The sequence below is a fragment of the Dyella choica genome, assembly GCF_003977665.1.
Classification (GTDB): domain Bacteria; phylum Pseudomonadota; class Gammaproteobacteria; order Xanthomonadales; family Rhodanobacteraceae; genus Dyella_B; species Dyella_B choica.
Genome location: NZ_RYYV01000003.1, coordinates 345885 through 401292, shown reverse-complemented (window position 1 = coordinate 401292; position 55408 = coordinate 345885). Strand labels below are relative to the sequence as shown.

The following is a 55408-nucleotide window of genomic DNA, read 5'->3' as shown; positions in this document are numbered from 1 at the left end:
GCGATGCTCGCAGACCTGGCTGCCGGCTTACTCCGATCCCGCCCCTTGCCGGAGCGGGATCTTCGAAACCCTACTGAGACTCGACGCTAATCAAGTACTACACGTAGGGGAGGGAGTCGTTTTGGGCGAGCGTGAAACTCAAGAGGTCACGCGCGACCAGAACTGCTTCACTCCATCCATCCAGCCCTTGGCGCGCGGCGAATGCTCGTCGTCATCGGCAAACGTCGATTCCAGCTTCTCCAGCAATTCGCGCTGCTCGCGGGTGAGGCGCACCGGCGTCTCCACCACGACACGGCAGACCAGGTCGCCGGTGCGACCGCCGCGGACCGACTTCACGCCACGACCGCGCAACACGAATTGCTGACCCGTCTGCGTTTCCGGCGGAATGGTCATGGCGACTTCGCCATCCAGGGTGGGCACCTGCAACTGGGAGCCCAAGGCCGCCTGCGAGATGCGGATCGGCACCTCGCAAAAAAGGTTGCTGCCTTCGCGCTGGAAGATCGCGTGTTCGCGCACGCGCACTTCCACGTACAGATCGCCGGCTTCGGAACCGGCCGGACCGGCTTCGCCCTGCCCGGTCAGGCGAATGCGATCGCCGTTGTCGACGCCGGCCGGGATACGCACCGACAAGGTGCGCGTTTCTTCCAGACGCCCTTCGCCATGGCACTGCTTGCACGGCTTTTCGATCGCGCGGCCGCTGCCGGCGCAATGCGGGCAGGTCTGCTGGATCGAGAAAATGCCGTTCTGCATGCGCACGCGGCCATGGCCGTGGCAGGTGCGGCAGGTCACCGTCTTGCCGTCTTCCGAGCCGGAACCGTTGCAGTGATGGCAATTGACCTGGGTGGGGATGTCGAACTTCTTCTCGACACCGAACACGGCCTCTTCCAGGTCCAGCTCCATCATGTAGCGCAGGTCGGCACCGCGCCGCGCGCGCGACGAGCGGCCGCCGCCGAAGATGTCCCCGAAGATATCCCCGAAGATGTCGCCCATGTCGCCGAAACCACTGGCGCCACCGCGGCCGCCCATGCCGCCCTCGAAGGCGGCGTGGCCGTACTGGTCGTACATGGAGCGCTTCTGTGCGTCGGCCAGGACTTCGTAGGCCTCCTTGGCCTCCTTGAATTTTTCCTGCGCATGCGGATCGTCCGGGGAACGGTCCGGATGGTATTTCATCGCCAGGCGGCGGAACGCCTTTTTTAGGTCCGCCTCGTCCACCGTGCGGTCGACACCCAGGATTTCATAGTAGTCACGCTTGCTCATTTCATGATCCGCGATTCGATGCGCCGATCGGGAATGAACCAGATCGCTGCCACCGTGGCGTAAAGAACACACGACACCCACGGCGCCACGAACGCCAACAGGATGCCGCACAAATACATGGCGACGGCGACCCGGCCTTTCCAGTCACCGCCCACCGCCTGCGCCAGCAGCGAGGAATCGCCGCCGTTGGCCTTGATCAGGCAGCGCTGGAACGGCTGCCAGACGATCGCGCACATCAGCAGCACAAAACCATAGACCGCCACGGGCAACTGAGCGAAGTGATTCTCGCCCATCCACCCGGTGGTCACCGGCATCAGCGACAGCCAGAACAGCAGATGCAGGTTGGCCCAGAGCACCCTGCCGTTGATCTTCTCGGCAGCATGCAGGAAGTGATGGTGGTTGTTCCAGTAGATGCCTACGTAGATGAAGCTCAACACGTAGCTCACGAACACCGGCCACTGCGGCAGCAATACCTGCCAGCTGTCGCCGTGCGGCACTTTCAGTTCCAGCACCATGATGGTGAGGATGATGGCGAGCACGCCATCGCTGAAGGCTTCGAGCCGTCCCTTATCCATCGACTCCCCTTCCCAGAGCCTGGTCTGACAGGCTCCAAAAAAACGAGCGCCAGGGCCTGGCGCTCGTCTTCCTGGTGTTACTTTACGACGACTTGCGGTCGTTCTTCACCTCGGTGAACTCGGCGTCGACCACGTCGTCCGGCTGGGCCGAACCACCGGGGCCCGGACCATGCTGCGCGCCGGCACCCGCACCCGCGCCAGGATCGGCATGACCGCCCTGCGCCGCGGCGTACAGCGACTGCGCCACCTGCTCCAGCTTCTGGATCTTGGCTTCGATGGCGGCTTTGTCCTCACCGTCCTTCACCTTCTCCAGATCCGACAGCGCACCTTCGATTTCGCTGAGCTGGGCGCCCGGCACCTTGCCGCCGTGCTCCTTCAGCGCGCTGCGCGTGGCGTGCACCAGCTGGTCGGCCTTATTGCGCGTGCTCACCAGCTCCTGGAACTTCTTGTCCTCTTCGCGGTGCGTTTCAGCATCGGCCACCATGCGCTGGATTTCCTCATCGGACAGGCCGGAACCGGCCTTGATCTCGATGCGCTGTTCCTTGCCGGTCTTCTTGTCCTTGGCCGAGACGTGCAGGATGCCGTTGGCGTCGATGTCGAAGGTCACCTCGATCTGCGGCATGCCGCGCGGCGCCGAGTCGATGCCGGCCAGGTCGAACTTGCCCAGCGACTTGTTCGCACTGGCGCGGTCGCGTTCGCCCTGCAGCACGTGCACGGTCACCGCGGTCTGGTTGTCCTCGGCGGTGGAGAACACCTGCGAGGCCTTGGTCGGTACCGTGGTGTTCTTCTCGATCAGCTTGGTCATTACGCCGCCCATGGTTTCGATACCCAGCGACAGCGGGGTGACGTCCAGCAGCAGCACGTCCTTCACGGAACCGCCCAGCACGCCGCCCTGGATGGCCGCGCCCACGGCGACGGCTTCGTCCGGATTGACGTCCTTGCGCGGTTCCTTGCCGAAGAAATCCTTCACCGCTTCCTGCACCTTCGGCATGCGGGTCTGGCCGCCGACCAGGATCACTTCGCTGACGTCGGAGACGCGCAGGCCGGCGTCGTTGAGCGCGGTGCGGCACGGCTCGATGGTGCGCTTGACCAGGTCTTCCACCAGCGCTTCGAGCTTGGCGCGGGTGAGCTTGATGTTCAGATGCTTCGGACCGGACGCATCCGCCGTCACGTAGGGCAGGTTCACTTCGGTCTGGTGCGAGGACGACAGCTCGATCTTCGCGCGCTCGGCCGCATCCTTCAGGCGCTGCAGTGCCAGCGGATCCTTGCTCAGGTCGATGCCCTGGTCCTTCTTGAATTCCTCGATCAGGTAATCGATGACGCGCTTGTCGAAGTCTTCACCGCCCAGGAACGTGTCGCCGTTGGTGGCCAGCACTTCGAACTGCTTTTCGCCATCGACTTCGGCGATCTCGATGATCGACACGTCGAAGGTGCCGCCGCCGAGGTCATACACCGCGATCTTGCGGTCGGCGCCCTTCTTGTCCAGGCCATAGGCCAGCGCCGCGGCGGTCGGCTCGTTGATGATGCGCTTCACGTCCAGGCCCGCGATGCGGCCGGCGTCCTTGGTCGCCTGGCGCTGGCTGTCGTTGAAGTAGGCCGGCACCGTGATCACCGCTTCGGTGACCGGTTCACCGAGGTAGTCCTCGGCGGTCTTCTTCATCTTCATCAGCACCTTCGCGGAAACTTCCGGCGGCGCCATCTTCTTGCCGTCGGAAGTCTGCACCCAGGCGTCGCCGTTTTCGTGCGCGACAATGCCGTACGGCACGATGTGGATGTCCTTCTGCACTTCTGCGTCGGTGAACTTGCGGCCGATCAGGCGCTTCACCGCGTAGAAGGTGTTCTTGGGATTGGTGACGCCCTGGCGCTTGGCGGGGGCACCGACCAGGACCTCGCTGTCCTTGGTGAATGCGACGATGGACGGCGTGGTGCGATCGCCCTCCGAGTTCTCGATCACCCGGGTGCTGCTGCCATCCATGATGGCGACGCAGGAGTTGGTCGTGCCCAGGTCAATGCCGATGATCTTGCCCATGATGTGTGTGCTCCGGAAAACTTGAATGCGGCCCCTCAGCCGCGAATGGTTGTCAGATGGGGTTCTGGCGAATCACGTTCAATACCAAGTGAACCCCGCAGTTCTGGAATTACGGCTGCCGTTTAGTCGTCCTTGGCCACCGATACCAGGGCCGGGCGCAACAATCGATCATTCAGCACGTAGCCTTTCTGCAATACCGCCACGACGGTGCCGGGCGCCTTGCCGGGCGCTTCGACCATGCTTACCGCGTGATGGCGCTCCGGATCCAGCGGCTGGTCGAGCGGGTCGACCTGCACCAGGCCGTTATTGCCGGCAATGCGCAACAGCTCTTTCAGGGTGAGGTTCAACCCCTCGCGAATCGCGGCAACGTCGCCACCTTCCACGGCCAGGCCACGTTCCAGGCTGTCGTAGACCGGCAGCAGGTCGTTGAGCAGCTTTTCGTTGGCGAAACGGCGCGCCTGCTCCAGGTCGCGATGCAGCCGGCGGCGCTGGTTTTCCAGCTCGGCCTTTTCGCGCAATACGGTTTCGCGCAAATCCTTGTTGCCGGCTTCCAGCTCGGCCAGTTTGGCCTTGAGCGCTTCGAGCTCATCGCTCGGCGCGGCGTTCTGCGCGCCCGTTTCAGGCGCCTCGTTGGGCGATTGCGAATCGCTATTGTGCATGAATGACTCCAAACATCGTCCTGGGCCGGCAAGACTGCCGACCATCAAAATACGCGGGTGGACCCGCCTCCCAACCTGCCGTTATAAGGTCGTAGCGGCGCGATTCAAGGCGTCGCTGAGCAGCCGGGCGGTGGCCTGCACCACCGGGATCACGCGATCGTAAGCCATGCGCGTCGGTCCGATCACGCCCACCGCGCCCAGCAGCCTGCCTTGCGCCCCGTAGCTGGCAGTGACCACGCTGCAGCCGTCCAGCGGGGCGAAACCCGATTCCTCGCCGATGAACAGGCGCACGCCGGGCGCCTTGGCGCAGGTTTCCATCAGCTGCAGCAGCTCGTTCTTTTTCTGGAACGCCTCGAACAACTCGCGCAGGCGCTCCACGTTGCCCAGTTCCGAATAGGCCATCAGGTTGGTCTGCCCGCTGACCAGCACATCCTCGTCCTGCGGCGCGAACGAGGCCGCCGCCAGATCTACCGTCTGAGCCAGCAACTGATGCAATTCGCTGCTGGCCTCGCGCAATTCGCGCAGCAGGTGCGCGCGGATGTCGTCCACGCGCAAGCCGGCAAAATGCTCGTTGATGTAATTGGCCGCCTGCTCCAGCACCCGCCCCTCCAAGGGCTTGGTCAGCTGGATCACGCGGTTCTGCACCTGGTTGTCGGAAAACACCAGGATCACCAGCACGCGTGCCTCGGGCAGCGCCACGAAATCGATATGGCGCAGCGGGAAGTCGGTCTGGCGCGGCACCATCACCACGCCCGCGAAATGGGTCATGGCCGACAGCAGGGCCGAGGCATTGCCGGCCAGATCGCGCACCGTGGCTGGACCCGGCGGCAACTCGCGCTGCAACCGCACCATCTCGTCACGCGCCAGCGGCTGCAGTTCGATCAGGCTATCGACGAACAGGCGCAGCCCGCGCGGGGTAGGAATCCGCCCGGCCGAGGTATGCGGCGAGGCGACCAGGCCGGCCTCTTCCAGGTCGGCCATGACGTTGCGAATGGTGGCCGGGCTCACGTCCAGCCCCGAAGAACGCGACAGCGAGCGCGAGCCCACCGGCTCGCCGTCGATCAGGTACTGCGCGATCAACGTGCGCAGCAAACGCCGAGCGCGGGCATCGAGTTCTTGGCCAGGGTGACGAGACATGCGCTGTGGCAATCCGTGAGACGGCTAAGAAATAAGGTTTGGCGGGGAAGAAAGCAAGGAAGCCTGCAAGGTGGGAAACGGGGCCACGGACCGGGGAACGTCGAGTTCGCGGCGCACCTGGCCTTCCCCATTCCCTGTAACCCGTTCCCACTTACAATTCGCCCGACCACTGCCATCCTCACTCCATGCTCACTTCCCTTTACGTCCGCCATCTCGCCGTCGTCGAAGAAGCCGATATCGCGTTCGGTCCCGGCCTGACCGTCGTCAGCGGCGAAACCGGCGCAGGCAAGTCGCTGCTGGTCGATGCCCTGATGCTGCTGGCCGGCGCCCGTGCCGACAGCGGCATCGTGCGTGCAGGCAGCGATCGCGCGGAACTCGCCGCGGAATTCGACCTGGCCAAGCTGCCCGAAGCGCGCGACTGGCTGCAGCGCGAAGAACTGGACGAAGACGGCGCCTGCCAGCTGCGCCGCGTGATCCGCACCGAGGGCAGCTCACGCGCCTGGATCAACGGCCGCCCCGCCACCCTCAGCCAGATCGGTGAACTGGCCGCCTTGCTGGTGGAAATCCATGGCCAGCACGAACACCAGGCGCTGCTGGATCGCGCACATCAGCTGAACCTGCTGGACGCCTACGCCGAAAACGAAACGCGTGTGGCACAGGTGCGTGAGTTGGCCCAGCAGTGGCGCGAACTCGGCGTACGCATCCGCAAACTGGCCGGCGGCGACGACCGCGAGCATCGCCTGGGCTTGCTGCGGCACGAGCTTTCCGAACTGGAAAAGTGGGCGTTGCCCGCCGCCGAGCTGGCCGAACTGGAAAGCAGCCACAAGCGGCTGGCCAATGCCAGCAAGCTCACCGAAGGCGTCACCGGCGTCGTCGACCTGCTCGATGGCGAGGGTGAATTCGCCCTGCGTTCGTCGTTGGGCCGCGCACATGCCGAACTCAGCCGCCTCGCCGCGCTGGACGATCGCCTCGCACCGATGCTCGACCTGCTCGACAGCGCACAGATCCAGCTCAATGAAGCGGTCGACAGCCTGGGCCGCTACGCGCAGGACGTAGACCTCGATCCCGAACGCTACGCCGAAGTGGATACCCATCTCATGCGGCTGCATGAACTCTCGCGCAAACATCGCCTGCCGGTCGCCGAACTCGATCCCCGGCGCATCGCCCTGCAGGCCGAACTGAGCGAACTGGAAAACGCCGGCGAAGCGCTGGAACGGCTGGAAACACAGCGTGCCCAGCTGCAACGCGACTACGACAAGGCCGCCGAAGCCCTGGGCAAGGCGCGGCAAACCGCCGCCAAGCGCTTGGGCAAGGAAGTCAGCAGCCTGATGGCCGAGCTGGGCATGGCCGGCGGTGTGCTGCAGGTGGCCCTGGAAACTGCCGAAAACAGCGATCCCGACCCGCAAGGCCGCGAGCGCTGCGAACTGTTGGTGAGCGCCAATCCCGGCCAGCCACCGCGTCCGCTGCGCAAGGTCGCCTCGGGCGGCGAACTCGCCCGCATCAGCCTGGGTATCGAGGTGGCAACCCTGGGCAAGGACACCATTGGCTGCATGGTTTTCGACGAAGTCGACACCGGCATCGGTGGCGCGGTGGCCGAAGTGGTCGGCCAGAAACTGCGTGCACTGGGCTCGCGCTGCCAGGTGTTGTGCGTGACGCATTTGCCGCAGGTGGCCGCGCAAGGCCACGCGCATTTGCGCGTAAGCAAACATGCCGCAGGCAATTCCACGCAGACACGCATCGAGGCATTGAATGCCGAGGGCCGGCGCGATGAACTGGCGCGCATGCTGGGCGGCGTGGAAATCACGCGCGAAACACGGGCGCATGCAAAGAAGATGCTGGAGCAGGCACAGGCTTAGGAAGCGTAGGCTGGGATGACAATCCCAGCATTGCCATGCATGCGACACCAGCGATGCCGGGATTGTTATCCCAGCCTACGTGCTACGTGCGGATAGGCAGCAGCCCCCGCTCGCTGGCGATGCGATAAAGATCCAGTTCCGACCCCGCCCCCAGCTTGCCCATCAGGCTGGCGCGGTGGATGTACACCGTCTTCTGCCCGATCCCCAGCTCCGCCGCCACCTGCTTTGGGGCACGTCCCGCCGCCAGCAACAGGAACACCTCGTGTTCGCGCGCGGTAAGCCGATCGATCGGATCAAGCGTGTCGTTCGGCCGGTCCTTGCGCCGCTGCCGCAAATCGGAACTGAGGAATTGCTCGCCACGCATCACCGCCCGCAGGCCGGCCACCAGTTCCTCCGGAGCGACGCCCTTGGTGACGTAGCCGCTGGCTCCGCGCCGCAACGCTTCCGATACGTAGGGTTCGCCATCGTGCATGCTCAGCACCACGATGCGCGTATGCGTGGCGACGCTGCGCAGGTGTTCGATCAAAGGCAGCCCGCTGCCGTCCGGCAAGGACAGATCCAGGGCCACCAGGTCCGGGCGGAACTGGCCGATCGCCTCCACCGCGTCGTCGGCGTTGCGGCACTCGGCCACCACCTCGAGGTCCGGCTCCATTTCAATGAGCCGTTTGAACCCCTCGCGGACTATGGCGTGATCATCGACCAGGACAATGCTGTGCATGGGAGGCACTGTAGCAAATCTGTCAGCCTACATCGGGCTCGCGTCACGAAACGGCCACCGCCCGCTAACATCCGCACATGCGTCTAAAACTCTCCCTGCTTACCTCCGGCCCCGTCGTCGGCCTCGGCTACGGCCTGCTTTGGGCCCTGCTCTGGCCTACCACGCAACCGGACTGGACCCTGCAATTCGGCCTGCGCTTCGGCGTATTGCTGCTGTCGCCGCTGCGCTACTGGAGCTGGTTGATCAGTGCCGAGCTGGCGGTCGCCGCATCGATCGAGTACTGGTACGGCTCCGACTGGCACAGCTTCGTCTTTTGGGATCTGCCGCAGCCGCTGACGGTGGCCTTGTGCCTGGGGCTGCTGCGTCGCGCGAACCTGCGGCCGAGCATGCGCGATCCGGAAGAAGTCTCGCGCCTGCTGCTGGCCGGTGGCTTCATCGGAGCGGTGGCCACGGCTACCGACGCCCTGATGATGGCCTTGCTCAACGAGCTGCCCTCGAACGGTTTGCTGGAAGGCTTCGGCAATGAGGTGCTCGGCAATTACGTCGGCCTGCTGCTGATCGTGCCGCCGCTGATCATGCTGTGGCGCATACGTCCGTCGAAACAGGAGATCTCCGAACTGCTGATGGATGGCTTGCTGGTGATGCTGCCGGCCCTGGTGATCCTGCTGATCCTCACCGAACAGGCGGCCCCGCAACGCGAATTCGCACGCATCCTGTCGCTGGCGCCGGTGCTGTTCTTCGCTTTCCGGCATGGCTGGCGCGGGGCCAGCCTGTCCATGCTGGTGTCGAGCCTCGGCATGGCCGTGGTCGACCGCGTATTCACCCACGTCATACCGACTGCCTCCTCGCACATGTTCCTCGCCGTGGCCGGTACCGGCGCACTGATGCTGGGCTCGGCCACCGATGCGCTACGCCGCAGCAGCGCACGCATGGCAGAGCAGAACGTGTACCTCGCCGCGGTGAACCGGCGCCTGGATCACCTGGCACGCCAGCTGCGCGACGCCGCGCGCGGCAATATGCAGGCAGAAGAAAACCAGCGCCGCCACATGGCCGCCGAACTGCACGACGAACTGGGCCAGAACCTCACCGCCATCCAGACCCACGTGAAGCTGGCCCAGACCCGCCTGAAACAGGCCGGCATGGGCGACATCGGCACTTCGATCAACGACATCCTGGCCCACATGCGCCGTGCCCTGCACCGCGTTATGGACGACCTGCGCCCGGCAGTGCTCGACGAATTCGGCCTGATGCGCGCGCTGGACGAGGGCCCGATCCGCGACCTGCTGGCCACCGCCGGCATGATCTACCACACCGAGTTGCACGGCGACCCTCGCCTGCTGGAGGACGACATCCGCACCGCGATCTACCGGCTGGCCCAGGAAAGCGCCACCAACGCCGTAAAACATTCCCAGGCTTCGGTATTCCGCTTGCGCCTGCGCATTGGCGAGCGGGCGGGCGCGGCCCTGGCCTTGCTGGACATCCGGGACAATGGCGTCGGCCTGCCGCACCGCGTGCCGCGCGGCGGGCGGGGCCTGCAGGGCATGCGCGACCGTGTCACTTCATTGGGCGGGCTGTTCCGCCTCAGGCCTGACGGCCAGGGCGTTCACATGCGGGTTTTGCTGCGAAGCAGCATATCCCGCCCTGAAACCAGTGACTTGTGACACTACAACTAGGAAATTTTCCAATACCGGCTGCGTAAAGGCTTCGTTAGGATCACTCCATCGATGTGGGGGAGCCGCCGTCGCGAGACGGTGAGCGCGAGTCAGCCGTGGGGACGGCGGACTCGAAGAGTGGCAGGATGCCACTCCGCCGGAGTCTGGACATATGCACGTATCGCGAGCAATTCCGATACATCGCAGTCAAGAGACAACGGTAAGCCGCAGGGTGGACAGGAGTCCTCCCGCGGCTTTTTTTCTGCCCGTCGCTTTTTCAAAGCGAAATCAATGACTCAAGCGAATACGGCTCTACGTCGGGAAGGGAGCTGATCCGGCGAGCTTCTGACCTGGCTCCCTACTTCTTCCTGTTCATCGGCTTCACATACAGCACCAGGCTATGGTCCTGGATCTCATAGCCGTGCTTGGCCGCTATCTCGCGCTGCAGGCGTTCGATCTCTTCGCTGACGAACTCGATCACCTTTCCGCTGTCAACGTCGATCATGTGGTCGTGGTGCTGGCCGCGATCCAGTTCGTACACCGCCTGCCCGCCCTCGAAATTGTGCTTGCTGAGGATGCCGGCGGCCTCGAACTGGGTCAGCACCCGGTACACCGTGGCCAGGCCGATGTCTTCCTGGTGCCCAAGCAGCTTCTTGTAGACGTCCTCGGCCGTCAGATGCCGGACGCCGTCTTCCTCGAAGATCTGGAGTATGCGCATCCGGGGGTGGGTAACCTTCAGCCCGGCCTTACGGAGTTCTTGAGTTTCCTGCTCCATGGCAAGCTCCCGATACACGGTGGAATCAAGCCATTAGTGTATCATCGACACCTTCACGATCCGGACGCACTACGAATGCAAAAGCTGATTCGCACACTGGGCTATGCCACGCTGGCGCTTTCGCTCGCCGGTTGCCATCTCGTGTACACCCCCGACGTCGCCCAGGGCAATCTGTTCGATAAAACCATCGACAAGAACCTTTCCGACCAGCTCAAGCCGGGTCTGACCAAGCGCCAAGTGCTGGTGCTGCTGGGCACCCCTTCCGTCTCCACGCCGTTCAACCAGAATCGCTGGGATTACGTGTCCACCTATTCGCACCGTGGCGAGAAGATGAAGGTCAACAACATGAGCCTTTACTTCAACAACGACGTGCTGGTGCGCACCGACGGCAACCTGTATTTCCAGGATGCGCAGAAGCTGGTGCAGCAGAGCAACAAGTACAAGACCAAGTACGACGTCAACGACACTTCCGGCGACAAGAGCCCCAATGCGGGCGGCGAGAAGAGCGGGGACGACAGCAGCGGCGATCCGAACTGATCGCAAGCAGCCAGCTCTACCTGGCGCGGCGGCGCCGCGCATCTTTCGGATCGAGCGTAAGCGGCCGGTAGATTTCCACCCGGTCGCCATCCTGTAAGGTCTCGTCGGCCGCCACACGGCGGGAAAAAAGCCCCAAGCGCTCAGGATCGAACACCCGCTCGCGCAGCTCATCCAGGATCCCCGATTGCTGCACCGCCTGCAGCACGGAACTCCCGGCCGGCAGACTCACCCGGCGCAGCAGTTGGCGTTCCGGCATGGCGCAAACCACCTCCACCGTGATGCGCTCAGCCATAGACCTTGTCCGCCTCGCGGCAGAAATCGTCCACCATGCGGTTGGCCAGGCCCTGGAAACCCAGCTTCAGGGCGGTGCCGCCCAGTCGGCCGGCGTAGTCGAAATCCAGCTCCAGCGCGACCTTGCAGCCGTCCGTGCCAAGCGGGATGAAGTCCCAGAAGCCCTCCAGGCTGCGGAACGGCCCGTTGACCAGGCTAACCTGCAGGCGCCGCGGGCGGTCGATGATGTTGCGGGTGGTGAAGCTGTGATGGAAACCGGCGAACTTGAGATCCAGCCGAGCCACCAGCATGTTGTCCCCGCGCTCGATCACCTCGGCGTTGCCACACCAGGCGAAGCGCTTTGGGTATGCTTCGACCTCGTTGACCAGGTCGAACATCTGCGTCGGCGAATATTTCACCAAGGCATTGCGGCGGATTTGGATCACATCGGCCCCATCAGAAGAATTACAGCCCCAGGCAGACAGTCTGCCCGCGGCGACAGGCCCAAAGTTTAACGGACATGGCAAAAGCAAAGGACAAGGAAAAGAAAGAAACCGGGGGCACCATCGCGCTCAACAAGCGCGCCCGGCACGAATACCACATCGACCAGCGCTTCGAGGCGGGCATCGCCCTGCAAGGCTGGGAGCTGAAGGCCCTGCGTGCCGGCCGCATCAACTTCGGCGACGGCTATGCGGTGGTGCTCAAGAACGAGATCTTCCTGGTGGGCACTTCCATCCCGCCCCTGATCAGCGCCTCCACCCACGTGGTGCCGGTGGACCGCCGCACGCGCAAGCTGCTGCTGCATCGCCAGGAGATCGACCAGCTGATCGGCGCGGTGGAACGCAAGGGCTACACCCTGGTGCCCATCGCCATGTACTGGAAAGGCAACAAGGTCAAGGTGGAAATCGGCCTGGCGCGCGGCAAGCAGGAGCACGACAAGCGCAACAGCGACAAGGAGCGCGACTGGCAACGTGAAAAACAGCGCACCATGCGTTCGCACAATCGCACGGCCTAATCCACCCCTGCCCACTGCCTTGCGTGGGGTATGTAGTTTATGGCGTATGTCGCGTTGCACCTCATGGTCTCGTTGCGCCTCACGGTTCGTGGCGTCATCCCACCTCATGGCCGCCGTTGCACCTCAAGGCCGTCATTCCCGCGAAAGCGGGAATCCATTTTGCTCTGAGGCCAAGAAGAACGTGGATGCCCGCCTTTCTCGCGAGCCCCCCTTTCCCCTTCGGCGAACTTGATACCGCACACCACCGTCACCATATATACTTCAATCGCTAACGCGATCTTTTTCCCCGGGGGTGTTCTGGCTTCGACGGGGGTAGTGAGATAGCTTGGTGCATGCCGAGGGGGCAGCTTTCCTCGTTAATCCAGCCGCAAACTTATAGTTGCCAACGACGACAACTACGCTCTGGCCGCTTAAGGCCTAGCCCCGAACCCACCTGTGCCTGTGCTCGTGGATGTAGGGTCATTATCACGGGATCGCCCAAAGCTGCCGCCGGCCGGCCAGGGTTAAATCAAGCGGGCTGGTCCTTCGATGCGCTTCGCACTCTGTGCTGTCGCGGGACGAGATCCAACAGTGAGCTAAGCATGTAGTACCGGGCGTCAAGCGCCTTCGGACGCGGGTTCGACTCCCGCCACCTCCACCATCAAAGCAAAACGCCCGGCGAGCAATCGCCGGGCGCTTTTGTTACTGAGGTCGATGAGTAACACACGCCACGCGAGCCCGCGAAAAACGGGACGCAGGTAGTTAAAAAAGAACCGCGGTCTAACTATCTCTGTCCACGGGTGGCTTTCGGCAGCCATAGCAATAAAACGTCCCTGCCATGGCACGGAAGGAATGTCGATTTTCCATAACCTGCTACAAGTGTAAGAATGGAAAAGATAAATATCGGCCGTCCATCGCCTATGAAAGAACTGCCGGATGAACTCGCAGCAAAAATCGTCAATGCCGTCCTTGAGGAGCGATGCGCATCCGAAGAAGGCATGCGTCGATACCGGCCGCTGCTTGAGGAACGAGCGCACAGGATCATCGCACGCCTCGTCGTTGACTCAGGTGAAGACAGCGGATCCAACAATGATCTTCCCGTGCAGATCCATGCCCTGCTAAACCTTGCCGACACCACCGTCAAGGACGAACTGAACAGCCATCGTTATCCCAAGCCGGCATGCCCGGACAATGGCGGATGCGCCATGTGTTGTACGCATATGCGTATTGTTCTTAGCGTGCAGGAAGCTGCCGTTATTGCGAGAGAACTGCTCGGACTGACGGAGCCTGAAAAAGCACAGATCGCCCACCGACTTCCTTCACTCGGAAAATCGGGACCTGGTTCGCGATGTGGTCTGTTGGACGAACAGGGCCTGTGCACCCTCTACGCAGCGCGCCCCATCAACTGCCGCACGTATCGCTCATGCTCGATAACTGCCTGCGAGGATCGTGTCCGGCTGGGCCGGAATGCCGGCGAGGAAGTGGTGTTCACATATCCGTTCGACGATCTGGTCCGCAAATCGTTCCATCACATGGTGCAGCCGGGTGGAACGCCGCACTTTCTTGAAATGAACACGTTCCTTGCGAGCGTTCTGCATGACGATGAGGGGCTTGCAGCATGGGCATCTGGCGAGATTCCAGCCGAAGACGACGCATAGAGACCCACTAACAATCCGTAGTCTGAGACGTCTTATAGCCTCAGACTATGAGATCAGCTCGTGCTTTAGTGAGAAACCAAGGAAACACTGCGATCCAGATGCAACAACCACTCCACCAAGGATCTGCAGACTCACGGATACGCATAGTCATCGCGAGAGGCCGCCAGAGAATGCGTAACACCGCCAAGCTAAACACTACATGGACCTAACCGTGGCCAGTTCTCATGTTGATCCAAAACTTGTCTTCGCATGGCAAGCAGCGCATTCGATGGCACGCAACTCCCCTCCCCCTGTTCAAGACCGCGGGGGCTTCAGGGTGGACACCCATTCGGAGAAGGAAGTGAAGCGCTGGGTCTTTCCTGAGCTGTGTGCAGGTTTGCACGACATCGCAGGTGAGATTACGGCGCCACGACATTATCTGAAGCTGTGCGGCACCAACGATGAACTGCAAAGCGCACTACCCGCCTGCTGGGAAATTCAGGCGGCGAATTACTTCATGAGGGCTACTGCGACCACCGGCGATACAAGGCCTTTGCCCGAGGGATACAGGCTGGAGCTTCATCAAATCGGGCCGGTTACCCGAGTTCACGTTATCGCGCCAAACGGAGACCTGGCTGCCAACGGTTGTGCGGCGGAGACTGCCGATGCCTTCATTTACGACCGCATCGAAACCGCATCGGACCACCGGCGAAAGGGACTGGGCATCGCCGTGATGAGTGCCCTTGGCTCCGCGAGAAAATCCTTCACCGGCCCGCAGCTCCTGGTTGCAACGGAAGACGGCCGCAGTCTGTATTCGAACCTAGGCTGGACGGTGATCGCACCCTTCGCCACGGCGACCATTCCGGACATGGGTTTTTGAAGCTTGGCTGGCATCTCGCGAATGGGTACGGTGGCGCAGAAGCATTCGTTACACCGAGAGCCCGGCTTCGGCGGAACCCTCTTTTAGAAGAACGACTGGGGCGTCAAGCGCCTTCGGCCGCGGGTTCGACTCCCGCCATCTACATCGAAAAAAAGACCCGGCGAGTGATCGCCGGGCTTTTTGTTTGCCGCAGGGTCACCCTTTCAAATTAGTAGGGTACGCATTCGAATACGAGATGACCATTTACGTTCACCAGCACCGCATGTTCTCCCGGCGGACACATGGGTATGAGGGCACTCGTGTGTATCGGCTTTTTTGCACTAGGAGTGCCGCTGGCACTTACAGTCAGCGCCAGGCCGACCAAAGCCAAACTGACGAACAAGCTCTTCATAACGTTCTCTCTCCATAGAAAGGGCGCTGCTTGATAGAGGTGCACTGACGACCAGAGGAGCGCCCGTGGCTCTGGCCTTAACGGCAACCGATCATCCAACAATCACTTGTCATGGGCTTCCAACAGATCGCGCATCAGTTGTTGGAAATCACGCATGACGGCTGACTGAAGTCATTCAAAGCCACTTCCACGCGCATGGTCGCGATAAGCTATCTTCCTGATTTGCTGAAGGTTATGGACTAAAAACCGCGGAGAAGCCTCAGACTCTTCACCAACTTTCCTGTCCATGCCCCGCCCTCATATTTTCGGCATAGACTCCATCAACTTCGCGAAAGCGTCATCGTCGTCATCGTCGTCGTCGTCCTGCTCTTCCAGGGGCGTGGGTCTGCTCAGCTGTTCTACCTCAAGAGTCAGTAGCTCAATTTTACCATTCAGTGTCTCTATCGTTTGGGGGATTTCTGCAAACTGTTCTTCGGTCATTTTCGAAAGGGTGGGCCGCAAATGCACGGGAATAAGCATCGCCTCCTCCAGCACCCTAAGCTCCGTCCGCAGTCCAGCAAGCTTTGATTGAACGTCGCTCAACTCTCCCTCTCTTACCGACTCCGCTTCGGCCCATACGACGTTCCAGGGGCGATCCTCATAAGAATGGGACCAGGAATTGACGGGCCGTGGATTTCTCAAGGGAAAATCCAGCCCGTAGTCGTGGTGTCGATACCTTTCGACGATGTTCCACACACCAAGGCGCTCGTGCAGGTTGACGTGCATCCGCCCTTCCTTGCCAGGCTCCTGTTGATAATTTTCAGGATAGCCTTCCAGCTCTTCGACCGAGGGAAATTGTTGCAATGCTTGCGTCATGATGGCCTCGATCATTTGGCAGCCGGCATTCGCCATGATGGCCCAGTTTTCCTTAGCATAGAAATTGGCCGTATTGATCAGCAGCATGGGGCGATCCTTGAACTTCGCCTTGCCCGACTGGACCTGTATTTTCACGTCCATATAAACGCCACCCTCGTAATAGAGAATGATCATCCGCATGATGTCGCTCATGGCGATATACGACTTCTTGGCAAGCAGGATTTTCAGAATGGGCAACCAGCCCTCAACCCACTCCGGCATCAGGCCACTGTCTTGCCACTTCTGCATTTCCTGCACAAAGCCTCGCTTCAATACCGGCGCAAACGTCTCCGTGTGAACCTCCATTTTTTTCGTCTGGAGTTCGGAGCTGAAGCCACCTTCCTCCATGCCGGAGTTGTACAGCCACACCATATTCACCCATCCGTACATATCGGCACCCTGCCGGGTCTCGAGCCCTTGCACGGCCTCCGGGTTTGACTCATAGTCCCCTTGAATCCAGATACTGTGCATGGACTTGGGAATGTCTTCCCATCCGTCGACAAGCATTTCTTCGCGCACGTAGCGCTCGCCATCCAATTGCTGGTGGTTGAGCTCAAGCACACTGAGCCAAAGATGCTTTTGCTCTCCGGTCCGATCCTGTTCCCAATTGTCCTCCTGATGCATGCCCCGGCGTGAATACCATGCATCGTCCAGGTCGACCATCAGCAAATCCCCGGAACTGACTTCCTCCCGTTCGTTCCTGCGCCAATCGACATCATCGTAGATGCTGCCTTCTTCGGTCATTTCCACCAGGTGCGTCAGCCCGCCGATTCCTTTGTGCTCAAGACGTAACAGCTGCGCCACTTCCATTCGCTGGGCCGTGACACTCGCAATGGATGGCATAGAGCGCGCATGTTCATCCGCTTCGCCAGATCGCATCGGTTGGGCCACATCAATGCCACGCTGTGCATGCGCTCCCATGGCATCGGCTTCACGCTCCAGTCCCACATTGTCGTTGATCGCATATCCTGCAAGCTGCGCAGTGGCCGCTACGCGTCCTTGCCTCTGTTGCACTACATGCCATGCCTCATGCGGCAGATGCTGTTCTTGCCCAGGTCCGAGGTGAATATCATTGCCTTGGGCATAGGCCAGCGCGTTGAGTTGAGCCGGCTGGCCTGAATTACGGTGCACGCGCACATCGTCGAGCGCGATGCCCGACATGGCTTCCATGTTCATGCGTAACCGGTCCGGCAATCCGCCTGTGCCACCCGTTTTCTTTGCAGAAGGCCCCGCCGAAGCCCGCTGCAGGGTATCAAGGCGCTGCCGCTGAATGGCCTGACGAGAGCCCGCCTGAAGGCGATCCCGGGCCTGCCTCTGCACCATCAAGCGGGGGCTGCCTCCGAAGGCTGCCCCGTTCTTCCGCTGCAGCGACAAGCCGCCGCTGGAAGTCGCTGGGGTCCTCTGCTGTTGCCGCAGGGTTTCGTGGGCCGATTGCCGGGAGAGGACGTGCTCCTTCATGCAGGACCCCGTAGGTTAGTCATCAATCCGAAAGCCACATTAAGAGCTTTCCCCCTTGAAAACCATCAGCAAAATGCTGAAAGGTAAAGCCATCCGCCCGCCGGGCAGCGAAGGTACCCAGCTACTTTAGTGGCGTGACCGATCCGTCAGTCCGAGCGTCTTTACGCCAGATGTACCAAGCCCACCTCACAGAGGAACTGACGCGGTTTGAGCAGGACCTGGCGAGGCAAGACAAAAATTCAATGGTCCGCTTTGCGCAACGCGCGAAGGACGCCGCATTCTCACTGAAGGCGCCGGTGGCGTTGGCGCTGGCGGATCGACTGGAACAGGCGGCAAGAGACGTCGAGCCGCTGGAGCCCGATGCAATGCAGGACACCCTGGCTACTTTGAAAGCATTGGCCGTAGGATGCGCGCCGCACGTGTAGAGTCATATCTACCGAACATACGTGCCCTTGTTGTGTGAGTTTGTCCCATCACCTGGCGGGCAGGCTGGGACGACCATCCCAGCTTTCCATGTGGCCTGCCGATGCTAGGATTGTCATCCCAGCCTACGCAGCGCGTAAGACAATTATCTTTTACCGGTCACTCCGCCATGACCGGCTGGCCAAAACGATCGCGCAGCGCAGCGCGGTAGCGCCGGCTGCATGGGACGGTAGTGCCGTCGCGCAGCCGCAGGCGCGCGTCGCCGGTCTCCAACGGCTCGATTTCGACGAGGTAGTCGAGGTTGATGAAGTAGCCGCGATGGACCCGCAGGAAGCGCGCCGGGTCCAGCCTCGCCTCGATGCCAGCCATCGTGCTGCGCAGCGGGTAGTCACGTCCGCGCACATGCAGATTCACGTAGTTGCCGGCCGCCTGCAGCCACTCGATCTCGCTGGCGTTGATCAGGAACTCCTTGCCCAGCTTGCGCACCAGGAAGCGCTCGGGTCGCTCCACCGGCTCCACCGGCGGCCCCTCTTCCGGTTCCACCAGCAGCTTGGCCTCGCCCTGCCGGCGCAGCCACCAAAAGCGGTAAAGCATCAGCACGCTGACTATCAAGAAGTAGCTGCGCACGTCCTTGAGGTATTCGTAGCCGAAATTGATCCACCACGCCCCGAACCGGTAGGGCCAGCCGGCGATGGCGGCATAGGCCAGCCGGCGCAAGGCGACCATGCCCCCGACGTGGATCAGGCTGAACGGCACGCTGATCAGGATGTGCAACGGCAGGTTGCGCGGCCAGGTGTCGAAACGGATCTGCCAGCGCCGCTCGGCGACGATCACCGCCGGCAGCAGCGCCAGCATCACCAGCGCACTGCTCGTCTCCCACACCCAGGGTTCCCAGGGGGCGATCCGGCCGGCGTGGTCGATGCGAGTGTCGATGCTATTGAAGATTACGTTCAAGGCTAGAAGCGCGATCCAGAACCCGACCTCGATCGGACGTCGCCAGCGCAGGAAGGTGTCGAACCCAAGGGGTGTCTGCATGGGCGGATTCTACGCAAAACGCCACCCACCTCCGTCCCTGCCATCCACCGCTCATCACAACAGCCCTGCAAACAATCACTTGAGGCACGACACCCCGCGCCGACAGGCCGAAGCTGGCTCCACTTCCCAGCCACGGACACGGAGCCTCACCATGAACCGCCGCTACGACATCGACGCCCTGCGCGTCCTCGCCTTCGGCCTGCTGATCCTCTACCACGCCGCCATGCTGTACGTGGACGGCTGGGACTTCCATCTTAAAAGCAGTCACATCGCCGCCTGGCTGCAAGACCCGATGCTGTTCCTCAACCGCTGGCGGATGGAACTGCTGTTCCTGATCTCGGGACTGGCGGTGAATTTCATGCGCCGTCGGGGCAGCCTGGGCGGCATGGCGTGGAAGCGCACCGTGCGCCTGCTGCTGCCGCTGGCGTTCGGCATGCTGGTGGTCATTCCGATCCAGCCCTATGTGCAAGGCCTGTCCAACCACCTGGTGCAACCCGGCTTCGGCCACTTCCTGTTGCGCTACTGGAGCGGCGGTCCGTGGCCGGCCGGCGCCTTCACCGGCTGGCAGTTCGGCTTCACCTGGAACCACTTGTGGTACCTGCCTTACCTGTGGGTCTATACGATGCTGCTGATGGGCCTGATGCCGCTGCTGGAATCGTCAGCCGGCCAGCGCCTGCGTGCCACCTTCCTGCAGCTGCGTGGCCCGGCACTACTGCTGCTGCCGGTCGTCCCGCTGTTCGTTTGGGATCGCTTGCTGGCCGACCGTTACCCGATCACCGGCACGCTGTGGGGCGACTGGTACGCCCATGCGCTCTACTTCAGCATGTTCCTGTACGGCTACCTGCTCGGCACCGACGCCGGCATCTGGTCGGAACTGGCACGGTTGCGCCGCATCACCCTGCCGTCGGCGTTGGCCTGCTTCGCGCTTTACCTCGCCGGCATTCGCCTGCTGCCCGACTCGGTTCCGGCAGTGGCCTGGTGGATTGTGCACGCGCTGCGCTATGCCTACCTGTGGACGGCGATCTGTGCGGTGCTTGGCTGGGGTCATGCGTATCTCAACCGCCCGTTCCGTTGGCTACCCTACGCCCGTGATGCGGTGTATCCGTGGTACGTGCTGCACCAGAGCCTGCTGCTGTTGTTCGCCTGGCAGCTGATGCCGCTGGGGCTGGGGCCGGTGGCCGAGCCTGTATTGATCATTGCCTGCACGGTCGGCGGCTGCGCGTTGCTGCACGAGTGCCTGATTCGCCGTGTGGGCTGGCTGCGGCCGCTGTTCGGAATGGAGGCGATGCCACGTGCGACGGCTGTCAAGTCAGTACCGATGATGCCGCGCATGGCTGACGATATTGCCTGAAGCTTGTGGTGCCACCCGAATCGCGCCATGAGCAGTGGCGCGATTCCTGTTTTACGCCAGCAGCGCGTAGGCTGGGATGGCAATCCCAGCACCGAAATGCCCACGTGGGAAGCTGGGATTGTCATCCCAGCCTACGCGCTCAGTCACACTCAGTAATCATCGAGGAAGCATCCAGCTTGGGCGTTTCACGCCTGCGCATTCTCCATGCAATCGCCAGGCCCAGCACGATCAGCAGCACTACGCATAGAAGGCTGCCCTCCGGTCCCGCAGCACCACCCGATAGCCATGCCGGCCCGCTGGGAGTGAGCTGCATCACCGATCCCTCGGTGGGAACACCGCTATCGGCCGCGCCCCAAAAACACGTCAGAGTCCAATCCCAGCCGGCGTGGAAACCTATGGCCCAAAGCAAGGAGCCGGTGCGCACAATCACCAAGCCATACACCAAACCCACCACGACCGCCGTGGCAATGCCCAGCGGGTTTTCGCCCGCATTGCCCAAGTGGGCAGCCCCGAACAATAGCGAGCTGACTAGCACCGCAGGCAACGGCCCCCAAGTTCGCAACATGCGAAACAGCGGATAGCCTCGCAGGATGGATTCCTCGTTGAAGGCGACCAGGGAAAAAAAGACCAGCCATATGCACGCCGATCCCAGCATGGGCCAACTCCACGCCATGGCGTGGACTTGGGCGAGTCCGCAAGCAGCCAGCAGACCGACTAGCAGGGATACATAGACTGCGCCGACCACAAAAGTCATCAGCAGGGTGCGTAGTGGACGCACTCCACCCCAACCATAGGCTCGCAAGGGGCGGCGCTCGATCCGCTGCATAACAAGGGTCGCCAGCAGAACAGCGCAGACTAGTTTCACCTCCCCCAGCAGCAACCACGAGCGATTGAGGCCTGGCGTCAGGTAAGTACTGATGTGAGCGACGCGCAGCAGCCAGCCGATGGCGAAATTACCAGCCAGCAGCAACCCGACATACAGCAGCAGCGAAAGGATCACGCCGAGGCCGGCGCGCAAGGAAGAGGAGAGTCGATTCATGCCGGCATACTCTGCATTGCCATGCAGGGAGAGTAGTGCCGGACGTCATGACGGAGGGAATCATACTCATGCTGATTCAAGGCGATCGCGTAGGCCGGGATGGCAATCCCAGCATCGAAATGCCATGTGGGAAGCTGGGATTGTCATCCCAGCCTACGCGCTGATGTTGATCGAGAGTGTGTGTGGTCGCAGATCTTCCATGATCGACGGCAGGCAGCCACCCGCCGGTATTCGACAACGTTGCACGAATCGCCGAAAATCGATTGCCTGACATTTCCCCCTCCCTTCCCCATGCCAATAAAGGCCGTGTTTTTCGACGTCGGCGAAACTTTGGTCGATGAAAGTCGTGATTGGAACGAGTGGGCCGATCATCTCGGCGTTTCCCGGTTCTCGTTCCATGCCTCTCTCGGAGCTGTCATCGCGCACGGCCAGCACCACCAACGAGTGTTCGAGACTGTGCGGCCAGGCGTAGATTTTGCCGCTTTGCGCCGCGAGCGTGAGCTGGCGGGAACCATCTATTCGGTTACCGCGCACGACCTTTATCCAGATGCCGTACCTTGCCTGCGACTATTGCGCGAAGCCGGCTTGATAGTCGGCATAGCGGGCAATCAACCGATGGAGGCCGAGCAAGCGCTCCGGTCACTGGGTGTTCCGGCTGATATCATCGCTTCTTCTGCATCATGGGGCATCGAAAAACCGGACATCGGCTTTTTTGAGCGTCTCATTGCCGAGACCCATGGGCTTGATGCTTCCGAGATTGCCTACGTAGGCGACAGACTCGATAACGATGTCGAACCTGCACAACAGGCTGGCTTGATTTCCGTATTTTTACGCCGGGGTCCGTGGGCACTTATACAGTCCAGCGCTGCACGCCATACGACGCCCCGATACGTGATAGAAAACCTTTCGTCGCTTCCGGACCTTTTGCGCGGTCTGTAGCTGGCAAGTGACGCCCGCCTTGCAGGCCGAGGGCGGGCATTCACCCCATCACTTTTTCTGTGTCGTCGTCATCGCCGTCTTCTTCGCACAGCATCTTATCCATGTCACCCGACGCTAGGTTGGCAGGCTCGTCCTTTGAAATTCCCCTATATTTTTGCAGACGCTGCCTGGCCCGCTCCTTGATCTCCTTCGACGTAAGGGCCGCCTTGTCGCGCTTCTTGCGACGAGCATCATTTATATTTGAAACATATTTAGTCATTAATCCATCATCCCAATCAAAAAACCACCTTTTACGACCTATTTGTAGTCGAATCTTTCATAAGAGGTTTTCACGACATCCTCGATAGATAGGGGTGGCCTTTCACCAAGGCCGGCCGGAGCAGCTTCCATAAAGTCCAAACACTGCCATTACTTTCCTGCGTGCCGCACTCAAGCCGCTCCAGAATAGACGATCTTCCGTTGCGCCAACCTACGGGTGGAGGCGTCCCGGGCAGGATCTGTGACAACTTCGTCACCCGAGCCACGGGCGACCGGGCGTTACTCCGGCTGCTATGAGCGCGCCACTGGGTCGGGCGAATCTTCCGACCTTACGCTGGCGAGTGGCGCGCACCTTCACACCTTAAGATGCAGGCGCCCGTGGGTTGGGTCATTGTGCTCCGTTTGCGCCCGCTGCGTGAATTTTGCTCGGCGCAAGCCGTCATTCCGGCGAAGGCCGAGCCAACGCGTCAGGCGTTGCCGGGGCAAGCAATCCTCCCGATTCGCCAACCATTGTGGACTGAAAATGTCGGCATCAGCTCCTATCGACACAGGGACTTGTGTGCCTGCTTCCCATCCTTGTAACCTGAACTGCTGGCTTGGAGAAACCAAAATGCCCAGCACGATCCCTCAATTGCATACCGAGTTTTTGGAAAGGGTCCGCTCAGAGGTTGCGCGAGACACGCGACTCAATGCCCTGTTGGCGGGCGGCTCGTACATCCACGGCGGCTTTGATCCGCACTCCGACCTGGACTTTGTCATCGTCGTCGAAGACGATTCATACCCGGAGGTCATGGCCTCACGACAGGAATTCGCGCATCGTATCGGCGACTTGCTGTCGGCATTCACCGGGGAACACGTCGGTGAACCAAGGTTGTTGATCTGCCTGTATGGGCCCTCCCTGATACACGTCGACCTGAAGTTCGTGACGTCTGCAGGTCTTGGCCGGCTGGTCGAACGGCCTGCGGTGCTATTTGCACGCAATCTCGAGCACACCGAGGCACTGCTTGATGCCGCCACCATCGCCTGGCCAAACCTCACACCGGAGTGGTTTGAGCAGCGGGCCTGGATCTGGCTTCACTACGGTGCAACCAAGCTCGCGCGTGGCGAGTTGTTTGAGACCATCGGGATCCTTGGCTTCTTTCGCGAACAAGTCCTTGGACCGATGCTGCACCGGCGAGCCGGTCGTCCACAGCGCGGTGTGCGGCGCATGGAATCGATGGACGTCCGTGCGAGTGCACAGCTGGCTCGCACGGTGGCAACGCACGACGCAGTGTCAGCACGCGCTGCATTGTTGGCAGCTATTGATTTGTACGTCGATCTGCGCAGTGATGAACCTCCCCGAGAGGTAGTGCGCCAGATGCCCGAGGCTCTTTTCAGCCACCTCAAAGAGAGCATCGGTGCCACGCAGTAATCCAAAACGGCTGGGTCGTCTCAATAGCCCAGCCGCTTCCATGGACCCGCCGTCGCTACCAGTCATCGGCTGCCTCACGCAGCCGGGTTTGACACTGCCTTCACGTTTTCGGAACCACAGTTCGCGGGCCTTGTATGCCTGAATGCGTGGCCGCTCGCCTATCTGGCCGGTACACAGCATGAGCGGGTTGGGCTTGAGAGAAAAGCGCTCCATGCCGTTTGGCGACAGGTTCCCAAGGTTCATCGCGGATCCATCCACCCAGCATCGCTGACATACAGGAAGATTCCGCCATGTCCGAGAAGCATCCGCCCTTAGACCTCGATCAGTACCGTGCCTTGGCGGAGGACTGGTTCGAATGGAACGAACGGCTGTGGCCCAAGCCCAGCGGGCCGGGACATTTCAATTCCCAAATATGGCCGTTGGCGTTGGCAGCCAAGGATCAAGGCATGTGGGAACTCGCCGTGACCGCCGCCGGATTCGCACAACTCATTCAACCACCGCTGATCAGGGGAAAAGCGGATCAGGATCTTTCACTCGTCGTCAATGCCTTGGTCAACCGCCCTGAATGGGTAGACCTATCGGGTTTCGGGACTTTCGCGGGCCAAGTCGTGTCCACGCCCCTTGGCATGATCACCGACAGCGCCAGGCATCTGAACAACATCTTCAAGAAATACCAACCGGTTGCCGCCACGTCCATGGGATGCCTGTCCTACTGCCGCGATCGTCATCCGGAGGATAGGGAAGCCTTTTTGCGCTGTCTTGATGGTTGCTGACGTCGGGTCATGAAGAGACTGTTTCTGAAAGAAACCGGGGAAGCCACGTTCTTCCTGTCCAATGTTGCGATCGCAGTGGCGACGCTGGGCCTGGCCATACGCTCGCCCTGGGGATTCTTCACGCTGGACAGCAAGGAGTTACTGTCGGTGGCCGTCCCTGTCGCAGGAACTCTGGTAGCCCTTTCCTTGGTGGCCGTGCAAATCGCCCAGTCGATCATGGACAATTTTTCCTTGGCGACGGAACGGTTGTTGAAGGCAAAGCAGCCGGTGCAGGACGTGGTCTCGTTCCTGAAGAAGCAAGCCGTCTTTCGACGTCAGGATGTTCAGTCGACGCTTGCCGCCGTGTACTTCAGCATAGTTTCGCTCGTGGCAGGCCTGCTTGGCGAAGTGCTTCCCGCCGACCGTTTCCAGCTTGCTGGTTTGGCATCGTCGCCGAAAGACATTGCTTCAGCCTTGGCGTGTACGGCACTGCTGACCGCCGTGGCGTGGTTGATTCTTATTCTTAGGTTGAGCGTCAAGCTGGACGAAGTGGACAAGGTCATCGCCCTGCTTGATAAGCCATCGAAAAAGCCTTCCGGGAGTCCTCCCGCCGGGCCTGGCCACGGCCTCCAGACCGCCGCATCCCCAAGTCCTGCCAATGCGCATGACCAGGTCGCGACGGAAGGAGCCACGCCCACCCCTCGAGCACCGCATTGAAGAATGCGGCCTTCGGTAGGCTGGGATGACAATCCCAGCATCGCGCAGGTGCGTGCATGGCGATGCTGGGTTTTGCAACCCAGCCTACGATCACCATCCCAGCTACGCTTTAGACCTGCTCTGCCGTTGCGCCGATGGCATCCAACAGCTCATCAAGTCGTTCGAGCGTGGAGGCCATGCCGTCCTTCAAGCCCATGTCGATGGCCTTCTGCACATCATCCGCCGAGTTGTACAGCACTACCGTCGTCACCAGGGTCCGCTCTTTCGCATCGGTGAAAGAGACGTCCCAACGCGATCTTGGCATATCGGGGTTCACAGTTCCGGTTTCATCGCAAAAACCGTCCAGGGCAGCGTAGCCGTCGATCGGGTTGATCGCCTGATAGTCTAGGCGATTCCAGAAAGCTTGCCCATCGGGCGTGATCATGGCGTAGTGCCAATAGCCTCCTTGCTTGAACTCCATGTGCTTAGTTCTGGTGGTAAGCGGCTTGGGCGCAAACCACTGATCGAGCAATTCACGCTTCGTATGGCAATCCCACACGAGTCGACGGCCTGCCGCAAACTCCCTTTTAACGATGATGCTGTTCTTTTCTTTGTCGACGTCGAATTCGAATTGAAGTTCAGCTGCCACGGTCTTCTCCAGTCAGTTTTTCCAAGAGGCCATCAAGATTCTGGTACCTGCTTGCCCACGTCGCGCGCTGGTCCGCAAACCAGCGCTCGGCGGCCGCCAGGTTCTTTTGTTCGAGCGTGCACGTCCGGATACGGCCACTCTTCCTGGAACGGATCAGCCCGGTCCTTTCCAGTATCCCCACGTGTTTCATGAAGGACGGCAGCGCCATATCGAAAGGCTCTGCCAGCTCACCCACCGTTGCAGGCCCTCTGCCAAGCCGTTGAATGACGGCCCTGCGCGTTGGGTCGGCAAGCGCGTGGAAGATCGAGTCCAACGCCATTGCATTGTTAGCCATATGGATAACTATAGCTTCGACCGTCCACGCCTGCAAGCGGTCACGCTGAATGGGCCATCGTTGAATTCGATGCTTTGAAACGCAGGGGGCTGGAGACCGGATGCTTCATCAAAAAAGCGATCGAGGCGCACGACAAACATTGGCCTGGCATTAGACCTTGCGTTTACGCCACAAGCACGAAAATTGGAGCGCTGTCGATGCATCCCGGCCTACAGCCGGCAAGCTGCCGAAAGGTGATGTCCATGATTCCTAGCGAAACCATTTTCGGTGGCAACAGCGATAGCGTAGAAACATCCTCTTATGAACAGCTGCGCAAGGCGCTGGAGGATCTCGATCAAGCAAAGGCCGTTCTGCATGCGAGCGAAGAAAATTTGCACGTGAAGGAGGTTTGCCTGGTTGCGCAAAAAGAAGCCTTCCAGGCGGAGATGAATGGTGCGCGGCTGGAAACTTCGCTGGGCATTCTGGCCAGCGCAGCAGCTCGCCTGGCCGATGACAGTCCTCGATGTGCCTTCTACATTGCCAACGAAAAGGGCGACACGCTCTGTCATGTAGTGGGCATGCCGCAGTCTTACGCAGTGGCCGTCGACGGTTTCAAGATTTCGCCGGAATCGGTCGCGTGCGGATTTGCGGTCGCCACCGGCAAGCCGGTGATCACGCCGGATGTGCTTGAGGATATTCGGTGGCAACCTTGGTTATGGCTGGCCCATGAATACGATTATCGAGGCTGCTGGTCATTTCCGGTGGAGACCTCCGCCGGCCGGCTGGTCGGCTCCTTTGCCTTTTATTTCAGAGAGCCGCACCAACCCCTGGCGCGTGATTATGAGTTGGCTTCGGCCATCACCCAGGCCGCGGCGATCATCATCTCCCGCCATAGAGAGAATGAGGAGCGTGTTCGAAGCGAGCAAAGGCAAGCGTTCCTGCTCAGGCTCTCCGATGCACTGCGCCCCTTGTCGGAAGTGCCACGGATCCAGACCGCAGCGGCACGACAGCTGGGTATGTTTCTTGGGGTGGACCGCGTGTTCTACGCAGAGATCGACCAGGCAGGCATGGCCGTGGTCGGCACGGAATATGGGAGCGACCGGGCAGGCTCGATCATCGGACGCTACCGGCTGGAGGATTTCGGGCATGTCTTTTGCGATGTACTGCATGCAGGCGGCACGCTGGTCATCCCAGACATCAAAGCCAGCACCGATCTTACGCAGCAAGAGATGCAGGCATACGACGCGCTCAATATCGCCGCCTTGATAAAGGTTCCACTGATCAAGGATGGCCGGCTGCTCGCCTTGCTTGGCGTACATCACCAGCAAGCACGTGACTGGTCCCCAGGCGAAGTGACACTGGTGAAGGAGGTCACCGAGCGCATCTGGCTGACGCTGGAGCGGACCCATGCGGAGGCAGCGCTTTCGGACGAACTGGCCGCCATGCAGGCCCTGCACGAACTGAGCACGATCGCATCGGGATCTTCCAACGTCACCCAAGTGCTGAAAGCGGCGCTGGATATGACGATGACACTGCACCGTGCCGATTTCGGCAATGTGCAGCTCTACGACGCCGAGACCAATACTCTGCGCATTGCTGTCCAGAGCGGTTTTGAACCGGCATTCCTCGATTACTTCGCACAAGTCGACGCAAGCGAACCTTCGGCCTGCGGCCTGGCCTTGGCCGGACGCAGACGGAAAATCGTCACCGACATCGAAACCGACCCCGACTGCGCACCCAACCGGGAGGTGGCGCGTGCGGCCGGCTACCGCGCCTTACAATCCACGCCGCTGCTGTCGGCCTCGGGGGAACCGCTGGGCATGCTGTCCACGCATTTCCGGGCGCCGCGCTGCTTCAGTGAGTCGGAACAGCGGCAGACGGATCTTGTCGCGCACGAGATCGCCCGCGTCATTGAGCGAACACGGGAACAGGCGACATTGCGCAACAGCGAAGAGCGACTACGCAGCGCCGCGGAAGTGGGCCGGCTCGGTTTGTGGGATTGGAAAGTCACCACCGGCGAGGTTTATTGGTCGGACGAGCATTTCCGCATGGAAGGCTATGCCGTGGGCGAGGTCAGTCCCAGCTATGAGGCTTGGGCAGCGCGCATTCATCCGGCCGACCGCAGTGCTGCCGAGACGGCAGTTCTACGCGCCATGGAGACGCACGAGGAATATATCCAGGAATTCCGTGTCGTCCATCCGGACGGATCGGTCCATTGGCTGCTCGGCCGTGGCCGCTTCTTCTACGACGATGCGGGACGGCCAGTGCGGATGATAGGCGCCAATGTCGACACGACCGAACGGCGCGAATGGGAAGAGCGCCAGAAGGTGTTGATTGCCGAACTTCAGCACCGCACCCGCAACATCATGGGCGTGGTTCGCTCGATGGCCGAGAAGACTGCGTACGCCAGCGCCGATCTGCAAGACTTCCATGCGCGCTTCGGCGACCGGCTGGAGGCGCTTTCGCGCGTACAGGGCCTGCTCTCGCGGGTCAACGATATGGATCGCGTGACCTTTGACGACCTGATCCGCAACGAAATGGAGGCGATGGAAGGCAGCCCCGGGCGGGTTACGCTCAACGGCCCGCGGGGCGTGCGCCTGCGCTCTTCCACCGTGCAGACGCTTGCGATGGTGCTGCACGAACTGGCGACCAACGCAGTGAAGTATGGCGCGCTCAGTCAACCGCAGGGGCGCCTCGCCGTCACCTGGCTGCTTGAGCCCATCGGTTCGAACGACCGGCCGTGGCTGCACATCGACTGGCGGGAAACCGGCGTGACCATGCCGACGGGAAGTGCCGCCCCGCGCCGCAAAGGCCAGGGCCGCGAACTGATCGAACAGGCCCTGCCCTATCAATTCAACGCCAAGACTTCTTATTCATTCGGACCCGACGGTGTGACATGCCGTATTTCGATCCCGGTCTCCAGCAGCACGCTGCAAAGGGAAACGAAAACCCGGCCAGGGAAGTCCGCCGGCTTGTGATCGGCTTCGTCAGATCAGAGGTCTTGCACGGTCTGAGCTGTGCTTCGGAAGCGCATCGCCATTCAAGCGACGATGGCTTCTTGTTACGCAAGCTTCACAGGCGCTTTACGGCAGCCATGGCATAGGATGCCGCTCAGAGGTGCGCAATGCATTTCCAGGGTGGTAGCAAGGGGACCAACCGGTTTCATGCTGATGCGGCAAAAAGCAGCCGCTAGGGGGATATACGCTTGGCCATTCATTGCTGACTCGTTTTGCGCAACCGCACCAGCAAGGGTGAGAGTGAGGCATCCGACAACTAGGGACAATGCAGATGACAACCGCCATCGCCATACCGAACGGCTCCATAGGATTCGACCACGCCGGCTCCAGGCTTAGCTATAACCAGGCCAGGGACTACGCGCGCAAGGGATATAAGTTTTGCATCCGCTATGTTCCCAATCCCTTTTCACCGGGCACCACCGATTTGATCCAGGACGAAGCCGAAGAAATCCTGGCAGCGGGCTTATGGCTTGGAGCCGTGCAGCATTGCAGCATAGCTACGGAAACCTCAAGCTTCGTGCCCACACCCGACATGGGTGAGGAATGGGGCCTGCTTGCAGCTCAAGCGTCCACCCATGCAGGCTTGGCAACGGGCACGACCGTCTGGCTCGATCTGGAAGGCGTCAAGGCGGGGACCCCGGCCTCGGATATTCTCGGGTTCTGCAACCGGTGGTTTGACCAGGTAAGCCAGGCCGGATTCGTTTCCGGTATCTATGTAGGCTTCGATTGCGGGCTCACCTCCGAACAGCTCTATTTTCAACTGAGCACAAAACACTATTGGCGTGCGCCTTCGGCAACCAATGTGGCCTATCGAGGGTTCCAGTTGCTTCAACATGTCCTGAAAGATGCCAGCGGCAACGAATTGGATGTCGATCACGCTCAGACCGATGCGCTGGGACTGAATGCAACCGTTACCTCGCAATAAAGGCGCACAAGCGTCCCTATGACCATAACCTCTCTAACGGTACAGGTACCGAGCTGCATGCCGTGGGTGGCCACCGCCCTGGAAGTGGACAAGGGAGACCGGTTGATCTTTGCATCGACCGGCACCTGGGTCGACGCATTCATTCCTTGCACTGCCGAAGGTTACCCTGCGCCTTTGTTCTATGCGTTCAACCACCCTCCCCGCGTTCGCGACGCAGACCGATACTTTCGGCTGATGGGGTGCATAGTCGCGGACGGGAAGGAACCGGGCACGGATGATCTGGACCAGGCCTTTCCGATAGGCCGATCCGCCCAGCTGATCGCGCAATCCACCGGTATGCTGTTCGTGTTTGCCAACGACCGCGAAGGCTATTATTGGAACAACTGGGGGCAAGTGCAGCTGGCCATACAGCGCATTCGACCGTGATATCCCTTACTTCGTGGTCATCCCAGCGCAGGCCCACTGCTGTCTGGCGAAATTTCGATACTTGATCGCGGAGCCCTAGGGCAAAACCCAATAACCGCCGAGGTGGAGATAAGCCCCGCCTTCCTTGGCGTTTTCAGTCCCAGGCATGAAGCGGACCGTATGATGGCCGGTCTTGGGCCAGCGCCACGCGAATAGAACTGCGTCTGGTGTCGGCCGGCCGCTGCTGGATTTGTTTTGCCAGATGCCGGTTTGATCGAACGTTTCGATACCGTCGACGACGACGCGCGCGTGCCCGGCTTCGCAACAGTTATCTCCGATCGTTCCGATCAATGCGACAGCCGAGCCATCGAAGGCAATCGGCTCCGAGGTCAGCGTGATGTCGCGCGCGACAAAATGCGCGCCCAGCCAATCGCTGTTCGTTGGTGCCGTTGTATTCGGAGCGACTGCCGCCACTGCGACCGCCAGGGCGAATCCGCCATTGCTTTGCCAGACGCTGGTCAGTGAGGTGGGCGCCGGTCCGTCGAAAAAGCGCCCGAATGTACCGTCGTGCGCACGAACGGACAACGCCACCGCTGCATTGCGCAACAACCATTGTCGTGCCGGTTGGAAATGGCGTTCAGTCGCGAGTTCGTAGAAGGCTTCGATCAGGGGTTCGGCGATATCGTTCTCAGCTTGAAGATCGGCAAAGATTCCGCGCGCGTCGGAAAGGCGTTCATCCACTGCGCGTGCGGTGGCGAGCGATTCCTTCAAATAGGCTGCCTTATGCGTGGCGTTGTAGAGATGCAAACCATTCCAGATCATGTCGCCGTTCACCGAAGCGAAGAAGCGGTGCGGGGTCTGTTCGCACTTTGTGCCGTTGTCGAAAACGTACACGCTGTAGAGCGGCACTTTCGGGTCCAGATAGTAACGGCGTATCGACGCATAGCGCGTGAATGCCGATGTGAGGTAGCGTTGCTCGTGGGTGGTTTCGTAGAGCAAGATTGCGGCCTTCACCGCATTTGCATCGGTTTCAAGGGTTTTGAGGTGATTGGTCCCGCCGTCGGCGAGCTGGTAGTTGATTGCTGGACAAGCGCCACGCGCAAAGACTTGCGCATGTTCGACAAAGTCGAAGGCTGCGCGTGCTTTTTGCAAAGCCATGGCATCGTGCGTAATTTCGTATTCACGTGACGCCGCGATCGAATCCCACTCCGGCACGTCGCTCCACGAGCTGCACGCCACACCTTCGGTGCAGGGGGCGGGATAGGACGGCGCCGTTTGCGCAAGCGCGCTCATCAGCGGCGCAACCTTTGCGTCCTTGGCCGTTTTCCAATCCAGCCAAAGGACGTAGGTCATCGAGTCGACGCCCCAGTCCTGGTTGGATGCATGGCAATCCTTGGCCGCGCATTCCCGCCACTTTCCGTCTCCGGTGTAGAAGACGTGCACCATCGCATCGACCGCCTCCGAGCCGGCTCGGTTAAAGCTTACGGGCTCGGCGACGGCCCCGACTGCAAACAGGGCCAGAAGAGCTGCTATCCACTTGGTCACACGTATTCCCCATCTACACGACTGTCGAGGAATAGCACATGGCAAGGTTTTGCAGGGTAACTCAGCCGAGCCACCATCGCGTAGGCCGGGATGAAATCCCAGCTTCGTGCCACGGAGGATGCTGGGATTTCATCCCAGCCTACGCGGCTAGTGACTGACCAAGGGCTTGCTTCGTGCGGAGCGGTCCAGCCAATCGGCCAACGTCAGGAAGTACGCCGGCGTTGCGGGCGCCTGGGCCTTGAGCGTCTTGGGGTCGTACGCCATCGGGTTGGTCCGGGGCGGCGGCATCATCATGTGATCTGCCCCGGCAATCACATGGACGTCGATATTCGGGTGCGATGGCTTGAGGTTGGCGAGACCTTGCAGTGAATCCTGCACAGGAACCCAGGGGTCATCGGAGCCGAACAGGACCAGCACGGGCACCTTCAATGCGGCCAATGGACTGATCGGGTCGTAGTCCATTTCTTTGCGCCAGCGTGACTGCTCCGGATGCCCACTGACCGTCGGCCCCATGAAGATGTCGGCAAACCACGGCTGGTTCTTGGCCTTGTCCAAGGCAGCCTGGGCATCCGCGGTGCTCACCTTGCCGCGCAGATAGTTCTCCACTGCGTAACGGGTATCGATGGCCTTGCGGATGCTGTCGTCGTCGTAGCCCTTCGTCTTGAGTATGTTGGATACCGCAAAAGCCATTTGCTGGGCTGGCGTTTGCAAGGGCGCGGAGACCGATACCGCAAAGGCAGCATCCGGACTGCGGGAAGCCGCCAGTACCGCCAGCCAGCCACCTTGACTCAATCCCCAGAAGCCGATGGCATGAGGATTGACGTGCGAGTCGCCGGCAATCGCTTTCTGCGCAGCCACCGCATCATCGGCGAGCAGTTGATAATCGGTATCCTCAAGGTTTCCTGCGGATGCACCGCTGCCACGCCGGTCATAGACAAAGGTTGCGTATCCCAGACGCGGCAGGTCCTGCTCCAAATGGCGATACAAGCCAAAGTCGCGCGTCGGGGCTTCAGCCGCGTGGGTAACCACGATCGCCGGCAGCACGCCATTTCGTTCGGGATAGCTGAGCGTTCCAACCAGCCTGGTTCCGTGACTGACAAAGGAAATTTCGCGCGTGGCGATTTTGGCGGGGTCATCCTGGTGCCAGGGCGTCGTTTCGGAGGCCCCCGCCATGCAAGCCCCTGCAAAAAGCGCGATCACCGAGAAGAGCAGCAACCGAACGAAGGAATGCCCTGAAGACGTCATTATTCACTCGCGTTAGTGGATAACGGCAAGGTGTGCCCCTGAAACTCGAAACATGCCCATGCACCTTGCCGACAGCGCCTCCCCCAAGACACCGACAAATCCTGTGCCGCCGGGGAGGGACAACTTCACTGTATAGAGCTCGTAATGCATAAGCGTGTGTCGATCGGCACATGACTGAAGTAACAGCGCACACCCCTATGCCATGGATGGACCTGCCTTCCGATCGTGCATGTATCGCTGACTGAAAGATGCGGAAAAAAAGCCGCCCTAAGGCGGCTCGTCACGACTGGCCGGAGAGCCCGCAAGCTCTCCGGCTAAGGTTTTCAACAACGCTGATTAGCGCGCCTGCAGGGCGCTTGCCGTTGCCGCATCCAGCTGGCCGGTCACCGGCAGGCCATTGGCCTTCTGGAACGTGCTGATGGCGCGGGTCGTGCCCGGGCCGGGCATGCCGTCGACCTTGCTGGTGTACAGGCCAAGCTGGGAGAGCTTGCGCTGTGCATCGGCCAATGAGTAGGCCGCCGCCGTCGGATTGCTCGCGCCATCCACGGCCAGGCTGCCGCCATTGCCGAGCCCGCCGGCAACATGCTGGGGTGCGTACTGACGCACGGACTTGACCATCTGGTTATAGGAATCCAGGAAGGCCGCCGCGATCACCTTGCCTTCGGGTGTCTGGCTGTAAGCGCCCATGGCAGCGCCGCCCGAACCAAAACGACCGAACAGGCCGCCAGCGCCGAAATCGGTATTCTTGGCACTGCCCTGCGCCGCTGCCACCTGTACGCCCGAGCGCGTGTCGGTCAGCATCATGGTGGTCGACGCTTCGCTGGTCTTCATCGATCCGGCGACGGCACCGATGATCGCGCCATACCCGCCAGCTACACCCGCCAGCGCGGCGGCGCCGCCGCCGGTATTTTGCGAGAACTGGATGGAAGGCGTGACGACATAATCGGCCGCCACCATCTGGCCCCGGCCCATATTGCTGGTCGTGCGCAACTCGCCCGAAGCGGCCAGGCTGCGTTCGCCCATCATCGAATTCATGGCCTGGCCGCGATCCACCACTACGAAGCAGTTGCTCTGCTGGACCATCAGGCGGATCAGCGGCACGGTGGAAGGCAGATGGTATTGGCCGGTCAAGACCGCATACCACGGATCGCCGGTGTTCTCTTCCACTGCCAGCGTACCCAGCGAGTGGTCGCAATGTTCGAGCGTTGTGGCCGCACCAGTGCTGGTGGCACCGCCGGCGGAGCCGCCGACCGGATTCTTGCCGCCGCCGACCTGCATGTCGGCGCAACCGGTAAGCGACAAGCAGGCGCTAACGCCAAGCGCCAACAGGGAGAATTTCAATTGACCGATTCGCATAACGACTCCATTTGTATTCGATAACGGATTGAGCAGACGAAAATGCCTGTGCATGGCATGGTTTGTTTTGGGCGCACGTCACCATCCAGCCTTCCGGAAGCCGGATAAGGAAAATCAGGCAACAGCTTTGCCCCTGTGCAAGGGAACGAGGTCGGCGTATGAACCGGATGGCAGCTGCGCAATCGACCGCAACGACGCAATGCGTCGCAGTCGGCTAGCTATGAAAGCCCGCGGCTACCTGCCCTGGATCGGGTATCGACGTCATCAGTCCCTGTCGGTGTGGATTTCTGTTCCCTGAATGAATTCCCCAGGTGTCAAGGCTAACTCAGCCTTAATTCATTGGGCAAGTGACCTTGGCGTGAAGGATGGCTATTGTCCCGATCCATCTGAGCTCGGCGTGCTCGTCGGATATTCGGGACGCCCCTCTATGAGCGACGCTCCCAAGCGAATGCAAGCGGGAATGAAGGTGAGGTCATAGCAGGCATTCGTGCAAGCTTGCTTCACCCCAGCCCTCCCCTACTGCACGTAGGGGAGGACGCAGATATTGGCCAGCCCAGGCACGCGATTCCTCAAACCACCTCCGGATCCTTCCGCGGCCCCGCCTTGCGCAGTAGCTTCTCCAGCTCCTCGCTGGTTTCGTCGGTCGATCCTTCCGGACAGATGAAGGGATACTCGTGATCGTCGATGATCGGCTCGATGCCGAAGAAATCGTTGAGCACCGATTCGGACGTGCAGTAGGCGCCCTCCACCCAGGCCTGGTCGTTCGAATACGCCTCGCCGACGATGAAGATATCGGCGTCGGCACCGTCGATCAGCTGCGAAGGTTTACGGATCTTGCGCTGCACGTCGCCGATGCCGAAATGCGGCGCCCATTCGTGATAGCCGGCGTTGAACGGGGGCAGCGACCAATCCATGTAGGCGGCCTGCAGCGGCTCGGGCACAGCAGAGTAATCGGAGTTTGGACCGAAATGAAGTTCGGCCAGCATCTTGCGCAGCATCTTCACCATGCGCTTGGGCACCACGCGCGGGCCTTCCAGCGGCTGGGTGTCCTGCGAAACCGGTATCTCGCGCTGATGCTTCGGCCCCAGTTCCAGTTCCTGCCAGAACGCAGTGTTGTCCTCGTCGTCATAGCTGGCGAGGATGCCGTAAACGGGCTTCTGCTTCTGCTCGGTCGCGTTGTTGCCGAAATAAACCACCATGCGGATCGGCGAATTGCTCACGCTCGGCCCGATGGTGTTGTTGCGCGAGACCACGGCCAGCTGCTTGGCCTGCGCGATGGTGAGCGCCTGCTCAGTAATGTTCTCGATCGCCGCCGCCATATCCGTCACGGAGGTGTAAGGCACGTCGACCAGCGTCTGCATTGCCTTCAGCGTGGCAGCGGGGAATTTCAGCGTGCGCAGCGTGGCGATCGTTTCCGGAGTGATCGTGTAGCCGATGATCTGCGCGGGATAAGGCGCCGGGTTTTCAATGTCGGGAGCCCACCAGGGCTGGTGGAAGAACATCCCCACCTTGTACGACGGCTGCATGATCGTCGATTCCAGGTACAGGTTCACCTTCTCGTGGTTCAATACGTCCACCTCGCCACGCGCCGGCGTGTGGAAGCGCGTGGCTTGCGCCACCAGATCTATCGCTGCGCGCGGCATCGCCATCCATGCCGCGTCAGCCTCGCTTGAGCCGGCGGCGATGTTGGGATTGCTGCGCTCGGCGTAGGTAAACAACGCCTTACCCGCTTTCCAAAGGATCGAATGCAGGCGCGTGTCGGGGTGATAGCGAAAATCGATGCCCTTGGCCTTGGCGAGCTTCACGATCTCGTCGAACAAGGCGTTGAACATGCCCGAGTAGCCGATCGACAGCGTGCGGTACTGGCTGCCGGGCGTGAACTCGTTGTTGATGTTGAACGAAACACCGGCATGCGTGTTGATCACGTTGGAACTGTAGCCGTTGCCGTCGGCGGCGTAATCGAAGCCTTCCGCCCCGAGCTGATCGTAGAGCAAATTCCAGTAGCCGACGTCCTTGAGGTAGTCGCCTTGCTGGAAGACGCTGGATTCGGGCAGCTGCGCGGTGATTCTTCCGTTCTGGTAGAAGCGGCACCAGTCGCGGCGCGTGAATTTCTCCCAGGGCTTGGTCGTCGCCAGGTCCTGCACGATGGTGAAGCCCTGGTCGGGCGTGGTGGAAGCGCCGAAGTTGTTCACCGCATACGGTGCGGGCGTGTTCGATCCGATGTTGTTGAGATAGAAGTTGCGTGAGCGCAGGTAGAACAGCTGGTTATTGGTGACGTTGAACGGCACCGAATACTTTTCCAGGCCGAGCATCGAGATTACCGCGGAAACCACGCGATGGCCCGGCGCCAGGCCATTGTTCGGGTCGGGAAATTCCTTGGTCGGCGCGCTGTTCCAGTAGGAGTAGCGCATACCGCCGAGTTCGACGTACGAATCGGTCCTGTCGTTGTTGTAATGCCAAGTGCAGACGCGGGCGCCCGCCGCACGAGTACCTTGGTGGCGCTTGGAAAAATCGTAGCGGCCCCAGTCGTACAGCTCCAGCACGTCGCCCTTTTTCAGCTGCCTGGAGGCGAATTTGGCCTTCTTGCATTGGCCGTTCAGCAGCCGCCAGGCGGTGTAGAGGCCGGCGGCACCGGCACCGAAGATCGAGTAGGTTTTTTGCGTCATGGTCGAGCCCTCGGGTAGAGGAACGGGCATTTCATTCACTGCCGAGGCGATACATCTGGCCGGGCAGATCTTTTTGCGGAATGACAACTTCGACTAGCACGGGCTTGTCCTTGATCCCCGCGATGCGGGGCAGCGCGGCGACCAGCTCATCCACCTTTTCCACCCGGATGCCTTCCGCGCCGAAGGCCTTGGCCAGCGCGAGGTAGTCCCAACTGGGCAAGATGTCGAAGGCATCGAAGCGATGTTTCGGACCAGGCTGGAAAGCGGCCATGTCCACGTACACCTGCTCGATGGCGTAAACCTGGTTGCTCATCACGAAGATCACCGCATTGAGCTTATGGCGGGCCAGCGTAGACAGCGACTGGCAGACCATCATGAAGCCGCCGTCGCCAGCTACCGTCCAGACGCGTTTGCCGCTACCCAGCTGCGCGCCGGCTGCGGCGCCGGTCTCGAAGCCGATGCATTGCCAAGCCGCCGATGCGATGAAGCTGCCTTGAGACAGGCCGTAACAGTTGGTGGCGACGTACATCGCCGAACTGACGCCATAGGTCATCAGGATGTCCTTCAACAGCTTGTGCTCGTGCAGGAACTTCATCGTGTGTTCGAAGAACCGGTTGTAGGTGATGACTTGCGGCTTGTTGTCGTAGACCGGGTCGGAATTGCCCGCCCATGGCTGCGGATATTTGGGCTGCGGCGGTGCCTTGGCCTTGATCGGATACGCCTTGTCCGCCTTGAACTTCGCCAGCAGGGCCTGCATGAAATCCTGCATGCTCACGGCACCGTATTTGAAATAGCCGACACGCACGCCTGCGCTGTCCGCCAAAACCATGTCGGCGTACTTGCTCTCGATAAAAACGAGATAGTCGTCGGTAATGATCGTGCCAAGGGTCAGTACGCAGTCGGAAGCCTGGACGATTTCCTGCACCGATTCGATCGACGCGGCATCGGAATACGTGCCGATGAACTTGTCGCCCTTTTCGTCCAGCACGGTCTTGCCCAGTGTCGTGGTGGTATAAAGAAATCCGCTGGCCTCGATGAGCTGCTGCAGCAGCTCGGACAGGCCGAAACGCAAAACCTCCACGCCGGCGAAGATCAACGGCTGCTTCGCCTTGGTGATCTGCGTCCAGGCCTGATCCACCGCATTGCGTAGCGCCAATTCCGAACTGTGGGTAATGCGCGGCTTGAGCGGCGTCTTCGGCGGATGGGTACAGGGCTGGCCCCAGACCTCCTTGTAGCAGGCGATATACACGGGACGCTTATGCGTGATCGCGTCAATCAGCAATTCGTCGATCTGCTCGGCGGCCCCCGCGTTGGTGCTGAGCGTGATCGCCCGGACAGTAACGTTCTCGTAGACCTTCCGGTCTGCATCAAGGTCGCCGGTGGAATGGTGGAACAGCACGTCATACATGTCCGTGATGTCACGCATGTCGGCGCCGGGCGTAGCGCTGATCACCACGATGGGACTGCGTTCGACCCAGGCGCCGGCAATGGCGTTGAGCGCACTGAAAGTGCTCACGCCGAATTGCAGCGATACCGCTGCAAGGCCGCGACTGCGCGCGTAAGCATCGGCGGCGTAAGCGGCATCCAGTTCGTTGATCGCACCGATCGTGTTGATGCCGTCGAAGTGCTCCAGCGCCTGGGTGAAGTGCTTCACGTAGTCGCCGGGAATCTGGAATACATCCGTAACATTCAGCTGCTTGAGCCGGGTCAGCAGGTAGTCGGCGACAGTGAAGCCGGTACCCGCGGCCGGACCTGCAGCGAACAGCGACTTCTTCGAAATGTTGCTGTGTGTCATGGCACCTCCCCTGGCCAGCCCCTGCCGTCATAAGCACGATCGAGTAGCTTCAAAGCCATCGCATCACCCCTTCAATGAACGCCCTTTCCTGGGGAAGGTTTGCCAGCTGGATCGGCCACGCTTGCAATGCGCACCGCTGCCGCATGCTTGATCGGCAATGAAGCTCCGCCATTCGCCCGCGCGCGGCTGACCGCACCCACGGCGTAACCTCACCGCCATGCGCAATCACGCCTGCAACCAAAACACACGCTGGAACAGCTCTAGGACGAATGACGCCGCTTTCTGTGCCGCATGAATCCCTGCCCCTGTTTCCTGTGAAAACCTCAATCACCCGTCACATTGCGCAGACGGATTCGCTGAGTGTGCGATCGGATATGTGACGACCATGTCTTTTCAAAGTTATTCTTGCGCTTAGGCTGGGATGACCATCCCGGTCTGCTCGCTGCTTGCGCGAACATGGCGAGCCGACATTGTCAGCATCACTGCGTAAGGCCAATCCGGACATGACGTCAATCAGGCCTTCCCTGCGCTAGGTGATGTGACAGACGGGCGGACAACTTCCCCAAAAATGCATGCAGCTTTTGCCGGACGAAAATGCTTTGCACAAACCTGATGCGTACCGATATGATCCCTTCAGGTGCCAGGGGAAAAGCGGACGCACCGCATGACAACGGTCCAGCCGCCGGGGGGCGCTGGTCTTGTCTTGAACAGCTTTCATCCAAGGGAAGTCATTCCTGCAAGGGGGCAAGGAATGTGGAAACGACACGGTTGGTCGATGCTGTGGCAGGCAACGGTGACAGTGGGCTACCTCGCCCTCTATGCACTGATTCGTCCGCTATCGGATGCCCACTGGCAACTTACGGCCGGGCTTCGCCTTGGCCTTCTGCTGCTGCTTCCTTATCGCTACTGGCTCGCCTTGGTGATCGCAGATACGGCCGCCAGCGCGTACCAGAGTTATCTCGACGCACCCCGATTTGGCGTTCCGTGGGCGATCGCCAGTAGCCTGCCCCTGATAGCCTTCGCCATGCCGGTGGTCTGGCTGTGCCGGGAGAAGCTGGCCCTATTCCCTTCCCGGCGGCTGGTCAACTTTCCCATCCTGCTGCTCTGCGCGCTGCTGGTTTCGGCCATCTGGTCGCTGGTCAAGCAGGGAGCCATGGTTCTGGCCAAGAGTCCGGGCGTCGAAATCACGCCGATGATATTGATCTACCTGTTTGTCGGCGCTTACGTCGCCCTGCTGACGACCATTCCCTGGGTGGTCATCGCCAAGCTAGATTACCGCCCGGGGACACCGTGGAAACGGCTGCGCGGGTTCATACAAGGCTCTTTGGCGCTGGAAGCCGCCGGCCTGCTGATACCCATGCAGCTGATCTTGTCGTGGCTTGCCTTCCACGCCAATGAGCAAAAGCCGGTCTACTGCCTTTTCATGTTCATGCCTGTCGCTTGGCTTACCCTCAAGCACGGCTGGCGTGCCGCGGTGCTTGGCGGAACCTTCGTGGTCGCCTGCATCTGCGTGTTGATGAATTACGACACGCCGGACCCGATGGTCTTGCAGGTACAGGCAATCATCGCGTTCGCTATCACCTGCCTCATTGCGATGGGCGCCCGTATCTCGGCCATGCATCAGCGGGAGGAACGGGAACGCATCGACGTCAAACGAGCGATGCGACTGGCCAGACAGAGCCTTTACGTGGGCGAGATGCGCCTGCGCCAGGCATCGGAAACCCTGGAACACGTCAACGGCGAATTGCAGCTCAGCCAGAACCGCCTGCTTCATCGATTCCAGGTGATGCTGCCGGCCAACGAAAGCCGCATGTATTCCAAGCAGGCTGCGACCTTGCGGGACAAGGTGCAGCAAATCGCCGCCACCATGCATCCGATCGCCTGGCGGCGCAAGGATTTACCCGCGGCGCTGCGCGAAAACATCGGCGATGTCCTGAATGCGGCAGGCATTGCCTACAGCTACCAGATCAGGGGCCGCGGCTTTGGCTTCGGCATGCACTCATCGAACCTGCATACTGCGATCTACCGGCTGGCGTGCGAATCGGTGGTCTATATTTGTACGCATATGCGCTGCTCCCATCTGCGCCTGACCTTGCGCGGGGTCGAGATCGGCGATCATCGCCTGGTGGTGCTGCGCGTCGAAGGGGCGCTGGGCTCATCCGCCTTTGGCGCCCTTCTGTTTGTAGAGGGCGAGCGCGACCGGCTGGCGCAAAAACTGGGAGCCACCCGGCTGGAACTGGTCGAACTGAAGGACCACGCAAACCTGTTCAACGGCGAGCTGCATACCCGCATCAAGGGGGACAAATTGCGCCTCACGTTCCTGCTGCATGACATCCCTGAAATGGAGCAGGAACGCTTGTCCACGATGCCCCCCCCGTTGCGCCTTTGGGCTCATTAGTCGTGCCAGGCAAGCCTAGCGTCATGCTTTGGCAATGGCATGAAACGGCATGGGCGGTGGCGTACCCTCCGCCGGCAGCCCACCGATCGCCATATCCCGCACGGCACGGGCAAGTATCACGCCCCTGACAAACGCCTCCTTGGCCGGGCTGGGGTTGTCCGGCGCCTGCACCACGGCAAGAAAGAAGGTGTCATAGAGGCTGCGCAGTTTTCCGGCGTACGCCTCGTTGATGATGTCGGCGTCGGCCTTGGATGCATTCGGCATAGGGTGCTCCCTGTCGTTGATAGGCCGAGATTTATACACCAGCTGCACAGGCTGAGCGTCTGCTCGCTGCATTTCGCCAGTCGCCGCGCACTTTTCATGCGAATTTGTCTGGCCCTGGACCACCCTTCCCTGCTGGGTGTTCGGCGTAACCGATCCGATCGAACGGTTTTCTTGCCTGATGCTGCGCAACTCGCCGACCGGGGGTTGCGTTCCCGCCCTGCTGCGCCGACCTTACCGGCAAGCTGCGCCGCGGCCAGCCGTTGCCGGCCACCAGCCGTCTGCACAAGACGGCGGAGATGGGGCCGCAGGTCGACGACGACTACCTGTATCGCGTGGTCGATGCGCTCGACGAGGTAGCCGAGGAAACCGGCAAAAGCGTGCCGCAGATCGCACTGAAATGGCTATTGCAGCGCCCCACCGTTGCCACCGTGGTAATCGGTGCGCGCAATGAGGAACAGCTGCGGCACAACCTGGGCGCAGTGGGCTGGGAGCTTTCCCCAGAGCAGGTGACGAAGCTCGACCAGGCCAGCGCGGTGACGCCTGTCTACCCCTATTGGCATCAGCGTGGATTTGCAGATCGCAATCCGCCGCCGGTTTGAACCAGGCGCGCGCTTCGCTCGCGTCACCCCACCCCAACCCTCCCCTGCTTGCAGGGGAGGGAGCCCGATGCAGCCAACTTATCGATTCCGCCTTGAGCAGGCTTTTTGGCGAGACCTACGGCGCAAGACTGAAAGATCGTCGATCACCAGGGCACTGGTGATTGCAGACTGACTACTGCCTCATCTGCTTGTTTACGTCGCCGGCACCGAGGTTTCCAAGCTCTGACGGGTACTTGTTGTCCTTGGTCGTCGAATTCGACGAGGAACTGACGAAGTAGCCGTTCTGATCGAACACCAGCACCGTGGAGACGGACTTTTCCACGTGCTTGGGAATCTGCGAACCGGTGGTCGGCATGCCGTCCCCGGTTACCTCCTGATGCTTGCTTACGTATTGCAACTGCTGGCCGCCATCCGAGGTATGGGTGACCAGGAACGGTTGGCCCAAAGCCGCCTCGGCCTGAGCGACGGTGGTCACGCCAGGCTGGAATGAAGCTATCGCCGTGGGGTCGACCTTGGTCCCGCTGGTAGTGGCACATCCTGCAAGCAATACCGCAACCGCCATGACTGCAACAGCCTTGTTCATCTTTACCCCCCTTTTCTTCCTGAGATTGGTTCCTGCGTCGAATATCCTCGGCGAACATCGGGTGTCCACGCACCTGTATGAAGTCATGCGTCCAAACCAATAGCCTCGGGCAGTTCAAAAATCGAGAGCCAATCACCGCGAAAATGTTCGCCATGGGTTCTAGGGTGCAAACCGGGGGCCAGGCCTGTACCCGCCCCTCCCAGCGCGCGCCACGGGGATGGACCCGAGATAGCCGGTAAAGCCATCAAGGGTTTAGCCGATACATTGACAAAGTCACTGCAGCAATGCCTCATTGACCGGCATGGGTTCACGTTTCCTGCACTTCGCGTACCTACTGATAGGTGATCCATAGCGGCAATTTGGTGGCCATGAGCCTGAGCCTTCCCATCCCAGTCATTGCCTCCAAAGAGCCGGAAAATACGGCCTGGCTCGGCTGCCTGATCGAGGCCGAAACACCCGGCGAAGTCTGCACGCTGATCGAGACACTGCTGCATGCTCAGCCCCATTGCCTCAAGGCAAGGGTGCTGATGCCCGGCAATCCGGAACAACAGGGTGGCGCCGACGCGCCCGACGCCGAGGAAATCGCGCTGGCCCAGGGCGCGTTGCTGGCTGCCGACGGCGTGTACCTCTCAGCCGACGGCAGACGCTATGCGCTGGTCCTGCTCCCGGCACAGCACGTGGTGCTGCTGCTCAGCCTGACCATCGAGGGCTCGGCCAAGGCGCTGCTCGCCAAGATGGGCTCGTATCTGCAATTGGGGATACGCCAGCTGCATCACACGATCAAGCTGGCGCAACTGCACGACTCGCACAACCAGCTCGAGCATTCGGAAAATTTGCAGCGGGCGCTGTTCTCGATCTCCGAGCTTTCCAGCTCGAACCTGGACATGCCGGACATGCTGCGGGAGATCCATCGCATCGTCAGCGGCCTGATGTATGCGGAAAACTTCTTCATCGTCCGTCACTACTCACAGCGCGCTTGCATGCGTTTCCTGTATTACGCGGACACTCAAGACCAGAACCAGCCCGAAACCAATCGCGATATCCGCATGGATGACCGGCAGCACACGCTGACCTGGTACCTGCTTAGCCGCGGCAAGCCGCTGATGGGCACCAACGAGCAACTGCAGCAGCAGGTAAGCGGCCCGCTTTTGATTGCAGGCCCCGACAGCGACGACTGGCTGGGCGTGCCGATGCTGCGCAATGGCGAGGTGCATGGCGCGCTGGTGGTGCAAAGCTACGGAACCGGCATTGTCTATTCGCGCGACGATCTGGCCCTGCTGGAGTTCGTCGGCAACCACATCCTCACCGCACTGGAGCGCAAGGAAAGCAAGGACGAACTCGAACAGCGCGTGCGCCAGCGCACGCAGGAGCTGGCCGAAGTCAACCGCGGTTTGCGCCAGGAGGTGCGCGAACGGCATCGTGCCGAACGCTTGCAGGAAGCCCTGTTCCAGGTAGCGCAGCTGGCCACCGCCGACATCGACGAGAACACTTTCTACGAGCGCGTGCATGTAGTGGTGGGGCGCTTGCTGGATGCCAAGAATTTCTTCATCGCCCTGCTGAGTGACGATCGTGCCAAACTGGAATTCCCGTATTACATGGATTCCGGTGTGCGCCACCAGCTGTCGCGACCGGTCGGCCGCGGCATGAGCGAATACGTGCTGCGCCGCGGCCAGGCGTGGTCGGGGACGGGTGAAGACATCAGAGCGCTGACGCGCTCGGGCGAAGTAGTGCCGCACCACATCGGCGAACCTTCCGCCTGTTGGCTGGGCGTGCCGCTGAAGGTGGACGAGGCGGTGATCGGCTTGATCGCCGTTCAAAGCTACGAAACGCATTCCGCCTATGGCGCTCCCGAGCAGGAGTTGCTGAGTTTCGTCGCCTTGCAGATCGCCAACAGCATTTATCGCCGCCGTTCCGCTGCCGCCCTGCATCTGGCCAACCTGCGGCTCGAGCATCGTGTGGAAGAACGCACGCGCGAGCTGCGCGCCGAAATCCAGCGGCGCGAACAGATGCAGCAGCAGCTGCATCACCAGGTGATGCACGATCCGCTCACCGGCCTGCCCAACCGCGGCTACCTGCGCGAGCGGCTCGACCGCGTGCTCAACCGCATCCAGAGCGATCCGAACCGCCGCTGCGCACTGCTGTACATCGACGTCGATCGCTTCAAGGTCATCAACGACAGCCTGGGCCATCTGGCCGGCGACGAATTCCTGAAGGCAGTCGCGGTACGGCTGCTTACGCACGTGCGCGAACCTGACATGGTGGCGCGGCTCTCCGGCGACGAATTCGCCATCCTGTTGGAGCAGATCGAAAACATCGATACCGCCACCATCATTGCCGACCGCGTGCTGCAGGCCGTGGCGATGCCGCTGCGCATCTCCGGCAAGGAACTCGAACCTTCGGTGAGCGTGGGCATCGCCTGTGGCGATGACAGTTATCTGGACGCGGACGAATTGATCCGCGACGCCGACATGGCGCTGTACCAGGCCAAGGAGCTGGGTCGCAAACGCTTCGCGGTATTCGACGAAGCGCTGGCCAAAGGCATGGTGGACGTGCTGGCGATGGAAAGCGAATTGCGCAAGGCCTTGCGGCAGAATGAATTCGAGCCGTATTTTCAGCCGATCTGCCGTCTCGGCGACGGCAAGGTAGTGGGCTACGAAGCGTTGATCCGCTGGAACCACCCGCAGCGCGGACTGCTGCGGCCGCTGGATTTCATAAAGATCGCCGAGGACAGCGGGCTGATCGAGGCGATCGACTGGCGCCTGTTCGAACTTAGTTGCCGGCTGCTGGCGCAGCTAGGCTCGGTCGACCTGTTCATTACCTTCAACGTGTCGGCCTTGCATCTGCGCCATGCCGATTTCGACGTGCGCATCCTGAAGATGCTCGAACGCACCGGCCTGGCGCCCTCCCGGCTGGTCACCGAAGTCACGGAAGGGGCGCTGCTGGACAATCCCGAAAGCGTGCGCGCCGTACTCGATCGCCTGCGCAGCGTGGGGGTAGGCGCCGCGCTGGACGATTTCGGCACCGGCTACTCGTCATTGAGCTACCTGCACTCCCTGCCCTTGCGCATGCTCAAGATCGATCGCGCCTTCGTGCATGAACTGGACAAGGCCGGCAGCAGCAACAGCACCACAGTGGTGGCGGCGATTCTTGCGCTGGCGCATGCGCTCAATATCCAGGTCATCGCCGAAGGTATCGAGACACAGGCGCAGCGAGAGGCGCTGATGAGCATGGGCTGCGAGATGGGACAAGGGTACTTGCTGGGCAGCCCGGCCCCGATGGCGCACTGGACGACGAAGAAGGATTGACGTTTTCCCCAACTGCGTACACGCGTCATTCCGGCGAATGCCGCAATGACGACCAGAAGGGGAGCGAGTGAACGGGACCTAAGGGGTCAGACTTTCAGCTTGCCACGATCGTGATGACGTTCGTGCTGGTGCTTTTCCTTTACTTCGCGCAGCAGCTCTAGGACGTGTGCGCGCTGTTCGCGACGCTTCTGCTCCTGGGCAGCCAGCAGTTCCTGCCGCCGCGTCATGTGCGCCGGAGCTTGCGTGGTTTTCTTCGCCGTCGCATTGACCAGATGGTTGAAGTAATTCGACCACGTGCGGAGATGCCATAAAGAATGGATTGAGCCTGGGGTGTTCATGGAACGGCCTCAACACTGACGGAATGCCCGCGGCAGCACTTCGCGGCCGGGACAATTAATGTGCGCCAGGCTTCGTTAGTGCCCCGTAATGCGCCACATTAGGAATTGGTAACGGACACAGAACATCCGTTCAGGTGGCTCAGGCCTGTACGCGCCGGTCGTCCATGGCCTTGGTGATGGCTTCCGCCAGGTCCGTGCGGTCGTACGGTTTGGTCAGGCGCGTAGCGCCATCGCTGAGGTCGGCCGGAATTTCCGCGTAACCGGTCGCCAGCACCACGGGAAGCGCCGGCCAGCGGATGTTGACCTCCTCCACCAGTTGCGCGCCAGTCATGCCGGGCATGGCATGGTCAGTAATCAGCAGATCCACATCATCCTGGTTTTCCAGCAGCTGCAGCGCTTCTTCCGCCGACGCCAGTTCGATCACCCGGTGGCCCTGATCCTGCAGCACCGCGCCGGTGATGTTCAGAACGAGCGGATCGTCATCCACCACCACGATATGCAGACTGCACGACGAATACACGGGTTGCGTCGGGAACGATATCGGCTTGCCGGCCGGCGCGGTGGTTTGCGCTTGCACGCTCGGCAACCACATTTCCACGCGTGTGCCGAAGCCCTTGCTGCTCTTGATCACCAGGCGCCCGCCCGACTGCTCGGCCAGGCCATGCACCATCGACAGCCCCAGGCCGGTACCTTTGCCCACGCCTTTGGTAGTGAAGAAGGGTTCGGTAGCCTTGACCAGGGTTTCCTCGTCCATCCCCGTGCCTTCGTCAGTGACGGAAAGGCAGACATAGTCGCCAGGCTCCAGGCGAGTGGAGTGGGTGGTGTCGATGGTGATATTGCGTGCGGCAATGGTCAGCGCGCCGCCCTCCGGCATCGCGTCGCGTGCGTTCACGGCGAGGTTCATCAGCGCCAGCTCCAGCTGGTTCGCATCGGCCTTCACCGCATTGAGCGCCTCCGGGAACAAGGTGGTGATATGCACCAACGGCCCCAGCGATCGGCGCAGCAGCTCGGTCATGTTCGCTACCAGCGAAACGATGTCGACCCGCGCCACGCGCAGCTCCTGCTTGCGCGCAAACGCCAGCATGCGTTGCGTCAAGGCGGCCCCTCGCTTGACCGCCGACTGCGCGTTCTGGACCAGCCTGCGCAACTGCGAATCCTGCGGAAGCTTCAGATCCACCATGTCCAGGCAGCTCTGGATCACCATCAGCAGGTTGTTGAAATCATGCGCCACTCCGCCAGTGAGCTTGCCGACGGCCTCGGTCTTCTGCGATTGGAATAGTGCCTCGCGAGCGCGATCCAGCTCCACCGCCGCGTTGCGCTGCTCAGTTACATCGCGCGCGATCTTGGCGAAACCGACCAGCTCGCCGTCGTCACCCAGGATACGATCGACCACGACATGCGCCCTGAAGCGCGAGCCATCCTTGCGCACACGCCAACCTTCGCTTTCCACGCGTCCCTCGGTGGCGGCGCGCATCAGGTTGGCCTGCGGCAAGCCGGCCTCGCGATCGGCGTGCGTGTAGAACGCGGAAAAATGCTTGCCGATGATTTCTTCGGGCCGGTAGCCCTTGATGCGTTCGGCGCCAGGATTCCAGCTGGATACGTGGCCGTCCTTGTCCAACATGAAGATCGCGTAGTCGGTAATCGATTCGATCATCAAGCGATAGCGGTTTTCGTCGATCAAACTGCTTGAAACCGCGTTGGTTTTCAGGGAAAGGTTTGCCATGCACGTTCAGCCACAAATCGATTCAAATGTGAAAGACAGATCAATACCCCCACTTCGGCTCATCCTGCCTGCCGGCGGAAATGCCGAAAGCGTATTCATCAGCTCACAGCCAATTGTGTACCTCGCGCAAGCAATACGAAAGCCCTGCGCATAGATTTAAAGCAATTTGAAATCGAATCATGCGCCGTCCAAGCGTATCGAACGCATCCACTTCACAAGAAAACCACATAAAAAAAACGAATCGAAGGCGCTTCGGCGTCCTGCTGCCGGGATTGCCGTCCTAGACGACGCTCCGCTCTTACGTGCCCACGCCCAAGATCAGCATCAAAGCATGGTGCGCCTGCGCGTTCCTCGCCCTCACACCGGCAACGCCGTGGTGCGTTTTACCGTGCGCAACGCCAGCGTCGACTGCACCCGCACTACGCCCGGCAGCTGCGTGAGGATTTCTGTATGGATACGCTCGAAATCGACCGAGTCGGCATACGCCACGCGCACCATGTAATCGGCTGCGCCCGCAAGCAAACAGCATTCGGTGACTTCCGGATGTTTCTGGATCGCCTCCTCGAAGGCGTCCAGAGCGGCACGGCCCTGCTGGTCCAGCGTCACTAGTACGAAGGCGGTGCCCGACAGACCTGCCGCCTTTTCGTTCAACAGCATGACGTACCGGGAAATCAGGCCACGGTCTTCCAGCAGCTTTACCCGTCGTAGGCAGGCAGAAGGGGAAAGATTGATGCGCTGCGCCAAATCGGCATTGGCCAGGCGCCCGTCCTCCTGCAGCAGGCGAAGGATGGCGCGGTCACGGTCGTCCAGGAAGGGACTAGTCATAAATTCTGTCTTAAGGACGAAAATTAGAATTCAATGCGAAAAAAAGTCATGTCATATGCCGTAATGAGCGAGAAATTGCGTAAGACCTCGATCATACTGCGCGCCGCACGGCACACGGAAGGCCGGCACAGCAACCTACCCAAACATTTGTCGAGAGATCGAGTCATGCGCATCGGTGTACCGAAAGAGATCAAGAACCATGAATACCGGGTGGGCCTAGTCCCATCTTCTGTGCAGGAGCTGGTCCATCACGGCCATCAGGTGATGGTGCAGAAGGATGCAGGTGTGGGCGCTGGCCTGACAGATTCGGACTATGTGGCCGCAGGTGCGACCATCGTGGAAAGCGCCGACCAGATCTTTGCCGAAGCCGACATGATCGTGAAGGTGAAGGAGCCGCTGGCGGTGGAGCGCAAGAAGCTGCGCAAGGGCCAGATTCTCTTCACCTACCTGCATCTGGCGCCCGACGCCGAGCAGACTCACGACCTGATCGCCTCCGGTGCGATCTGCGTTGCCTATGAAACCGTTACTGCGTCCAACGGCTCGCTGCCGCTGTTGACGCCAATGTCCGAAGTGGCCGGCCGCCTCGCTCCCCAGGTCGGCGCGCATTCGCTGGAGAAGGCCCAGGGCGGCCGCGGCGTGCTGCTGGGCGGCGTGCCCGGCGTGCCGGCCGCCGAAGTGGTGATCCTTGGCGGCGGCGTGTCCGGTACGCACGCAGCCACCATCGCGGTGGGCATGGGCGCGAAGGTGACCGTGGTGGACCGCTCAGCGGAAGCGCTGAAGCGGCTGGCGACCCAGTTCGGCACCTCGATTTCCACGGTGTTCTCCACGCGTTCGGCGATCGAGGAACTGGTGCGCCGCGCGGATCTGCTGATCGGTACCGTGCTGGTTCCTGGCGCCGCGGCGCCCAAGCTGGTGACACACGAGATGGTCCGCACGATGAAGCCCGGCTCGGTGATCGTCGACGTCGCCATCGACCAAGGCGGCTGCGTGGAAACCTCGCACGCCACTACGCACTCCGATCCCACCTATGTGGTCGATGGCGTGGTGCACTATTGCGTGGCGAACATGCCGGGCGCCGTCGCTCGCACCTCCACTTTCGCGCTCAACAGCGTGACGCTGCCGTTCACCCTGGCTCTGGCCAACCACGGCTGGAAGAAGGCGCTGCAGCAGGACGTGCATCTGCGCAATGGCCTGAACGTGTTCGAAGGCAAGGTGACTTGCGAACCGGTGGCGCAGGCGCACAACCTGCCGTACGTGCCGGCGGAAACCGTGCTCGGCATGTAAGCTCCGATGCCCTGCCCCTCTCCCCATGCGGGAGAGGGGATGGTTGGCTTGCGTGCAAACCACGCCCAAAGCCGTTGTCGATTTTCCGCCATGCCGTTCGTCGCCCTAGCACCCCCTCTCACACGGAAGCTGCGCGATGAACCTGAAACTGTACGCCCATCCCTTTTCCTCCTACTGCCAAAAAGTGCTGATCGCGCTGTACGAGAACGACATCCCGTTCCAGTGGCGCGAACTGTCGAGCGAGCAGCCGCAGATCTACGCCGAATTCGCAGCCATGTGGCCGCTCAAGCGTTTCCCTGTGCTGATGGATGGCAACCGCGCGATCATGGAATCGAGCATCATCATCGAGCACCTGGAGCTGTACTATCCGGGGCCGGTATCCCTGCTGCCCGCCAATGCGCGCAATGCGCTGGAAGTGCGCAACCTGGACCGTTTCTTCGACTGCTATGTTTCCACGCCTATGCAGAAAATCGTCTTCGATGCATTGCGGCCTGAGAGTGAGCGTGATGTACGCGGCGTACATGAAGCGCGCGAGATGCTCGATGCCGCCTACGCCTGGTTGGACCAACATCTGGACGGATGCGAATGGGCTGCCGGCCATGCTTTCAGCCTGGCCGACTGCAGCGCAGCGCCATCCTTGTTCTATGCCGACTGGACGCATCGCATCGATCCGTCATTCACCAGGCTCATCGCCTATCGCAAGCGCTTGCTCGCGCGCTCTTCATTCGCGCGTGCCGTCGACGAGGCACGGCCCTATCGCTCGCTTTTTCCGCTGGGCGCGCCGGATCGCGATTGATCGGACTGTCGGACTGAAGTAGCGCAGTTCCTCCCCTACTTCGCGCAGGGGAGGGTCAATGGCCCCAAGCTCAGCTTTGCTTGGGGGCCGGTCTTGCCGCTTCGGCATTCTGCCTGCTGCTGCCTGCACGCGAGCCCGCGCCGCCCTGGCGCGAACTGCCGTGGCTGTGCTCGCCGCCCTTGCGGCCGATATCTGCCATGTGTTCACGATTTTCGCTGACGGCTTCGCCGCCTTTCTGGCCGATCGCGGACATGTGCTGGCGATTCTGGCTCACCGACTCACCGCCCTTGCGGCCTGCCAGACGTGCTTCTTCGGAGCTGAATTCATGCGCGTGGCCACTCTCATGCGCCGCGCGCCCACCTTGGCTGGCTATTTCCCGTTGCCGCGCTTCATCCATGCCGGCGAAGCCGCGCCCACCACCTCCACGATTGCTACCAGTCTTCTCATTGGCCATTGTCTTGACTCCTGATCGATACAGCGCACGACGGGCTAGCCCGTCGTACGGCCTGATCATGGCGAAGCTCATCTGTAGCGGAAGTCTCGATGCGGTGAAAAAGCCTTGCACGAAAAACACCGCGCAAACAGGGGTCTGTTTGCTACAAGGGTGCTGTACGGACGCTCGCCGTGCCGAACGAACTCATCCAGATTGGAAGCGGCAGATCCGGCGAATGGACATCAGGCAGCCTTGCGCAACCGCAGCGCGTTGCCCACGACTGACACCGACGACAAGCTCATCGCCAGTGCCGCCACCATCGGCGAGAACGTGATGCCGGACAACGGATACAGCACCCCTGCTGCCAATGGCACGCCAAGCGCGTTGTAGATAAACGCAAAGAACAGGTTCTGCCGGATATTGCGCACCGTTTCCTTCGACAGCTTGCGTGCACGCAGGATACCGCCCAGTTGCCCTTTCACGAGCGTAAGCTGCGCGGTTTCGATCGCTACGTCGGTGCCATGCCCCATGGCAATGCCGATATCTGCCGCGGCCAGAGCGGGGGCATCGTTGATGCCATCGCCGGCCATGGCGACGCGTCGCCCCTGCTCGCGCAGGCTTTCGATCACCGCGGCCTTGCCGGCGGGCGAGACGCCGGCATGCACCTCGTCGATCGCCAGTTCACGCGCCACGGCATGCGCCGTAATGGCGTGGTCGCCGGTAAGCATCACGATGCGCAAGCCCCTGGCTTTCAAATCCTGCAAGGCGCGCGGCGTGTCCGGCTTGATGCGGTCGCTCACGCCGAACCAGCCGGCCAGCTTGCCGTCGATGCCGAGAAACATCACTGTTGCGCCCTGCTGGCGCAAGTCATCTGCCCTGGCCAGGGTTTCGGTCGCCAGCGGCAGGCCTGAGCGCTCCATCAGCCGCGCATTGCCCAATACCAGTCGATGCTGCTGCGTCCTGCCGCTGACACCTCCACCGACGTGGGCTTCGAAATCGTGAACGGCTTGCAGGTGCACACCGGCTTCCTCGGCCGCAGCCGTGATCGCTTTACCAAGCGGATGCTCACTGGCCTGCTCCAGGCTGGCCGCCAGGCCGAGCAGGTGTTCGCGTGAGTGCTGATCGAGCGGCTGTACCGAGATCAACACAGGCCTGCCTTCGGTCAGCGTGCCGGTCTTGTCCAGCACCAGGGTGTCGACCTCGCGCATCGCTTCGATCGCCGCGGCATCCTTGAACAACAACCCCTGCTGCGCGGCGCGCCCGCTCGCCACCATGATCGAGATCGGCGTCGCCAGCCCCAGCGCACAGGGGCAAGCGATGATGAGCACGGATACCGCCGCAATCAGCGCATGCGCCAGGCGCGGCTCCGGCCCCCACCAGGCCCACCCCGCAAAAGCAAGCACGGCCGCCGCGATCACGGCCGGCACGAACCACGCCGCCACGCGGTCGGCCACGCGTTGCAGCGGCGCCTTGCTGCGTTGCGCCTGCGCCACCTGCGCGACGATCTGCGCAAGCACGGTGGCCGCGCCGACTTGCTCCACCCGCATGGTGAGTGCGCCCTGGCTGTTGAGCGTGCCGCCGGTGAGCGGATCGCCCGGCGCTTTCGGCACCGGCATAGGCTCGCCGCTTAGCATGGCCTCGTCCACCTGGCTGCGGCCGCTCAACACCACGCCGTCTACCGGCACTTTTTCACCGGGACGGATGCGCAACTCGTCGCCCACCTGCACTTCATCCAGCGGCACGTCGAGCTCGACTCCCTGCGCCAGGCGCCGTGCGGTTTTCGGCACCAGGCCCAACAACGCCTTCAATGCCGCGCCCGTGCGCCGCCGTGCGCGCCATTCCAGGAAATCACCCAGCGTCACCAGTGTGACGATCACTGCCGCGGATTCAAAATAGACGCCCACATGGCCGTGCGTATCGCGAAAGCCCCTTGGAAAAATCGACGGCTGCAGAAACGCCAGCATGCTGTACAACCACGCAACGCCCGTGCCCACGGAGATCAGCGTGTACATGTTCGGCTGCCATGGCATGAGCGAACGCCAGCCGCGAGCGAAAAACGGCGCGCCGCCCCATAGCACCACCACGCTGGCCAGCGCAGCTTCCACCCAGCTAGCCGCAGTAGGTGCGTGCAAGCCCGCATGCGGCAGCATCGCCAACAGGAATACCGGTAGCGTCAATGCGACCAGCAACCACAAGCGGCGCGACATGGCGCGCACTTCGCCGGCATCGTCGTGGTCGAGGCTGGGCATCATCGGTTCCAGCGCCATGCCGCATTGGGGGCAATCGCCAGGGTGATCCTGCTGCACTTCCGGGTGCATCGGGCAGGTGTAGATCGCGCCACGTACAGGCGCTTGGGGCGCACGTTGTTGCTGCAAGTACATCCCCGGATTGGCCACGAATTTCTGGCGGCAACTCGCCGCGCAGAAGTGATAGGTGTGCCCGTCGTGCTCCGCATGATGCGGCGTGGCGGCCGGGTCGACCGTCATGCCGCATACCGGGTCCTTGATGGCGGCCTCCGCGTGAGCATGCGCATGCATGGCCACCCTGACAGGCACAGGCTGCGCGTAACGCGCTGGCTCCGCGTCGAACTTTGCCTTGCAGCCTGCGCAGCAGAAGTAGAACGTCTTGCCGGCGTAATCGCTGCAGTGCTTCGCATCAAGCGTATCCACGCTCATGCCGCAAATCGGATCGCGAGCCTGGCTTTCCGCCTGGTGGCAGCACGAACTGTGTGCGCTCATGCCTGCGGCTCCTCATCAGCCAACGCACGCAGGATCGGGCAGTGCTCCGGATCGCCATGCCCCGGGCAAACCTCGATCAACTGCTGCAAGCCCGTACGAATGCGCATGAGTTCGGCAATGCGCGCTTCGATGCCAGCGAGCCGTTGTTCTGCACGCTTGCGTATCGCTTTCACACCGCCACGGCGATCGCTGGACAACGCCAGCAGATCTCGGATTTCCTCCAGCGTGAAGCCGAGCTCCTTGGCGCGGCGAATGAAACGCAGCTGCTTGATCGCCGTTTCGTTGTAACTGCGGTAGCCGGAGGCACGGCGCAGCGGCTCGGGCAGCAAGCCTTCACGCTCGTAGAAGCGGATGGTGTCGATGGGAACGCCGGCGCGCTTGGCGACGGTACCGATGGTGAGGGAGAGGGTTGGCGTGTTCATGGGATAAGTCTAGACCCTTTATCAAGGTTCAGGGTCAAGCGCTTTTTTTTCACTTCATCGCAGGGAGCGGCCTGCGGGCGTCCCGGAAGTCACCCCGTCATTGAAATTTTAAAGGTTGGGGCCGCACGCTTCGGGGCGGCACTGTATGCGCGTCTGGCGGC

Annotated in this window: 47 protein-coding genes, 1 other RNA gene and 1 pseudogene; 21 read left to right on the top strand and 28 right to left on the bottom strand. The window is 61.2% G+C overall.

All coding sequences use genetic code 11. The features are described 5' to 3' along the window. Positions 1–138: 138 nt before the first annotated feature. The 5 genes from dnaJ to hrcA all read right to left on the bottom strand — a co-directional run bounded on the left by dnaJ (position 139) and on the right by hrcA (position 5657). A complete protein-coding gene (dnaJ, locus tag EKH80_RS06205; protein ID WP_126683848.1) occupies positions 139–1257 on the bottom strand; it encodes a molecular chaperone DnaJ in 1119 nt (372 codons plus the stop codon). Continuing rightward, positions 1254–1832 carry a TMEM175 family protein gene (locus EKH80_RS06200; protein ID WP_126683847.1) on the bottom strand — a complete coding sequence of 193 codons (579 nt, stop codon included), beginning with the start codon at positions 1830–1832 and terminating at the stop codon, positions 1254–1256. The genes dnaJ and EKH80_RS06200 overlap by 4 nt, the downstream gene beginning before the upstream one ends. Positions 1833–1914: 82 nt before the next feature. Next, a complete protein-coding gene (gene dnaK / locus EKH80_RS06195; RefSeq protein WP_126683846.1) occupies positions 1915–3861 on the bottom strand; it encodes a molecular chaperone DnaK in 1947 nt (648 codons plus the stop codon). Between the two features lie 122 nt (positions 3862–3983). Then, the gene (grpE, locus tag EKH80_RS06190) at positions 3984–4520 is read right to left on the bottom strand and encodes a nucleotide exchange factor GrpE (protein ID WP_126683845.1); all 537 of its coding nucleotides are present in this window, start codon (positions 4518–4520) and stop codon (positions 3984–3986) included. Positions 4521–4601: 81 nt separating this feature from the next. After that, positions 4602–5657, bottom strand: a complete 1056-nt coding sequence (gene hrcA, locus EKH80_RS06185; protein ID WP_126683844.1) for a heat-inducible transcriptional repressor HrcA — start codon at positions 5655–5657, stop codon at positions 4602–4604. A gap of 185 nt (positions 5658–5842) precedes the next feature. Here hrcA and recN point away from each other — a divergent pair, with 185 nt between their 5' ends. Beyond that, entirely contained in the window at positions 5843–7513 is a 1671-nt protein-coding gene (recN, locus tag EKH80_RS06180) for a DNA repair protein RecN (RefSeq protein WP_126683843.1), read from the top strand. A gap of 82 nt (positions 7514–7595) precedes the next feature. On the opposite strand, the gene EKH80_RS06175 is transcribed toward recN, so the two are convergent. Beyond that, positions 7596–8231 (bottom strand): response regulator, encoded by a 636-nt coding sequence (locus EKH80_RS06175; protein WP_126683842.1) that lies wholly within the window; start codon positions 8229–8231, stop codon positions 7596–7598. A 77-nt stretch (positions 8232–8308) separates the two neighbouring features. Here EKH80_RS06175 and EKH80_RS06170 point away from each other — a divergent pair, with 77 nt between their 5' ends. Continuing rightward, positions 8309–9892, top strand: coding sequence for an MASE1 domain-containing sensor histidine kinase (locus EKH80_RS06170; RefSeq protein ID WP_126683841.1), 1584 nt, complete (start codon positions 8309–8311; stop codon positions 9890–9892). 349 nt (positions 9893–10241) lie between these two features. On the opposite strand, the gene fur is transcribed toward EKH80_RS06170, so the two are convergent. Then, on the bottom strand, positions 10242–10658 hold the full coding sequence (fur, locus tag EKH80_RS06165) for a ferric iron uptake transcriptional regulator (RefSeq protein WP_126683840.1): 417 nt from the start codon (positions 10656–10658) through the stop codon (positions 10242–10244). Positions 10659–10733: 75 nt separating this feature from the next. On the opposite strand from fur, the gene EKH80_RS06160 reads away from it, so the two are divergent. Beyond that, the gene (locus EKH80_RS06160; RefSeq protein WP_126683839.1) at positions 10734–11195 is read left to right on the top strand and encodes an outer membrane protein assembly factor BamE; all 462 of its coding nucleotides are present in this window, start codon (positions 10734–10736) and stop codon (positions 11193–11195) included. 16 nt (positions 11196–11211) lie between these two features. Here EKH80_RS06160 and EKH80_RS06155 read toward each other — a convergent pair whose 3' ends face one another. After that, on the bottom strand, positions 11212–11487 hold the full coding sequence (locus EKH80_RS06155; RefSeq protein WP_126683838.1) for an RnfH family protein: 276 nt from the start codon (positions 11485–11487) through the stop codon (positions 11212–11214). Further along, complete coding sequence (locus EKH80_RS06150; protein WP_126683837.1) at positions 11480–11911, bottom strand: type II toxin-antitoxin system RatA family toxin; 432 nt, start codon at positions 11909–11911, stop codon at positions 11480–11482. Before EKH80_RS06150 ends, EKH80_RS06155 begins: the two co-directional genes overlap by 8 nt. Positions 11912–11985: 74 nt before the next feature. Here EKH80_RS06150 and smpB point away from each other — a divergent pair, with 74 nt between their 5' ends. The 4 genes from smpB to EKH80_RS06130 all read left to right on the top strand — a co-directional run bounded on the left by smpB (position 11986) and on the right by EKH80_RS06130 (position 14976). Beyond that, positions 11986–12480 (top strand): SsrA-binding protein SmpB, encoded by a 495-nt coding sequence (gene smpB / locus EKH80_RS06145; RefSeq protein ID WP_126683836.1) that lies wholly within the window; start codon positions 11986–11988, stop codon positions 12478–12480. A 288-nt stretch (positions 12481–12768) separates the two neighbouring features. Then, positions 12769–13120: a transfer-messenger RNA gene (gene ssrA / locus EKH80_RS06140) on the top strand. Positions 13121–13379: 259 nt separating this feature from the next. Further along, positions 13380–14117: a YkgJ family cysteine cluster protein gene (locus tag EKH80_RS06135; protein ID WP_158628767.1), complete on the top strand. Its 738-nt coding sequence runs from the start codon at positions 13380–13382 to the stop codon at positions 14115–14117. A 340-nt stretch (positions 14118–14457) separates the two neighbouring features. Beyond that, positions 14458–14976 (top strand): GNAT family N-acetyltransferase, encoded by a 519-nt coding sequence (locus tag EKH80_RS06130; RefSeq protein ID WP_126683834.1) that lies wholly within the window; start codon positions 14458–14460, stop codon positions 14974–14976. Positions 14977–15664: 688 nt separating this feature from the next. Here EKH80_RS06130 and EKH80_RS23765 read toward each other — a convergent pair. Beyond that, a complete protein-coding gene (locus EKH80_RS23765) occupies positions 15665–17719 on the bottom strand; it encodes an eCIS core domain-containing protein (RefSeq protein WP_158628766.1) in 2055 nt (684 codons plus the stop codon). A gap of 242 nt (positions 17720–17961) precedes the next feature. Here EKH80_RS23765 and EKH80_RS06120 point away from each other — a divergent pair, with 242 nt between their 5' ends. Next, positions 17962–18144, top strand: a complete 183-nt coding sequence (locus tag EKH80_RS06120) for a hypothetical protein (RefSeq protein WP_329955469.1) — start codon at positions 17962–17964, stop codon at positions 18142–18144. 157 nt (positions 18145–18301) lie between these two features. Here EKH80_RS06120 and EKH80_RS06115 read toward each other — a convergent pair whose 3' ends face one another. Next, positions 18302–19177, bottom strand: coding sequence for a LytTR family DNA-binding domain-containing protein (locus EKH80_RS06115; protein ID WP_126683832.1), 876 nt, complete (start codon positions 19175–19177; stop codon positions 18302–18304). 151 nt (positions 19178–19328) lie between these two features. On the opposite strand from EKH80_RS06115, the gene EKH80_RS06110 reads away from it, so the two are divergent. After that, positions 19329–20528 carry an acyltransferase family protein gene (locus tag EKH80_RS06110; protein ID WP_126683831.1) on the top strand — a complete coding sequence of 400 codons (1200 nt, stop codon included), beginning with the start codon at positions 19329–19331 and terminating at the stop codon, positions 20526–20528. A 139-nt stretch (positions 20529–20667) separates the two neighbouring features. Here EKH80_RS06110 and EKH80_RS06105 read toward each other — a convergent pair whose 3' ends face one another. Next, entirely contained in the window at positions 20668–21567 is a 900-nt protein-coding gene (locus EKH80_RS06105) for a CPBP family intramembrane glutamic endopeptidase (RefSeq protein WP_126683830.1), read from the bottom strand. Between the two features lie 180 nt (positions 21568–21747). Here EKH80_RS06105 and EKH80_RS06100 point away from each other — a divergent pair, with 180 nt between their 5' ends. Beyond that, a complete protein-coding gene (locus tag EKH80_RS06100; RefSeq protein WP_230473450.1) occupies positions 21748–22506 on the top strand; it encodes an HAD family hydrolase in 759 nt (252 codons plus the stop codon). A 40-nt stretch (positions 22507–22546) separates the two neighbouring features. Here EKH80_RS06100 and EKH80_RS06095 read toward each other — a convergent pair whose 3' ends face one another. Continuing rightward, entirely contained in the window at positions 22547–22765 is a 219-nt protein-coding gene (locus tag EKH80_RS06095; protein ID WP_126683829.1) for a hypothetical protein, read from the bottom strand. Between the two features lie 609 nt (positions 22766–23374). On the opposite strand from EKH80_RS06095, the gene EKH80_RS06090 reads away from it, so the two are divergent. From EKH80_RS06090 to EKH80_RS06080, 3 genes are all read left to right on the top strand, one after another. Continuing rightward, on the top strand, positions 23375–24175 hold the full coding sequence (locus EKH80_RS06090; RefSeq protein ID WP_126683828.1) for a nucleotidyltransferase domain-containing protein: 801 nt from the start codon (positions 23375–23377) through the stop codon (positions 24173–24175). Positions 24176–24465: 290 nt separating this feature from the next. Then, positions 24466–24948, top strand: coding sequence for a hypothetical protein (locus EKH80_RS06085; protein WP_126683827.1), 483 nt, complete (start codon positions 24466–24468; stop codon positions 24946–24948). A 9-nt stretch (positions 24949–24957) separates the two neighbouring features. Continuing rightward, positions 24958–25644, top strand: a complete 687-nt coding sequence (locus EKH80_RS06080) for a hypothetical protein (RefSeq protein ID WP_126683826.1) — start codon at positions 24958–24960, stop codon at positions 25642–25644. A 109-nt stretch (positions 25645–25753) separates the two neighbouring features. On the opposite strand, the gene EKH80_RS06075 is transcribed toward EKH80_RS06080, so the two are convergent. Beyond that, positions 25754–26272, bottom strand: coding sequence for an SRPBCC family protein (locus EKH80_RS06075; RefSeq protein WP_126683825.1), 519 nt, complete (start codon positions 26270–26272; stop codon positions 25754–25756). Then, complete coding sequence (locus tag EKH80_RS06070; protein ID WP_126683824.1) at positions 26262–26606, bottom strand: ArsR/SmtB family transcription factor; 345 nt, start codon at positions 26604–26606, stop codon at positions 26262–26264. Before EKH80_RS06070 ends, EKH80_RS06075 begins: the two co-directional genes overlap by 11 nt. Positions 26607–26848: 242 nt before the next feature. On the opposite strand from EKH80_RS06070, the gene EKH80_RS06065 reads away from it, so the two are divergent. The 3 genes from EKH80_RS06065 to EKH80_RS06055 all read left to right on the top strand — a co-directional run bounded on the left by EKH80_RS06065 (position 26849) and on the right by EKH80_RS06055 (position 30953). Further along, entirely contained in the window at positions 26849–29563 is a 2715-nt protein-coding gene (locus tag EKH80_RS06065; RefSeq protein WP_158628765.1) for a GAF domain-containing protein, read from the top strand. A 310-nt stretch (positions 29564–29873) separates the two neighbouring features. Further along, on the top strand, positions 29874–30527 hold the full coding sequence (locus EKH80_RS06060; protein WP_158628764.1) for a glycoside hydrolase domain-containing protein: 654 nt from the start codon (positions 29874–29876) through the stop codon (positions 30525–30527). Positions 30528–30545: 18 nt separating this feature from the next. After that, entirely contained in the window at positions 30546–30953 is a 408-nt protein-coding gene (locus EKH80_RS06055) for a hypothetical protein (RefSeq protein ID WP_126683821.1), read from the top strand. A 75-nt stretch (positions 30954–31028) separates the two neighbouring features. Here the strand turns inward: EKH80_RS06055 and EKH80_RS06050 are convergent, their stop codons facing one another. The 5 genes from EKH80_RS06050 to EKH80_RS06030 all read right to left on the bottom strand — a co-directional run bounded on the left by EKH80_RS06050 (position 31029) and on the right by EKH80_RS06030 (position 39539). After that, positions 31029–32477, bottom strand: a complete 1449-nt coding sequence (locus EKH80_RS06050; RefSeq protein ID WP_126683820.1) for a YyaL domain-containing protein — start codon at positions 32475–32477, stop codon at positions 31029–31031. 147 nt (positions 32478–32624) lie between these two features. Further along, positions 32625–33650: an alpha/beta hydrolase family protein gene (locus tag EKH80_RS06045; protein WP_158628763.1), complete on the bottom strand. Its 1026-nt coding sequence runs from the start codon at positions 33648–33650 to the stop codon at positions 32625–32627. 408 nt (positions 33651–34058) lie between these two features. Further along, the gene (locus EKH80_RS06040; protein ID WP_126683818.1) at positions 34059–35078 is read right to left on the bottom strand and encodes a peptidoglycan-binding protein; all 1020 of its coding nucleotides are present in this window, start codon (positions 35076–35078) and stop codon (positions 34059–34061) included. A gap of 569 nt (positions 35079–35647) precedes the next feature. Then, complete coding sequence (locus tag EKH80_RS06035; protein WP_230473449.1) at positions 35648–37744, bottom strand: flavin monoamine oxidase family protein; 2097 nt, start codon at positions 37742–37744, stop codon at positions 35648–35650. A 31-nt stretch (positions 37745–37775) separates the two neighbouring features. Then, on the bottom strand, positions 37776–39539 hold the full coding sequence (locus EKH80_RS06030) for an alpha-keto acid decarboxylase family protein (protein ID WP_126683817.1): 1764 nt from the start codon (positions 39537–39539) through the stop codon (positions 37776–37778). 751 nt (positions 39540–40290) lie between these two features. Between EKH80_RS06030 and EKH80_RS06025 the strand changes: the two genes are divergently transcribed. Then, entirely contained in the window at positions 40291–41937 is a 1647-nt protein-coding gene (locus EKH80_RS06025; RefSeq protein WP_158628762.1) for an MASE1 domain-containing protein, read from the top strand. A 21-nt stretch (positions 41938–41958) separates the two neighbouring features. On the opposite strand, the gene EKH80_RS06020 is transcribed toward EKH80_RS06025, so the two are convergent. Then, entirely contained in the window at positions 41959–42201 is a 243-nt protein-coding gene (locus tag EKH80_RS06020) for a hypothetical protein (RefSeq protein ID WP_126683815.1), read from the bottom strand. Positions 42202–42431: 230 nt separating this feature from the next. Between EKH80_RS06020 and EKH80_RS06015 the strand changes: the two are divergent. Further along, a pseudogene (locus tag EKH80_RS06015) lies at positions 42432–42800 on the top strand (aldo/keto reductase); the annotation flags it as partial. Between the two features lie 172 nt (positions 42801–42972). Here EKH80_RS06015 and EKH80_RS06010 read toward each other — a convergent pair. Next, positions 42973–43383 (bottom strand): outer membrane protein assembly factor BamE, encoded by a 411-nt coding sequence (locus tag EKH80_RS06010; protein ID WP_126683814.1) that lies wholly within the window; start codon positions 43381–43383, stop codon positions 42973–42975. Positions 43384–43751: 368 nt separating this feature from the next. On the opposite strand from EKH80_RS06010, the gene EKH80_RS06005 reads away from it, so the two are divergent. Next, positions 43752–46688 carry a bifunctional diguanylate cyclase/phosphodiesterase gene (locus EKH80_RS06005; protein ID WP_126683813.1) on the top strand — a complete coding sequence of 979 codons (2937 nt, stop codon included), beginning with the start codon at positions 43752–43754 and terminating at the stop codon, positions 46686–46688. A gap of 86 nt (positions 46689–46774) precedes the next feature. On the opposite strand, the gene EKH80_RS06000 is transcribed toward EKH80_RS06005, so the two are convergent. The 3 genes from EKH80_RS06000 to EKH80_RS05990 form a co-directional block, all read right to left on the bottom strand. After that, the gene (locus EKH80_RS06000) at positions 46775–47026 is read right to left on the bottom strand and encodes a hypothetical protein (protein ID WP_126683812.1); all 252 of its coding nucleotides are present in this window, start codon (positions 47024–47026) and stop codon (positions 46775–46777) included. A gap of 139 nt (positions 47027–47165) precedes the next feature. After that, positions 47166–48749, bottom strand: a complete 1584-nt coding sequence (locus tag EKH80_RS05995) for a PAS domain-containing sensor histidine kinase (RefSeq protein ID WP_126683811.1) — start codon at positions 48747–48749, stop codon at positions 47166–47168. A gap of 357 nt (positions 48750–49106) precedes the next feature. Beyond that, complete coding sequence (locus EKH80_RS05990; RefSeq protein ID WP_126683810.1) at positions 49107–49574, bottom strand: Lrp/AsnC family transcriptional regulator; 468 nt, start codon at positions 49572–49574, stop codon at positions 49107–49109. 48 nt (positions 49575–49622) lie between these two features. On the opposite strand from EKH80_RS05990, the gene ald reads away from it, so the two are divergent. Next, positions 49623–50858, top strand: coding sequence for an alanine dehydrogenase (ald, locus tag EKH80_RS05985; protein ID WP_230473448.1), 1236 nt, complete (start codon positions 49623–49625; stop codon positions 50856–50858). A 136-nt stretch (positions 50859–50994) separates the two neighbouring features. After that, entirely contained in the window at positions 50995–51654 is a 660-nt protein-coding gene (locus EKH80_RS05980) for a glutathione S-transferase family protein (RefSeq protein ID WP_126683809.1), read from the top strand. Positions 51655–51724: 70 nt separating this feature from the next. Here EKH80_RS05980 and EKH80_RS05975 read toward each other — a convergent pair whose 3' ends face one another. From EKH80_RS05975 to EKH80_RS05965, 3 genes are all read right to left on the bottom strand, one after another. Continuing rightward, positions 51725–52108, bottom strand: coding sequence for a KGG domain-containing protein (locus EKH80_RS05975; protein WP_126683808.1), 384 nt, complete (start codon positions 52106–52108; stop codon positions 51725–51727). Between the two features lie 221 nt (positions 52109–52329). Beyond that, positions 52330–54825 (bottom strand): heavy metal translocating P-type ATPase, encoded by a 2496-nt coding sequence (locus EKH80_RS05970; RefSeq protein WP_126683807.1) that lies wholly within the window; start codon positions 54823–54825, stop codon positions 52330–52332. Then, positions 54822–55247: a heavy metal-responsive transcriptional regulator gene (locus EKH80_RS05965; RefSeq protein WP_126683806.1), complete on the bottom strand. Its 426-nt coding sequence runs from the start codon at positions 55245–55247 to the stop codon at positions 54822–54824. Before EKH80_RS05965 ends, EKH80_RS05970 begins: the two co-directional genes overlap by 4 nt. Positions 55248–55408: the final 161 nt, after the last annotated feature.

Coding starts and splice junctions, on each gene's coding strand:
- EKH80_RS05990 (WP_126683810.1), bottom strand. CDS start 49,574: ATGACTAGTCCCTTCCTGGACGACCGTGACCGCGCCATCCTTCGCCTG.
- EKH80_RS05980 (WP_126683809.1), top strand. CDS start 50,995: ATGAACCTGAAACTGTACGCCCATCCCTTTTCCTCCTACTGCCAAAAA.
- EKH80_RS06160 (WP_126683839.1), top strand. CDS start 10,734: ATGCAAAAGCTGATTCGCACACTGGGCTATGCCACGCTGGCGCTTTCG.
- EKH80_RS06135 (WP_158628767.1), top strand. CDS start 13,380: ATGAAAGAACTGCCGGATGAACTCGCAGCAAAAATCGTCAATGCCGTC.
- EKH80_RS06095 (WP_126683829.1), bottom strand. CDS start 22,765: ATGACTAAATATGTTTCAAATATAAATGATGCTCGTCGCAAGAAGCGC.
- EKH80_RS23765 (WP_158628766.1), bottom strand. CDS start 17,719: ATGAAGGAGCACGTCCTCTCCCGGCAATCGGCCCACGAAACCCTGCGG.
- EKH80_RS06170 (WP_126683841.1), top strand. CDS start 8,309: ATGCGTCTAAAACTCTCCCTGCTTACCTCCGGCCCCGTCGTCGGCCTC.
- fur (WP_126683840.1), bottom strand. CDS start 10,658: ATGGAGCAGGAAACTCAAGAACTCCGTAAGGCCGGGCTGAAGGTTACC.
- EKH80_RS06025 (WP_158628762.1), top strand. CDS start 40,291: ATGTGGAAACGACACGGTTGGTCGATGCTGTGGCAGGCAACGGTGACA.
- EKH80_RS06000 (WP_126683812.1), bottom strand. CDS start 47,026: ATGAACACCCCAGGCTCAATCCATTCTTTATGGCATCTCCGCACGTGG.
- EKH80_RS06055 (WP_126683821.1), top strand. CDS start 30,546: ATGACCATAACCTCTCTAACGGTACAGGTACCGAGCTGCATGCCGTGG.
- EKH80_RS06030 (WP_126683817.1), bottom strand. CDS start 39,539: ATGACACACAGCAACATTTCGAAGAAGTCGCTGTTCGCTGCAGGTCCG.
- EKH80_RS06175 (WP_126683842.1), bottom strand. CDS start 8,231: ATGCACAGCATTGTCCTGGTCGATGATCACGCCATAGTCCGCGAGGGG.
- EKH80_RS05965 (WP_126683806.1), bottom strand. CDS start 55,247: ATGAACACGCCAACCCTCTCCCTCACCATCGGTACCGTCGCCAAGCGC.
- EKH80_RS05975 (WP_126683808.1), bottom strand. CDS start 52,108: ATGGCCAATGAGAAGACTGGTAGCAATCGTGGAGGTGGTGGGCGCGGC.
- dnaJ (WP_126683848.1), bottom strand. CDS start 1,257: ATGAGCAAGCGTGACTACTATGAAATCCTGGGTGTCGACCGCACGGTG.
- EKH80_RS06045 (WP_158628763.1), bottom strand. CDS start 33,650: ATGGCGGGGGCCTCCGAAACGACGCCCTGGCACCAGGATGACCCCGCC.
- EKH80_RS06070 (WP_126683824.1), bottom strand. CDS start 26,606: ATGGCTAACAATGCAATGGCGTTGGACTCGATCTTCCACGCGCTTGCC.
- recN (WP_126683843.1), top strand. CDS start 5,843: ATGCTCACTTCCCTTTACGTCCGCCATCTCGCCGTCGTCGAAGAAGCC.
- EKH80_RS06060 (WP_158628764.1), top strand. CDS start 29,874: ATGACAACCGCCATCGCCATACCGAACGGCTCCATAGGATTCGACCAC.
- EKH80_RS06080 (WP_126683826.1), top strand. CDS start 24,958: ATGAAGAGACTGTTTCTGAAAGAAACCGGGGAAGCCACGTTCTTCCTG.
- EKH80_RS06065 (WP_158628765.1), top strand. CDS start 26,849: ATGATTCCTAGCGAAACCATTTTCGGTGGCAACAGCGATAGCGTAGAA.
- ald (WP_230473448.1), top strand. CDS start 49,623: ATGTCATATGCCGTAATGAGCGAGAAATTGCGTAAGACCTCGATCATA.
- EKH80_RS06040 (WP_126683818.1), bottom strand. CDS start 35,078: ATGCGAATCGGTCAATTGAAATTCTCCCTGTTGGCGCTTGGCGTTAGC.
- EKH80_RS06005 (WP_126683813.1), top strand. CDS start 43,752: ATGAGCCTGAGCCTTCCCATCCCAGTCATTGCCTCCAAAGAGCCGGAA.
- EKH80_RS06110 (WP_126683831.1), top strand. CDS start 19,329: ATGAACCGCCGCTACGACATCGACGCCCTGCGCGTCCTCGCCTTCGGC.
- EKH80_RS06115 (WP_126683832.1), bottom strand. CDS start 19,177: ATGCAGACACCCCTTGGGTTCGACACCTTCCTGCGCTGGCGACGTCCG.
- EKH80_RS06200 (WP_126683847.1), bottom strand. CDS start 1,832: ATGGATAAGGGACGGCTCGAAGCCTTCAGCGATGGCGTGCTCGCCATC.
- EKH80_RS06010 (WP_126683814.1), bottom strand. CDS start 43,383: ATGAACAAGGCTGTTGCAGTCATGGCGGTTGCGGTATTGCTTGCAGGA.
- EKH80_RS06035 (WP_230473449.1), bottom strand. CDS start 37,744: ATGACGCAAAAAACCTACTCGATCTTCGGTGCCGGTGCCGCCGGCCTC.
- hrcA (WP_126683844.1), bottom strand. CDS start 5,657: ATGTCTCGTCACCCTGGCCAAGAACTCGATGCCCGCGCTCGGCGTTTG.
- EKH80_RS06085 (WP_126683827.1), top strand. CDS start 24,466: ATGTCCGAGAAGCATCCGCCCTTAGACCTCGATCAGTACCGTGCCTTG.
- grpE (WP_126683845.1), bottom strand. CDS start 4,520: ATGCACAATAGCGATTCGCAATCGCCCAACGAGGCGCCTGAAACGGGC.
- EKH80_RS06120 (WP_329955469.1), top strand. CDS start 17,962: ATGGTCCGCTTTGCGCAACGCGCGAAGGACGCCGCATTCTCACTGAAG.
- EKH80_RS05970 (WP_126683807.1), bottom strand. CDS start 54,825: ATGAGCGCACACAGTTCGTGCTGCCACCAGGCGGAAAGCCAGGCTCGC.
- EKH80_RS06105 (WP_126683830.1), bottom strand. CDS start 21,567: ATGAATCGACTCTCCTCTTCCTTGCGCGCCGGCCTCGGCGTGATCCTT.
- EKH80_RS05995 (WP_126683811.1), bottom strand. CDS start 48,749: ATGGCAAACCTTTCCCTGAAAACCAACGCGGTTTCAAGCAGTTTGATC.
- dnaK (WP_126683846.1), bottom strand. CDS start 3,861: ATGGGCAAGATCATCGGCATTGACCTGGGCACGACCAACTCCTGCGTC.
- smpB (WP_126683836.1), top strand. CDS start 11,986: ATGGCAAAAGCAAAGGACAAGGAAAAGAAAGAAACCGGGGGCACCATC.
- EKH80_RS06090 (WP_126683828.1), top strand. CDS start 23,375: ATGCCCAGCACGATCCCTCAATTGCATACCGAGTTTTTGGAAAGGGTC.
- EKH80_RS06020 (WP_126683815.1), bottom strand. CDS start 42,201: ATGCCGAATGCATCCAAGGCCGACGCCGACATCATCAACGAGGCGTAC.
- EKH80_RS06155 (WP_126683838.1), bottom strand. CDS start 11,487: ATGGCTGAGCGCATCACGGTGGAGGTGGTTTGCGCCATGCCGGAACGC.